This is a genomic window from Lactiplantibacillus sp. C232 (assembly GCF_023806725.1).
In the GTDB taxonomy this organism is placed as follows: Bacteria; Bacillota; Bacilli; order Lactobacillales; family Lactobacillaceae; genus Lactiplantibacillus; species Lactiplantibacillus plantarum.
In genome coordinates, this window is sequence record NZ_JAMSKZ010000002.1 from 115,344 (window position 1) to 173,014 (window position 57,671).

Annotated in this window: 60 protein-coding genes and 2 tRNA genes (2 of these 62 cut by a window edge); 42 read left to right on the forward strand and 20 right to left on the reverse strand. The window is 44.0% G+C overall.

The genetic code is table 11. The features are described from left to right. Positions 1-483 carry the 3' end of a phage major capsid protein gene (locus MZO41_RS02810; protein ID WP_128650851.1) on the forward strand. It extends 1,098 nt beyond the left edge of the window, so the window shows 483 of its 1,581 coding nt (coding positions 1,099-1,581); its start codon lies off the left edge, out of view; the stop codon is at positions 481-483. Positions 484-752: 269 nt separating this feature from the next. Here MZO41_RS02810 and MZO41_RS02815 read toward each other — a convergent pair. Beyond that, a tRNA-Asn gene (locus MZO41_RS02815) sits at positions 753-824 on the reverse strand. A 68-nt stretch (positions 825-892) separates the two neighbouring features. Here MZO41_RS02815 and MZO41_RS02820 point away from each other — a divergent pair. The 4 genes from MZO41_RS02820 (at position 893) to MZO41_RS02835 (ending at position 2,312) form a co-directional block, all read left to right on the forward strand. Continuing rightward, the gene (locus MZO41_RS02820) at positions 893-1,159 is read left to right on the forward strand and encodes a head-tail connector protein (protein WP_063489175.1); all 267 of its coding nucleotides are present in this window, start codon (positions 893-895) and stop codon (positions 1,157-1,159) included. Between the two features lie 143 nt (positions 1,160-1,302). After that, the gene (locus MZO41_RS02825; protein WP_164905385.1) at positions 1,303-1,671 is read left to right on the forward strand and encodes a hypothetical protein; all 369 of its coding nucleotides are present in this window, start codon (positions 1,303-1,305) and stop codon (positions 1,669-1,671) included. A gap of 123 nt (positions 1,672-1,794) precedes the next feature. After that, on the forward strand, positions 1,795-1,995 hold the full coding sequence (locus tag MZO41_RS02830; protein WP_003643340.1) for a cold-shock protein: 201 nt from the start codon (positions 1,795-1,797) through the stop codon (positions 1,993-1,995). A gap of 86 nt (positions 1,996-2,081) precedes the next feature. Beyond that, positions 2,082-2,312 (forward strand): hypothetical protein, encoded by a 231-nt coding sequence (locus tag MZO41_RS02835; RefSeq protein WP_003643634.1) that lies wholly within the window; start codon positions 2,082-2,084, stop codon positions 2,310-2,312. Between the two features lie 206 nt (positions 2,313-2,518). Here MZO41_RS02835 and MZO41_RS02840 read toward each other — a convergent pair. Further along, positions 2,519-2,591, reverse strand: a tRNA-Lys gene (locus tag MZO41_RS02840). 323 nt (positions 2,592-2,914) lie between these two features. Here MZO41_RS02840 and yycF point away from each other — a divergent pair. From yycF to MZO41_RS02900, 12 genes are all read left to right on the forward strand, one after another. Beyond that, positions 2,915-3,622: a response regulator YycF gene (yycF, locus tag MZO41_RS02845; protein WP_003637294.1), complete on the forward strand. Its 708-nt coding sequence runs from the start codon at positions 2,915-2,917 to the stop codon at positions 3,620-3,622. Positions 3,623-3,635: 13 nt separating this feature from the next. After that, positions 3,636-5,510: a cell wall metabolism sensor histidine kinase WalK gene (gene walK / locus MZO41_RS02850; RefSeq protein ID WP_003641656.1), complete on the forward strand. Its 1,875-nt coding sequence runs from the start codon at positions 3,636-3,638 to the stop codon at positions 5,508-5,510. Next, complete coding sequence (locus MZO41_RS02855; RefSeq protein WP_003641657.1) at positions 5,491-6,816, forward strand: YycH family regulatory protein; 1,326 nt, start codon at positions 5,491-5,493, stop codon at positions 6,814-6,816. The genes walK and MZO41_RS02855 overlap by 20 nt, the downstream gene beginning before the upstream one ends. An 11-nt stretch (positions 6,817-6,827) precedes the next feature. Further along, positions 6,828-7,682, forward strand: coding sequence for a two-component system regulatory protein YycI (locus tag MZO41_RS02860; RefSeq protein WP_003641658.1), 855 nt, complete (start codon positions 6,828-6,830; stop codon positions 7,680-7,682). A 361-nt stretch (positions 7,683-8,043) separates the two neighbouring features. After that, complete coding sequence (locus MZO41_RS02865) at positions 8,044-8,859, forward strand: MBL fold metallo-hydrolase (protein ID WP_003641659.1); 816 nt, start codon at positions 8,044-8,046, stop codon at positions 8,857-8,859. 110 nt (positions 8,860-8,969) lie between these two features. Further along, on the forward strand, positions 8,970-10,232 hold the full coding sequence (locus MZO41_RS02870) for a S1C family serine protease (protein ID WP_003641660.1): 1,263 nt from the start codon (positions 8,970-8,972) through the stop codon (positions 10,230-10,232). Positions 10,233-10,786: 554 nt separating this feature from the next. Then, the gene (rlmH, locus tag MZO41_RS02875; RefSeq protein ID WP_003643636.1) at positions 10,787-11,266 is read left to right on the forward strand and encodes a 23S rRNA (pseudouridine(1915)-N(3))-methyltransferase RlmH; all 480 of its coding nucleotides are present in this window, start codon (positions 10,787-10,789) and stop codon (positions 11,264-11,266) included. A gap of 482 nt (positions 11,267-11,748) precedes the next feature. Further along, positions 11,749-12,324: a TetR/AcrR family transcriptional regulator gene (locus MZO41_RS02880; protein WP_013355078.1), complete on the forward strand. Its 576-nt coding sequence runs from the start codon at positions 11,749-11,751 to the stop codon at positions 12,322-12,324. A 65-nt stretch (positions 12,325-12,389) separates the two neighbouring features. After that, on the forward strand, positions 12,390-13,817 hold the full coding sequence (locus MZO41_RS02885) for a coniferyl aldehyde dehydrogenase (RefSeq protein WP_022638535.1): 1,428 nt from the start codon (positions 12,390-12,392) through the stop codon (positions 13,815-13,817). 207 nt (positions 13,818-14,024) lie between these two features. Continuing rightward, a complete protein-coding gene (locus MZO41_RS02890; RefSeq protein ID WP_003646171.1) occupies positions 14,025-14,657 on the forward strand; it encodes a uracil-DNA glycosylase family protein in 633 nt (210 codons plus the stop codon). A 248-nt stretch (positions 14,658-14,905) separates the two neighbouring features. Then, positions 14,906-15,556, forward strand: a complete 651-nt coding sequence (locus MZO41_RS02895) for a nitroreductase (RefSeq protein WP_003643638.1) — start codon at positions 14,906-14,908, stop codon at positions 15,554-15,556. Between the two features lie 114 nt (positions 15,557-15,670). Further along, on the forward strand, positions 15,671-16,039 hold the full coding sequence (locus MZO41_RS02900) for a 6-carboxytetrahydropterin synthase (protein WP_003641666.1): 369 nt from the start codon (positions 15,671-15,673) through the stop codon (positions 16,037-16,039). Positions 16,040-16,105: 66 nt separating this feature from the next. On the opposite strand, the gene MZO41_RS02905 is transcribed toward MZO41_RS02900, so the two are convergent. Together MZO41_RS02905 and MZO41_RS02910 are read right to left on the reverse strand one after the other, a co-directional pair. After that, entirely contained in the window at positions 16,106-16,753 is a 648-nt protein-coding gene (locus MZO41_RS02905; RefSeq protein ID WP_022638536.1) for a FusB/FusC family EF-G-binding protein, read from the reverse strand. A gap of 347 nt (positions 16,754-17,100) precedes the next feature. Then, positions 17,101-19,470 carry an FAD-binding protein gene (locus tag MZO41_RS02910; protein WP_058906737.1) on the reverse strand — a complete coding sequence of 790 codons (2,370 nt, stop codon included), beginning with the start codon at positions 19,468-19,470 and terminating at the stop codon, positions 17,101-17,103. A gap of 465 nt (positions 19,471-19,935) precedes the next feature. Here MZO41_RS02910 and MZO41_RS02915 point away from each other — a divergent pair, with 465 nt between their 5' ends. From MZO41_RS02915 to MZO41_RS02925, 3 genes are all read left to right on the forward strand, one after another. Next, a complete protein-coding gene (locus tag MZO41_RS02915; RefSeq protein WP_013355084.1) occupies positions 19,936-21,351 on the forward strand; it encodes a DASS family sodium-coupled anion symporter in 1,416 nt (471 codons plus the stop codon). 109 nt (positions 21,352-21,460) lie between these two features. After that, complete coding sequence (locus MZO41_RS02920) at positions 21,461-21,931, forward strand: LysR family transcriptional regulator (protein ID WP_225868868.1); 471 nt, start codon at positions 21,461-21,463, stop codon at positions 21,929-21,931. Beyond that, positions 21,932-22,348 (forward strand): LysR substrate-binding domain-containing protein, encoded by a 417-nt coding sequence (locus tag MZO41_RS02925; RefSeq protein ID WP_252129640.1) that lies wholly within the window; start codon positions 21,932-21,934, stop codon positions 22,346-22,348. It abuts the gene before it with no gap. A gap of 69 nt (positions 22,349-22,417) precedes the next feature. Here the strand turns inward: MZO41_RS02925 and MZO41_RS02930 are convergent, their stop codons facing one another. Next, on the reverse strand, positions 22,418-22,843 hold the full coding sequence (locus MZO41_RS02930) for an NADPH-dependent FMN reductase family protein (RefSeq protein WP_013355085.1): 426 nt from the start codon (positions 22,841-22,843) through the stop codon (positions 22,418-22,420). Between the two features lie 334 nt (positions 22,844-23,177). Here MZO41_RS02930 and arsC point away from each other — a divergent pair, with 334 nt between their 5' ends. The 6 genes from arsC (at position 23,178) to pgmB (ending at position 29,037) form a co-directional block, all read left to right on the forward strand. After that, positions 23,178-23,603, forward strand: a complete 426-nt coding sequence (gene arsC, locus MZO41_RS02935; protein WP_058906739.1) for an arsenate reductase (thioredoxin) — start codon at positions 23,178-23,180, stop codon at positions 23,601-23,603. A 321-nt stretch (positions 23,604-23,924) separates the two neighbouring features. Continuing rightward, positions 23,925-24,785: an SDR family NAD(P)-dependent oxidoreductase gene (locus MZO41_RS02940; RefSeq protein ID WP_013355087.1), complete on the forward strand. Its 861-nt coding sequence runs from the start codon at positions 23,925-23,927 to the stop codon at positions 24,783-24,785. 31 nt (positions 24,786-24,816) lie between these two features. After that, entirely contained in the window at positions 24,817-25,662 is an 846-nt protein-coding gene (locus MZO41_RS02945) for an acetoacetate decarboxylase family protein (RefSeq protein WP_012778317.1), read from the forward strand. Positions 25,663-25,689: 27 nt separating this feature from the next. Continuing rightward, a complete protein-coding gene (locus MZO41_RS02950; RefSeq protein ID WP_003641675.1) occupies positions 25,690-26,343 on the forward strand; it encodes a nitroreductase family protein in 654 nt (217 codons plus the stop codon). A gap of 169 nt (positions 26,344-26,512) precedes the next feature. Next, on the forward strand, positions 26,513-28,036 hold the full coding sequence (locus MZO41_RS02955) for a PucR family transcriptional regulator (protein WP_252129641.1): 1,524 nt from the start codon (positions 26,513-26,515) through the stop codon (positions 28,034-28,036). 329 nt (positions 28,037-28,365) lie between these two features. Further along, positions 28,366-29,037: a beta-phosphoglucomutase gene (pgmB, locus tag MZO41_RS02960; RefSeq protein ID WP_013355089.1), complete on the forward strand. Its 672-nt coding sequence runs from the start codon at positions 28,366-28,368 to the stop codon at positions 29,035-29,037. Positions 29,038-29,122: 85 nt separating this feature from the next. On the opposite strand, the gene MZO41_RS02965 is transcribed toward pgmB, so the two are convergent. Then, positions 29,123-30,139: a choloylglycine hydrolase family protein gene (locus tag MZO41_RS02965; RefSeq protein ID WP_011100864.1), complete on the reverse strand. Its 1,017-nt coding sequence runs from the start codon at positions 30,137-30,139 to the stop codon at positions 29,123-29,125. Between the two features lie 272 nt (positions 30,140-30,411). On the opposite strand from MZO41_RS02965, the gene MZO41_RS02970 reads away from it, so the two are divergent. Further along, complete coding sequence (locus tag MZO41_RS02970) at positions 30,412-31,755, forward strand: threonine/serine exporter family protein (RefSeq protein WP_003641680.1); 1,344 nt, start codon at positions 30,412-30,414, stop codon at positions 31,753-31,755. 148 nt (positions 31,756-31,903) lie between these two features. After that, positions 31,904-32,650 (forward strand): tyrosine-protein phosphatase, encoded by a 747-nt coding sequence (locus MZO41_RS02975; RefSeq protein ID WP_003646161.1) that lies wholly within the window; start codon positions 31,904-31,906, stop codon positions 32,648-32,650. 72 nt (positions 32,651-32,722) lie between these two features. Here the strand turns inward: MZO41_RS02975 and MZO41_RS02980 are convergent, their stop codons facing one another. Both MZO41_RS02980 and MZO41_RS02985 read right to left on the reverse strand, forming a co-directional pair. Then, a complete protein-coding gene (locus MZO41_RS02980; protein WP_003641682.1) occupies positions 32,723-34,159 on the reverse strand; it encodes a 4-hydroxyphenylacetate 3-hydroxylase N-terminal domain-containing protein in 1,437 nt (478 codons plus the stop codon). A gap of 82 nt (positions 34,160-34,241) precedes the next feature. Beyond that, a complete protein-coding gene (locus MZO41_RS02985; protein WP_003646159.1) occupies positions 34,242-34,691 on the reverse strand; it encodes an ASCH domain-containing protein in 450 nt (149 codons plus the stop codon). Positions 34,692-34,834: 143 nt separating this feature from the next. Here MZO41_RS02985 and MZO41_RS02990 point away from each other — a divergent pair, with 143 nt between their 5' ends. After that, entirely contained in the window at positions 34,835-35,503 is a 669-nt protein-coding gene (locus MZO41_RS02990) for a type 1 glutamine amidotransferase (protein WP_003643644.1), read from the forward strand. A gap of 72 nt (positions 35,504-35,575) precedes the next feature. Here MZO41_RS02990 and MZO41_RS02995 read toward each other — a convergent pair whose 3' ends face one another. Next, positions 35,576-36,511, reverse strand: a complete 936-nt coding sequence (locus tag MZO41_RS02995) for a helix-turn-helix transcriptional regulator (protein ID WP_022638068.1) — start codon at positions 36,509-36,511, stop codon at positions 35,576-35,578. Between the two features lie 118 nt (positions 36,512-36,629). Here MZO41_RS02995 and MZO41_RS03000 point away from each other — a divergent pair, with 118 nt between their 5' ends. The 6 genes from MZO41_RS03000 (at position 36,630) to MZO41_RS03025 (ending at position 41,830) form a co-directional block, all read left to right on the forward strand. Beyond that, positions 36,630-37,277 (forward strand): FMN-dependent NADH-azoreductase, encoded by a 648-nt coding sequence (locus MZO41_RS03000; RefSeq protein ID WP_003643646.1) that lies wholly within the window; start codon positions 36,630-36,632, stop codon positions 37,275-37,277. Between the two features lie 261 nt (positions 37,278-37,538). Further along, positions 37,539-39,557: an elongation factor G gene (locus MZO41_RS03005; protein ID WP_013355092.1), complete on the forward strand. Its 2,019-nt coding sequence runs from the start codon at positions 37,539-37,541 to the stop codon at positions 39,555-39,557. 17 nt (positions 39,558-39,574) lie between these two features. Beyond that, on the forward strand, positions 39,575-39,856 hold the full coding sequence (locus MZO41_RS03010) for a DUF1835 domain-containing protein (protein WP_022638069.1): 282 nt from the start codon (positions 39,575-39,577) through the stop codon (positions 39,854-39,856). 51 nt (positions 39,857-39,907) lie between these two features. Then, positions 39,908-40,261, forward strand: coding sequence for a DUF3658 domain-containing protein (locus tag MZO41_RS03015; protein WP_227111281.1), 354 nt, complete (start codon positions 39,908-39,910; stop codon positions 40,259-40,261). A 5-nt stretch (positions 40,262-40,266) separates the two neighbouring features. Next, on the forward strand, positions 40,267-41,151 hold the full coding sequence (locus MZO41_RS03020; protein ID WP_013355093.1) for an EamA family transporter: 885 nt from the start codon (positions 40,267-40,269) through the stop codon (positions 41,149-41,151). A gap of 187 nt (positions 41,152-41,338) precedes the next feature. Further along, a complete protein-coding gene (locus tag MZO41_RS03025) occupies positions 41,339-41,830 on the forward strand; it encodes a GNAT family N-acetyltransferase (RefSeq protein WP_003641692.1) in 492 nt (163 codons plus the stop codon). 30 nt (positions 41,831-41,860) lie between these two features. Here MZO41_RS03025 and MZO41_RS03030 read toward each other — a convergent pair whose 3' ends face one another. Beyond that, positions 41,861-42,535: a type 1 glutamine amidotransferase domain-containing protein gene (locus MZO41_RS03030; RefSeq protein ID WP_003643650.1), complete on the reverse strand. Its 675-nt coding sequence runs from the start codon at positions 42,533-42,535 to the stop codon at positions 41,861-41,863. A 45-nt stretch (positions 42,536-42,580) separates the two neighbouring features. Then, positions 42,581-43,585, reverse strand: coding sequence for an NADP-dependent oxidoreductase (locus MZO41_RS03035; protein WP_013355094.1), 1,005 nt, complete (start codon positions 43,583-43,585; stop codon positions 42,581-42,583). 166 nt (positions 43,586-43,751) lie between these two features. Here MZO41_RS03035 and MZO41_RS03040 point away from each other — a divergent pair, with 166 nt between their 5' ends. After that, a complete protein-coding gene (locus tag MZO41_RS03040; protein WP_003641695.1) occupies positions 43,752-44,075 on the forward strand; it encodes an ArsR/SmtB family transcription factor in 324 nt (107 codons plus the stop codon). Between the two features lie 168 nt (positions 44,076-44,243). On the opposite strand, the gene MZO41_RS03045 is transcribed toward MZO41_RS03040, so the two are convergent. Both MZO41_RS03045 and MZO41_RS03050 read right to left on the reverse strand, forming a co-directional pair. Continuing rightward, on the reverse strand, positions 44,244-45,578 hold the full coding sequence (locus tag MZO41_RS03045) for an MATE family efflux transporter (RefSeq protein WP_013355095.1): 1,335 nt from the start codon (positions 45,576-45,578) through the stop codon (positions 44,244-44,246). Positions 45,579-45,780: 202 nt separating this feature from the next. Further along, positions 45,781-45,933 carry a hypothetical protein gene (locus MZO41_RS03050; protein ID WP_003646152.1) on the reverse strand — a complete coding sequence of 51 codons (153 nt, stop codon included), beginning with the start codon at positions 45,931-45,933 and terminating at the stop codon, positions 45,781-45,783. Between the two features lie 996 nt (positions 45,934-46,929). Between MZO41_RS03050 and pepI the strand changes: the two genes are divergently transcribed. After that, on the forward strand, positions 46,930-47,814 hold the full coding sequence (gene pepI, locus MZO41_RS03055) for a proline iminopeptidase (RefSeq protein ID WP_013355097.1): 885 nt from the start codon (positions 46,930-46,932) through the stop codon (positions 47,812-47,814). A 181-nt stretch (positions 47,815-47,995) separates the two neighbouring features. Here pepI and yaaA read toward each other — a convergent pair whose 3' ends face one another. Further along, positions 47,996-48,742 carry a peroxide stress protein YaaA gene (gene yaaA / locus MZO41_RS03060; RefSeq protein ID WP_003646299.1) on the reverse strand — a complete coding sequence of 249 codons (747 nt, stop codon included), beginning with the start codon at positions 48,740-48,742 and terminating at the stop codon, positions 47,996-47,998. Between the two features lie 169 nt (positions 48,743-48,911). On the opposite strand from yaaA, the gene MZO41_RS03065 reads away from it, so the two are divergent. Continuing rightward, on the forward strand, positions 48,912-49,346 hold the full coding sequence (locus MZO41_RS03065) for a pyridoxamine 5'-phosphate oxidase (RefSeq protein WP_003641701.1): 435 nt from the start codon (positions 48,912-48,914) through the stop codon (positions 49,344-49,346). Positions 49,347-49,447: 101 nt separating this feature from the next. Here MZO41_RS03065 and MZO41_RS03070 read toward each other — a convergent pair whose 3' ends face one another. Then, the gene (locus MZO41_RS03070) at positions 49,448-51,091 is read right to left on the reverse strand and encodes a peptide ABC transporter substrate-binding protein (RefSeq protein WP_011100878.1); all 1,644 of its coding nucleotides are present in this window, start codon (positions 51,089-51,091) and stop codon (positions 49,448-49,450) included. A gap of 667 nt (positions 51,092-51,758) precedes the next feature. Here MZO41_RS03070 and MZO41_RS03075 point away from each other — a divergent pair. The 3 genes from MZO41_RS03075 (at position 51,759) to MZO41_RS03085 (ending at position 53,545) form a co-directional block, all read left to right on the forward strand. Next, positions 51,759-52,508 (forward strand): hypothetical protein, encoded by a 750-nt coding sequence (locus tag MZO41_RS03075; protein WP_011100879.1) that lies wholly within the window; start codon positions 51,759-51,761, stop codon positions 52,506-52,508. 104 nt (positions 52,509-52,612) lie between these two features. Then, positions 52,613-52,738 carry a hypothetical protein gene (locus MZO41_RS03080; RefSeq protein WP_003641704.1) on the forward strand — a complete coding sequence of 42 codons (126 nt, stop codon included), beginning with the start codon at positions 52,613-52,615 and terminating at the stop codon, positions 52,736-52,738. 27 nt (positions 52,739-52,765) lie between these two features. Beyond that, entirely contained in the window at positions 52,766-53,545 is a 780-nt protein-coding gene (locus tag MZO41_RS03085; RefSeq protein WP_011100880.1) for an aminoglycoside adenylyltransferase domain-containing protein, read from the forward strand. Positions 53,546-53,612: 67 nt separating this feature from the next. Here MZO41_RS03085 and MZO41_RS03090 read toward each other — a convergent pair whose 3' ends face one another. The 5 genes from MZO41_RS03090 to MZO41_RS03110 are packed head-to-tail and all read right to left on the reverse strand — an operon-like array spanning position 53,613 to position 57,062. Then, positions 53,613-53,846, reverse strand: coding sequence for a hypothetical protein (locus MZO41_RS03090; protein WP_003641706.1), 234 nt, complete (start codon positions 53,844-53,846; stop codon positions 53,613-53,615). 20 nt (positions 53,847-53,866) lie between these two features. Next, a complete protein-coding gene (locus MZO41_RS03095; RefSeq protein WP_013355099.1) occupies positions 53,867-54,598 on the reverse strand; it encodes an energy-coupling factor ABC transporter ATP-binding protein in 732 nt (243 codons plus the stop codon). A gap of 1 nt (position 54,599) precedes the next feature. Continuing rightward, positions 54,600-55,421 (reverse strand): energy-coupling factor transporter transmembrane component T, encoded by an 822-nt coding sequence (locus tag MZO41_RS03100; protein WP_011100882.1) that lies wholly within the window; start codon positions 55,419-55,421, stop codon positions 54,600-54,602. Then, entirely contained in the window at positions 55,396-56,382 is a 987-nt protein-coding gene (cbiM, locus tag MZO41_RS03105) for a cobalt transporter CbiM (protein ID WP_003641709.1), read from the reverse strand. Before cbiM ends, MZO41_RS03100 begins: the two co-directional genes overlap by 26 nt. A 14-nt stretch (positions 56,383-56,396) precedes the next feature. Then, on the reverse strand, positions 56,397-57,062 hold the full coding sequence (locus MZO41_RS03110) for a Crp/Fnr family transcriptional regulator (protein WP_003641710.1): 666 nt from the start codon (positions 57,060-57,062) through the stop codon (positions 56,397-56,399). Positions 57,063-57,314: 252 nt separating this feature from the next. Here MZO41_RS03110 and larA point away from each other — a divergent pair, with 252 nt between their 5' ends. Beyond that, positions 57,315-57,671, forward strand: partial view of a nickel-dependent lactate racemase gene (gene larA / locus MZO41_RS03115; RefSeq protein ID WP_003641711.1) — the beginning only. It continues 918 nt past the right edge of the window; 357 of the gene's 1,275 nt are visible here — the first part of the coding sequence; the start codon lies at positions 57,315-57,317; the stop codon falls past the right edge of the window.

Here is a 57,671-nt window from a genome sequence, read left to right on the forward strand (position 1 = left end):
GATAACACGGACAACACACAGATTATGGGTCTGTTAACGGGTAGCAACTTTACTAAAGCAACGGCCACCAGTATTGATGACCTTAAAAAGATTTTCAACGTAACATTAGATCCCGCCTTGAGCAAAATGTGGTTAGTGAACCAATCCGGGTTCAATTACCTTGATACACTCAAGGATACCGAGGGTCGTTACTTATTACAACCTAACCCAACAGCACCCAGTGGTTTCACCTTGTTAGGGGCGCCAGTCGTCATGATCAGTGACAAGCTACTGGCTAACAACGCGGACGGGACGTTCCCAATGATTGCGGGGGACTTATCACAAGCGGTGGCTGTTTTCCGTCGTAACCAAGTAACTGCCCAATGGGACAAGTTCGACCAGTTCAGCCAAGGTCTTTCCGTAATTGTGCGGAATGATTATGAAGTGATTGATAAAACCGCTGTAATCAACGTGGCGTTAGGAACTGCGACTGCTGGTAAATAGGAAGACAAAATGAGTGGGATTTCAAACAACAAGTGATAGTATGATGATAACGCTTATCAGATTTTAATAGAACGTGCAGCTATAATTTTAGGGGTGATTTCATGAAGAACACATTTATCCTTGCATACAGTGGTATTATCATCACGTATGTATTCGCCGCATATGTTGCTTTTAAAGTGTTTGAGGTAATCTATTATGCTATGACTTGGTAATAAAAAGGCCGTGACTTCAAGGTCACGGCCTTTTATGATAAATATGTGTTTTGGAGACTGCTCGGGCTGGGATCGAACCAGCGACCTCTTGATTAACAGTCAATTATTCTACCGCTGAACTACCGAGCAATGAGTACTCTATATTTATACCATATAATTTTATGAGAGTAAAGTTAAACTTATGAGGAAGTGATTAGTTGTCAGTGACTGTAGACGACATTAAACTAAGCCTGCGAATCGATGTAACCGAAGATGATCCAATGATCCAAAGTTATTTAGACGCCGCCAAGGACTACGTTCAGACGGCTGTTAGCAAGAATGAAGATCTGACTGTCTACAAACAGTACGATTTTGCCGTGTCCTTGTTGACGCAATTCTGGTACCAAAACCGAGTAACTGATATGAAACAAACACCATACCAAGTTATCAGCATGATTCAACAATTACGTGGCCTTATTTCATAATAAAATGGAGAAGTTCTAACTGGACAAATTAAAAAGGAGTGATAAACTTACTTGAAGTAAGCGTGTTCTATTACCCCTAAGGGACAGAGAGCCCCCCTCTCTGTCCCTTTTACATATATCTGGAACCAGAAAGTGTGATTCCAATGCGTCAAGATGTTAAGAAAATTCGTAATTTATTAAAGCAATATGCCAAACTAAAACGTGACTTGACGGTTTTTAATCAGGTTTCTAGTCCCTCGTTCGATGGAGTATCAAGCCATAGTAGCCGAAACGGTGCTGAAAGCCGCCTGATAAACCATGTTGATCTGTCTTACCAGCTAAAAGAAGTCGATGATGCTCTCAATGCAATTGATGATCCACAATATCAATTTATCTTACATGATTATATTATTGAGAAACGTTTCAACCGCAACGAAGCCTGTAATCAATTATCGGTTAGTGTCAGCAAGTTTAACTACTTAAAGAACCGGGCACTTGAAGTGTTTAAATTAAACTATCTTCGAACTCTGTGATATACTGAACACGGTTAACATATTCGGAAGTTTTAAGTATCATTAAACTTGCTATCTATAATTTTCTTAGATGTTAATTCGGCTGGTTACTTTGATTTAGTTTCTAGGAGGAATATTAAGTATATGCAAAGTGGTACTGTGAAATGGTTTAACGCGGATAAGGGCTTTGGATTTATCACCGGTTCGGATAATAAAGATGTATTCGTTCATTTCTCATCAATCCAAACAGATGGGTTTAAAAGCCTTGATGAAGGTCAAAAGGTAAGCTATGAAGTTGAACAAGGGGATCGTGGCCCTCAAGCAACGAATGTTGTTCCACAATAATTTATTTTGATACTGATGAAACTGCTTTGTAATAAGGCAGTTTTTTATTTTATGGCACTGAAACATACGGGAAAGCAATGTGAAATATGGACTTTACAGATGTTTATGGCATTAAGCATGAAAACTGTACGTTGATTACACCAACTGAAGAATATCGTCGGATAATCATATTTATGGATTCAGTTGGGCGTCGATTTGTTGCGATTAGTCCTAATCCTGAACCGACTAAGTATGGTTCTGCAAAAAGTCATTGGAAGCAAGGAAAGCCGAATGACGCACCCAAAGAATATTTTCATATCGACAAAAAAAACTGCTAACCAATATGGTTAACAGTCACTGCCCCGCGCAAGTATTAAGTCACTGGAAACAGTGGCTTTTTTGTTATATTTTTGGCTTACCAATTGGCTTACTTTTATTGAAAAACAATGACATCTAATGACAATGTTATTTGCGCTGAAGGTACAAAAAAACCAGTAATCACGGTGTTTATGACACTGCATGAAAACTGGTTAATGGTTTATGATGGGCAGTCAGGGGATCGAACCCTGGACCCACGGATTAAGAGTCCGTTGCTCTGCCAGCTGAGCTAACTGCCCATAACTCAACAAAAAATATAATATCATGAATTTTGAGTTCTGACAACACTATTTCGAAAGTTTTTTCAAAAAAAGTGATTTTTTGAGTAATTAATTGGTGAAAACGATTGCTTGAACTGGCAAATGATTTCCCGGGAAATACTACGGCCACGCGGATTAGCAATCAAAGAAAGCCAACTACATTTGTGATATACTAAAACCAGTGTTGAATTTAGTTTCAACCAACCCTGACACGAGAAAGGACCTGTTTTCTCGTAATATATCGCGAATCACCCTAAAAATTGAAATGTAAACCTGTTTTCCCCTAAGGAGGAAGAATCGTTATGAAAAAAATCTTAGTAGTTGATGATGAAAAGCCCATCTCTGATATCATGAAATTTAATCTGACCAAAGAAGGCTATGAAGTTCACGTTGCAGCTGACGGAGAGGAAGCCTTACAAAAAGTGGATGAAGTCCACCCTGATTTGATTTTGTTAGATTTGATGTTGCCTAAGATGGATGGCTTGGAAGTTGCTCGACAAGTACGGAAGAACTATGATATGCCAATTATCATGGTAACGGCAAAGGACTCTGAATTAGACAAGGTGTTGGGCTTGGAACTGGGCGCGGACGACTATGTGACCAAACCGTTCTCAAACCGGGAACTCGTGGCTCGAGTCAAAGCAAATCTACGGCGGCAAGGTGCACCAAGTGCTCAACCAGCTGAAGTTGAAGAAAATTCAGACATTGAAATTGGCGATCTGGTGATTCATCCAGAAGCTTATATGGTTTCCAAACGCGGTGAAAACATCGAATTAACGCACCGTGAATTTGAACTGTTACATTACTTAGCCCAACATATCGGCCAAGTCATGACGCGGGAACACTTGTTGCAGACGGTCTGGGGCTATGATTACTTTGGTGATGTCCGGACAGTTGATGTGACCGTGCGGCGGTTACGTGAAAAAGTTGAAGATAACCCGAGTCATCCAAAATGGCTGGTGACGCGGCGGGGCGTGGGTTACTATCTCCGCAATCCTGAAAATGAGTAGAGGTTGCTAAACCGTGTTGAGATTTAAACGGAAAAATTTTTTTAAAACAATTAATTTCAAAATTGCGCTCGTGTTTGCCCTTCTATTATTGATTACGTTGGAAATCGTGGGTGCAATCTTTGTGAAACAGTTGGAATCAAAGAACATCCAGGATTTTAAACAGTCGGTGCAAATTCCAACTTATATTGATAATTCGTTGTCCGAACAATTGACCGTCAGCAGTACGCGCAAGGCCAACGGCCAAATCAAGACGATTTTGTCGAACTACAACAATACGAATGTTGATGAAATCCAAGTTGTTGACAGCAAAGGAACAATTCGTGGGACGAGTGATGTTAATGATCAGTCAGTAGTTGGACAAAAAACGACCGATCGAAACGTCAAGAATGCAATCTATAATAATCGAACTTACACTAAAAGTACCTATGACACTCAGAATAATGGACGCTACTACGTTTCAATCGTGCCGCTATATAGCTCCAATTCAGCGGGTAATAGCAGTCAGTTAGTTGGGGTACTGTATGTACGGGCAAATATGAAGTCTGTCTACAGTACGATTAACAACATTATGGGAATCTTTGTGATTGCGTCACTTGCTGCGATGGTCTTGGGACTGGGAATTGCAATCATTATTGCCCGGGCAATAACTCGTCCAATCGAAGAAATGAAGCAGCAGACGCAACGAATTGCCCGTGGTGATTATGCGGGGCAAGTCCGAGTTTATAGCGATGATGAGTTGGGCCAGTTGGCTAAAGCCATTAATAACTTGTCGATTCGAGTGGAAGAATCGCAAGAGTCGACAGAAGCTGAGCGACGCCGGTTGGATAGTGTGCTCTCACACATGAGTGATGGCGTGATTGCCACGGATCGCCGGGGTAATATTACCATCATCAATGAAACAGCCTCGGACTTTATGGACGTTACGGCCGAAAAGGCAATCGGTAACTCGATTTTAGATATTTTAAAAATCCGTGATGATTATTCATTGCGTGATTTGATTGAAAATCAAGATGAATTGATGCTTGATTTTTCTTCGAACGAGCGTGACCTAATCTTGAATGCCTACTTCTCGTTAATTCAACGGGAGTCTGGGTTTATTAGTGGGTTAGTCTGTGTGCTCCACGATGTCACGGAACAACAAAAGATTGATAATGACCGGAAACAATTTGTTTCGAACGTGTCTCATGAATTACGGACACCACTGACTAGTTTGCGGAGTTATATTGAAGCACTGAGTGATGGTGCGTGGAAGGATCCTGAAGTGGCCCCAGGATTTTTGAAGGTCACTCAAGAAGAAACCGATCGTATGATTCGAATGATCAATGAACTCTTAAGTCTATCACGGATGGACTCAGGGACCACCCGGGTCGATATGGAATTGGTCAATATTAATGAGATGTTCAATTACGTGCTTGATCGGTTTGATATGATCTTAAAGAAGGATGATAATCCAGCTAAGTATTACACTATTAAGCGCGAGTTTACCAAGCGTGATCTGTGGGTTGAAATTGATACCGATAAATTCACTCAAGTATTGGATAACATTATGAATAATGCGATCAAGTATTCACCTGATGGCGGTGTCGTGACTTGTCGGCTGTTAGAGACGCATAACCAAGTGATCATTAGTATTAGTGATCAGGGCTTGGGTATCCCACGGGCCGACTTAGGACACGTCTTTGACCGATTCTTCCGAGTCGACAAGGCGCGGTCACGGGCCCAAGGTGGGACGGGCCTCGGTTTGGCAATTTCAAAAGAAGTTGTTCAGATGCTCGGCGGTCGTATTTGGGTTGATAGTGTTGAAGGTAAGGGGTCTACGTTCTATATCTCCTTGCCATACGAACCTTATGAGGAGGAGGACCTTTGGGATGACGACTCACAAGCTTAGACGCTTTATCTTACCCATTTTATTGACGATTCTGATCTTATTGAGCGTGGTTTTATCCATGTATATCTGGTTGAATCCGTCACGCTATGAGCATGAAAGCAAGGTTAGTACGACGTCATCGAACTCTTCGTTGACAACTCGGACAATCGATGATATTTATTTACCGACACAATTAATTCACACTAACAGTCAGGGTGGCCAATCCCTGCTGATTAATAAAAATGTCAGCTTAGTCAGTCAATTTAGTGAGCAGTTACGCAAATGGGATGCGCGGAGTATCTCTAAAGTTCGCATTACGTCGGCAAAAAGCTACCGTGCGCTCTTAAATGGAACTGATTCGTACGTATTGAACTTTCCTGACAGTATTACTGTCAGTATGTTTAATACGGTCTTCAAGCAACATCTCAGTAATTTTCGCTCCTCGGAATTTAGTCGGATCGTGATTCCAATCAATGATACGAATCACATCTACTTTTTGAATGATGACCATCATGAGATTTATAGTGTTCGGTTGAAGAAAAAATCTCTGTCGTCGTTGAAAAAAGTTTTGGCAGTCGACAAGGTCAAACGGATTGCTGTCAAGATGACCTATGAGGATAATACAACGTATATTGATTATCCAAAGCAAGTTACGATGCAACATTATAGCTACTTGATGAGTAAAGCGGCTGCGAGTGAGATTGCCAACCGATTACTAGATGCGGATGGTAATTCGACCGTTTCAGTGCATAATCGCAGTGGTAAGCAGGAGTATACAACGGGTAGTTACAAGCGCATGACGGTGGATTCTAAGCTAGGAACAGTGTATTTCGAAGATTATAGTGATTCAGGAACCACGCGGAACCTATCACTGACTAATCAGCTAAAGAAGAGCTTCAATTTGTTAACTAGTCTCGGTGTCCCAATGGATAATATCCGCTACTACGGTTTTGATGCAACGAGTAATAGTGTCATTTACCGGAGCTATGTTGAAGGGTTCCCGATCTTTAATCAGACCGAAAATGGCGATGTCCGGATTCAGCTCACTTCTAACGGGTTAGACCGTTACTACTTCTCACTGTACAGTTTGCAGGTGCCAGTACCAACTACTGGTCAGAAGCAAGCGGTGACCTTACCGAGTTCGACAAGTGTGTTAAAACGTCTGAAGGCCGCTGGTTATAAAGACAGTAAAATTGGCAGTATTGAACTTGGCTACGAATGGTCACAGAACAAGTCGTCCAAACTCGTGATCGACCTGACGCCGACGTATTATGTCTACTATAATGGCACTTGGCGGACATATACGTCGATGTTAAGTGGATCTTAGGAGGTGGCCGCATGAATTTTCGGAGAATTGAGTGGATTTTCCTACTAGCATTTGTTGTTCTAGATATCTTCTTGGGTTTTATGTTCGTGCAAACGAGCTCTAAGTCGACACAAACGACTGGTGATACGGCGACCACGATAATTCGTGAAATGCGCGCAGATAATATTAGCTTTAAAAACCCGGACACGAGCGAAGGGACGGGTTACTATATTGCGGGCAGTAACGAGAGTGGTCTCAAACAATTGTTGAGTCAGTTAACTGAACAGACAGCCCGGGTGCAAAGTGGCGGTAAGCTCGTGAGCACACTACGGGCAACCACCACTATCGATACCCGCAATCCTAAAGCGGACTTGACGACGTTTATGAGTCAGCGGACCAATGTAATCCATGGAACCGAGTACGTCTATGATGCGGATTTGTCGTCTAACGGCGATTACGTTTTTGTTCAAAAGGTTGCGGATGGCGAGATCATGACTGGCGCTGGGCAAGTCCACCTATTTGTTAATAAAAACAAGCAGCTGACAAGTTATACTCAGACGTACGTCAATCACGTCAAAACTTTACGCGAAAAGGCTGTTACGATCAGTGAAAAAAAGGCCCTGGTTGCGTTGTATCAATATAATCAGGTGGCAAGTAGCTCCCGGGTCGTTTGGGCAAAGCTTGGGTATTCTCGGTTATTGAAATTGAAGGATAGTAGTGTTTACGTCCCAACGTGGATCTTTGCGGTCCGGGGTAAGAATAGTTCTAACGTTACACTGCACCGTATCAATGCCTTTACTGGTTCTTCAATGAAGAACGGTAGTACGGCTAGTGATACGAGTAGTTTAGATGCGACGGTCGGAATGATGTGGAATGCAATTGATTAGTGAAAACCAATTTAACGACTAGGTGTCGTTGTCGAATAACGGGTGCTGTGAAGAAGGGTGTTTTTCTTAACAGGCCCGTTTTTTGGTGACTAGATTTTTGACTAGTTGTGATACGCCAATGTTGAGGTGCCATGGACGTAGCGTGGATTGCTCAGCGTTGATGTTCGCGGTTTCGTGTGAGTTTATAATGGTCGGTAAACTAGTGCGCGCATACACGACAGTAAACTAGACTAACCGCGTGATGGCGATAGTCGTGGACGTTAAGTTTGAGCACTTGCAGGTGGCTTGCTTTTCAACCCCGCTAAAAGCGTGTATCATATGAAGATAGTAATGGATTTCAGAGATAGGAAGAGCCTAAATAATGGTATTAAAATTAGCAACGGATGATATGAAAGTAAGCATTCTGGCATCGGGTAGTACGGGTAACGTGACGTACATCGAAACGCCAGAGCACAAAGTATTGGTTGATGCGGGGCTAAGTGGCAAAAAAATTGCTAATTTAATGGCGTCGATCGATCGTGATATTAATGAAGTCGATAGTTTATTTATTAGCCATGAACACACTGATCACTGCCATTCTGCGGGGATTTTAGCGCGGAAGTATGGTATGGATGTTTATGCTAATCAGGGGACCTGGGACGCAATGGCGCATAAAATCGGCAACGTTCCTGCCGAATTATGTCATGTCTTTGACCCGAACACGACGCTTGGACTAGGTGATCTCGACGTGGAATCATTTAGTGTGTCACATGATGCGGCCGAGCCACAATTTTATGAGCTACATCATGCCGGAAAATCGTTTGTCATCATTACGGATACGGGCTACGTTTCAGAGCACGTTGAAGGTGTAATCAAAGACGCTGACGGCTATTTATTTGAATGTAATCATGACTTAGAAATGTTGCGGATGGGTCGGTATCCATGGCCATTAAAGCAGCGAATTATTGGTGATGAGGGCCATTTATCGAATGAAGATGGTGCGAACGCCTTGATGGATGTGATTGGCCGGCATACCAAGCGGATTTACTTAGGGCATCGTAGTCAGGATAATAACTTGAAGTCCTTGGCGCATTTAACGGTTGCTTCCATGATGACGGAACGAGATTTTGGTGTTGAGCATGATTTTCAATTGTACGATACGGAGCCAGAACAAGCGACTAAGTTAATCACGTTATAGGTTAGCTTTAATGTTTCACAACGCTTCAGTCATAAAAAAATCACACTTTTTCGCTAAAATAAACTTAAAATAAGCATTAGTAGGGAGGGATCGCGTTTCGACGCGCAATTATGGCTAATAAATCATTAATCAAAGTCGCAGTAACCGCACTAGTAGCTGGTTTAATCGGTGGTGGTGTTGCTTACGGCGGTATTAATTATTTCCAAAACAATAACATCGCAACGTCATCGACCAGTGTACCAACTGGTTCTAATAAATCGGGGTCAACGTCAACGACGAACGTTAAGGTCAATGTCAGTTCACAGGCGACCAAGGTGTTTGAAAATAACAAGGCGGCCGTTGTATCGGTCATTAATCTCCAAAAGAAGAGCTCTTCAAGCAGTTGGAGTGGTATTTTGGGTGGCGATGACTCGTCTGGCAGTGATAGTTCATCCAGTTCAGATTCTAGCTCTAGTAAGCTGGAAGAGTACAGTGAAGGTTCTGGGTTGATCTATAAGAAGAGCGGTGACGCGGCTTATATTGTAACGAATAATCACGTGGTGAGTGGTTCAAGTGCCATTCGAGTGATTATGAGTGATGGGACTAAGTTGTCAGCTAAAATTGTCGGAACCGATTCTGTGACTGACTTGGCCGTTCTGAAAATCAATTCTTCTAAAGTAACGAAGACGGCTAGCTTTGGTAACTCAGATAATATCAAGGTTGGTGAAACGGCCTTAGCCATTGGGTCACCGATGGGCTCTAATTACGCAACGACCTTGACGCAAGGAATCATTTCAGCGAAGAAGCGGACCGTGGCGACGACGAATACATCTGGTCAAACGACGGGGTACGCGACGGTTATCCAAACAGATACGGCAATTAACTCTGGAAACTCTGGTGGTCCGTTGTTCAACATTGCTGGACAAGTTATCGGGATCAACTCGATGAAGTTGGCCTCAGATAATTCTGGGACTAGTGTCGAAGGGATGGGCTTTGCAATTCCAAGTAATGAAGTTGTGAAGATCATCAATGAATTGGTTCAAAAGGGTGAAGTCGTTCGGCCGGCTTTAGGGGTTGCAACCTATGACCTATCCAATATTTCTTCTAGTGATCAGAAGTCTGTTCTTAAGTTACCAACCAGTGTGACGAAGGGTGTCGTCATCATGAAGACGTACTCAGGTTCACCGGCTAAAGCTGCTGGGTTAACGAAGTACGATGTGATTACGGAGCTAGGTGGCAAGAAAGTGACCAGCTTAGCCACGTTACGGAGTGCCCTGTATGCCCATTCGGTTAATGATACCGTGACGGTGAAATACTACCATAACGGAAAACTCAAGACAGCCAACATGAAGTTGACGGAAACTACCAAAACGTTAACTAAACAAAGTAACTAATAAATGAGAATTTCATAAACGTCCCTGACTGGATAAAGCAGTCGGGGGCGTTTTTTTAGGTTAGTAGCCGAAATTATGAAAAAACGAAGAATCGATTTTCAATAATCGACTAAATTTGCGAAAGCTGGCAATGGTTGCGACAAAAGCCGAACAAACTGGTTGAAATAGCAGAAAGCATTTATTGTCGAATTTGATGGTGTGCAAAAGTGTGGACAACTTTGGTGATAAATTTTAGTCGCGTTAGTCGAAATTTATGAACAGCCGGAACCACGGGGTTGAAGCTTGTTTAAAAGTTATCCACAGGCGCCGGACTGGCCTGTGGATTTAATTTTAAAAAGTTATTTTAATAGGCCTCGGTTCTTGATATAATAGGATTTGTAACCGGAATCCACGAACAAGTGTTGCTGTGCAAAACTGTGGATAAGTCGGAAAGGTCTTGACAAAACGAGGCTAAATAAATATTGTGGCGAACTGGTGTTCAACACAATATATTGATTATTGAGTTATGCACCTGTGGATAACTATGTTAATAACTTGTGTAAAGGCGGTCAATTATGAACATCAAAATTATCTGTGTCGGGAAATTAAAAGAGAAATACTTCAAACAGGGGATTGCGGAATATGCGAAAAGAATGAGTAAATTTGCAAAATTCCAGATTGTTGAAGTGCCAGATGAAAAGGCTCCAGAGTCATTAAGTAACGCAGAGATGGAAAATGTGAAGGCCAAAGAGGGCCAACGGATCCTAGAAAAGATCAAGGATCGCGATTACGTATACGCGCTAGCAATTTTGGGCAAAGAACGCTCGAGTGAAGAATTTGCGGCGGAAATTGATAAACTAACGACGTATGGTCACAGTGATATTGATTTCGTAATCGGTGGTTCGCTGGGATTATCACCGGAAGTGCTGAAGCGCGCGGATACTCAGATTTCGTTTGGGCGTTTCACGTTACCTCACCAATTAATGCGGTTAGTGCTGTCGGAGCAGGTTTATCGGGCGTTTATGATTAATGTGGGAAGTCCGTACCATAAGTGATGCTAAAATTTGTTTTTCAATAGTTACGGATTTATTAGGTGAATAGGAATTCTAATCTGTTTTTGATGGTCGTATTTATAACAGTTTAGATAAGGCTGCAAAGAATTACAGTTACCTTACTAAAGTGTAAGCAGTATATAGATATGCAATTACCATTAAATAATGGCGAAATAAAAAAGGACGGTAGCAACGATTTTTCAGATGCTGATATTAAGGCTAGATTGAAATAGCCTGGTTATCACTATACTCAATTGATTGATAATAGCAAAGTAAGCGGCAGGTGCTCCTCAAAAAGGCTTGCCGTTTTTGAGTATACCCAATCCCCAAGATGCTGATTGTAGATTCTCAGGTATATATAGCTAGTGATTTTTTGCGTACAGGTGCCACATCCATAAAATTTCTAATAATTTTAATTGACATTTATTAGGGATAGTTTTATATTATTAATCGAACGTTCAATCGATTAAAAGAGGGCGCCAAATATGCGGGAAAAAGATTTAGACAAAGAGAAGAGTATTATCGATGAAGTAAGTCGTATTATTCTAAAAGAGGGAATTGCGGATGTTTCGATGTCCAAAATTGCCAAAGCGAGTGGTATTTCTTCGTCAACTATTTACGTTTATTTTTCAAATAAAGAGGATCTTCTAAAGCAGGTCTACCTTGCTAAAAAGCGACAGTTAGCAGCATTTTTAAGTCAAAATATCAATACCAAACCCAATAACTCAGTTAAGTTTGTCCAACAGTTTATGTATGCGTTATACGATTTCGGCATGCAATATTACGAAGCATTAATGATTATTGAACAATTCAATAATTCGCCCATTCTTGATAGCTTAAAAATCAAAAAGGAGGAATCCTATCAAGGTTTCGAGCAACTTTTTGAAGCAGTCAAACATACACCTGAATTTGTCATTTCTTCACCAGCAGTTATTTTAGGTTTTGTTTATGCACCAATTGTTTTGTTTGTTAAAGCCTTAAAAACACGTCAAATTGATAATAAGACAATTATGATCGATCAAGTGGTTGTGATGTGTATGAATGCACTATTGAAAAAATAAAATATCAGAACATGATATTTTTTGTCTATAATTAAACGATTGTTCGATTAAAAAGGAGAGCTATGATGACTACAATTAATGAGATGCACCAAATTTTTTACTTACAAAAGACACAGTATGACCGTGCGCAACCAATGACCTATGAAGAGCGTGTGACTGTTTTAAATCAGATTGAGGTATTGATTCGGGATAATATTTCAGAATTAATCACGGCACTTCAAGCGGATTTTGGGCAGCGTGATCCGCTACAAATTGTAAGTGCTGATTTAACCGGACCACTAGCGACGATTGCATATATTAAGAAGCATCTTCGTAAATGGATACTACCAGCTAAGCAACGGTCGGGTTTGATGGCATTAACTGGAACTAAACAGTATGTTTATAATGAACCATTAGGTGTAGTTGGTATCATGTCGCCGTTTAATGCACCAATCGATCTTGCGCTAGATCCAGCGGTAGAAGCGATTGCAGCGGGGAATCGAGTGATGGTAAAGATCTCTGAGTATACCCCTCAGACAGCGGCACTGGTCCAGAAATTGTCACAACAGTATTTAAATGAAAAGAACTTTGCAGTAGTGACAGGAGAAGCTGATATTGCGGCTCAGTTTTCAGCACTGGATTGGGACAAACTAGTTTTTACAGGTGGCTCTGAAACTGGTAAGAAGGTATTATCGGCGGCGGCTCCTAATTTAACACCGGTTGTTTTAGAACTGGGTGGTAAAAATCCAGCCGTTGTTTTACCAGATGCTAACAAGCAAATGACAGCTGCCAAGATTGCGCGTAGTCGTTCTGGTAATAGTGGTCAGATTTGTTTGGACACCGATTATGTGTTACTTCCCACTGACCAGTTGGATGAATACGTGCGCTTAATCACTGCACAACTTGCGCAAGCATTTCCAACTTACATTAATAATTCTGAATATTCTGCCATTATCAACGATCGTTCTTACGATCGGATTTTGGGAATGCTTACTGAAGCTCGGCAACGGGGAACTAGGCTGATAACGATTAATCCAAATAATGAATTGGTTCCGGACGTGAAAAGACGGCTAATTCCATTAACGTTGGCGATTAATCCTGATCGAGATTTACAGATTGCCAGAAATGAAATTTTTGGACCTATTTTATCGATCTTTACGTATGATTCACTTGATGAAGCCATCGCTTTTATTAACTCTCATGAAAAGCCGTTAGCCATGTACTTATTTGGTAGGAGTTCAAGGCATTTGAATCAAATTATTTCGCAGACATCATCTGGCGGAGTAGATATTAATGAGTTATCCTTGCATGCGGGTTCGCATTCAATGGGTTTCGGTGGTGTGGGTTATTCTGGAATGGGACGCTATAAAGGCGGTAAGACAGGCTTTGAGACGTTTAGTAATCAAAAATCTGTGTATAAGCAAGGTGTTTTGGCAAAATATACCACGCGCTTAATGGTACCGATCCATAATAAACGTAATGAAAAGCTGCTGAAGCGAATGTTGGGACTATGAAGTCGTGTTTAATCTAGGGCAATAACATGGTTAGGACTTTTCTTCGTGTCTATGACTAATTGATGTAAAATACTAGTATAAGTATGAACATTAATATGGATTTTTATAAATTGAATAAGACAAAGTAGCACTGGTCATTGGAGATTATGAAGTAATTATAAAAGATGATACTCAGATTGAATATATTCTGAGCTTAATCAAACAGGCATGGGAAAAGTATCGTCACTAAAACTAAAAACGAATCGCAGGTGCATCTATATCACAACAATCAAAGAAATTACTGAAGCTATCAAGGCTGATCCCGATAACGCTGAATATACGGCGAAGGGGTGGGACCCATTATTTCATGTGTTACCGACAGCCACTATTTTAGTGATTAGTCAGGCACCGGGACGTATTGCCCAAAATACCAAGACGTATTTCAATGATGCGAGCGGCGACCGACTTCGGGATTGGATGGGCGTGACGCGGGAGCAATTCTATCAAAGTGACCGCATTGCAGTTATGCCACTAGATTTCTACTATCCTGGTAAGGGCAAAAGCGGTGACTTGCCACCGCGCAAGGGCTTCATGGATAAATGGCATGAACCGCTGCTAGCAATGATGCCTAACGTTCAACTGACGTTACTTGTGGGCCAATATGCAATTAAGGCTTATTTAGGACGTTCACGGCAAAAGACGTTGACTGCAACGGTTCAAAATTATCAGGATTACTTGCCTGATTATTTCCCATTAGTGCATCCATCGCCCCTAAATTATGGCTGGCAAAAGAAGAATCCATGGTTCCAAGCGACCGTGGTGCCAGATCTTCAACGACGGGTACAGATTGCATTAAAATAAGGTCTACGACAGCCTTGTTAAGGCCAGTGTTCATAGCTTGTTGACTGTAACTTCAAGGGCCTGATTTGGTTAAAAACGTGGTAATACTGAGCATGAATGGCTCGGTATTACCACGTTTTTAGTTTACTGGTTTATGACGATGCGCTTAGCTAGCCAAGTTTCCTTGCTTGAAAAAGATAGTTCTATCTTTTATAATGATACTTATTCTCTTTGTTCATCACTATTTAAAATATAGGAGCTAAAAATTCATGGAAACAATTAAAGCGATTCACACCCGGCATTCAGTCCGGGCTTTTAAAGACGACCCTATTGAGCCACAGTTATTAACAACGATTGTTACAGATGCTCAGCAAACCCCCTCGTGGGGTAATTCACAACCATGGCAAGTCTATATTGCAACGGGGCACGCACTAACTAATATTAAGCAACACTATGCTACTGCCGCTGAGCAAGGGATTACGGAAGACGCTGATCTCGCCAAAGTACACCGGGGTGATTTTTCGGCGTTTGCTAGCCAAAATATGGGGCACTGGGTCGGAACTTTTCGGCCCGTGATCGACTCAGACCCGACCACTTATTGGGATAGTCGTGCTAATCTTTATCGCGCACCGGCGATTGCCTATCTCGTGCTCGACGCTAACCCTAATAGTTGGTCAATCTATGATTTAGGCGCTTTTTCGCAGACGTTAATGTTAGCCGCAACTGCTCGCGGAGTACAGTCAGTACCATCTTATGAACTGGTTAAATATCCGGCCATTGTACGAAACGCACTCGGGATGCCTGCAGATAAAGTAGTGGCGATGGGGATTGCTTTAGGCTATGAGAAACCTGAAAAACCGTTAAATCAATTTCGAACTGACCGAGTTGCTACGCCGCAAGTCTTGCACATCATCAATTAATTTAGACTCACTTTTGCAGCAGAAACCAGCTGTTTACCAGCAGACACTATTGCCAACTGACACCGTTTCATCTAAGATGGAGGGTAACTTGAACCTGATAGGGGAGGCTGGGCAATGACGACTAAACAACGAACGTACAAAATTAAGTCCTATGTCAACGCTAGCCATGCGGTGCGGTGGGCAACTGGCTCCGGAAAAAAGCACACGCACACGTGGGAAATTGTTTGTGAATTGCACACGGTTGATGCGATGGTTGCTTTTTATGATATTGAAAAAAATTTGCATCAAGCGTTGGATGAATTGTCAGGTAAATTTTTGAACGACTTACCTGAATTTAAAACCGTTAATCCAACTGTGGAAAATGTCACGGAGTATTTGTTTACCAAGATTGATAAGACATTGCGAGACAACGGGGCGCAACTGTTGCGAATTGAAGTTAGTGATTCGCCAACACGCGCTTATTGTATTAGTGTCACCGAATAAGATTAATGAAGGGGCCACCAAGAACGACAGTTGCAGCTGTTCTTGGTGGCCCTGATTTTTATTTAATTATTGTTTTGGACGGACAACTGCTAAAAAGTCAGCTAAAGCCTGCGGGTCGGTCAATTGTCGATTACACTGATTACTGTCACGACAAATGTAATTGCCGTTACGCGTGTAAGGTCCGAGACCAGATGACTTGGTTGTCGACATAAAGAGTGCGACGTTGCCAATTGTTTGGCAAATGGCACAGACGCCCTTGACTGTTTGTGGTGCTAGATCTCCCTGGATACCAATGAGACGATCATGATCCGGGATTACTAAATACTTTTTCTGGTTACCACCATCATTCCAACCTAGGTAAGTCAATTCGTGTAATGCTAATTGTGACCATACAGGCTGCTTCAACTTTTTGACCTTGCGAAACAACTTGCTTAGTTGCTTTGTCGTCAAGGATGGAAACGGAATAATTAGCGGAATTAGCGTTTCTAGTAGTTGAGGGGCCTTGGCACGGGTTAGCCGGTCCGTTTGCAAATGGGACAAGAAATTAGCGGTGATTGGATCGTCACTAGGAAGCAGTGGTGTAATCCGCTCGATAGCTTGTGCCCGTACGACGGCTCTAATTTGAAGATCGTTTACGGCGAGCTCGGCGCTAATTAACTGATTGACTTGCTGAGTAATATAACTGTATTGATAGGTGGTAATTGTCGGTTGCATAATATAATTCCTTTCAGATTCAAACCAGACACTTCTCTGAAAGGTTCTGTCGAAAAGTGTCGCTAACGAGCAGCACTTTTGCGTACAGATAATGATGCCATCATCATTAATCATCTCCTTATTTGTGGCCGATTATAGCCACAGCGATAAACAGTATAACGGATGTTGTTGATTTTGGCAATAGATGGTGTCTGTTTTGATAGGCACCTTGCATAACTTATATTTGGAAATCAAATACCGTAAGTCCTAAAATGTTTCACGTGAAACTTTCGCCACGGGACACTAAAACATCACGCAACTCGTGAGTTACGTGATGTTCTCAAATACATATTCGCTTTGAATTGTGCTTAATTCGTGACTGAATCTTTGACTTGTTTCAGCGCATTTTGGACCGCTTCTTTAATAGCTCGGCTAGATGCAGAGGCACCTGAAACGGCGTCAACGCTAGTGGAGTTGGCTGCCACAATTTCTTGTGGAATTTGATCGATAGCGGTTAAACCAACATCTTCACTTTCATGGTGTTGAATAACATCGACTGCTTGAATTTTATGGTCGTTGTAAGTCACACGCACAATAACTTTGCCACCTAGCCCGGCATTGGAACTGCCGAGATATTGATCAGCGGCCAGTTTAACATTAGATGCTGTTTCGCCATCAACAAGGTCATTAATTCCGTTGGCTTCGTTGGCGGTGACAGATTCACTATCTACCTTTGGACGAGCAGCGTTTTCACCGGCTAACTTACCAAAGATCAAACATTCGGCTAAATTACCACCACCTTGATAGCAGTTTGCAACGATACCGCCTAATTCACCAGCGCCGAACAAGTGTGGAATAGGTTCGTCATTGACGTTGAGAATTTGGGCATTTTCATTGCGTTGTGGCCCCCCTTGCGTGTTGAGGACGTCATTGGCCGCAGCAATGGCATAGTAAGGGCCATCGTCCAGTTGACGCATCGTTTGCGGATCACGACCAAATTCAAAATCACGTCCCACTTCTGTGTAGTGATTAAAGTCAGTTACCGTCTGTTGTAGATTATTAGCAGGAACTCCCAATTTGGCGGCCAATTGTGCAATCGTTGGCGCGGAAACGAGTTTGGTCATGAATTTCGGATACGGTAACTGACCATCCTGACTTTCTTTTTGTTTGAAGGCATCGTACTGGGTTTGATCAAAAATTAAGTAGGGGTGCTGATTATTCATTGGGATTAGCCAAGAGCCATGTGTGTAAACGTGTCCGTGACGGTGCTTAGCGTCTTCTTGGAAGTAGCGTGTCCCATCATCAGCGATAACGAAAATACTACCGTTCTTTAATAAAGGCCAGTGTTCAATTTGACGGCCCCGTTCATTGGCGTCTTCTTTGAAGGTGATTCCAGGTAAGATACCGTGAGATTCATAATTGGTCATGTGCCACATTTTGGCATCAACTTCTTGAGCCATTTTGATACCATCACCGCGGTTATAGAGCGTCCCAAGTGGTGTCAGATTATCACTGTGCAAGTAGGTTTGCTTTAACTCAGGATTGTTTTCAAAACCACCCATAGCTAAAACGACGCCATTATTGGCATGGATATTAAGCAGTCGTTCGCCCCGTTTGATTTGGACCCCTTGGATCACTTTAGTATTAGGATCTTGGATCAAATGTTGTGCCCGTGAGTCCAACCAAACGTCAATATTGTCAGCTCGTTCAAGGACTTTTTGCCGGAGTAGTTTCCATAATGCAGCGTCTTTATCACGTTTGTGAACGAGGGCAAAGTCAATCGTATCACTTCCGGCTAGTTCTGGGTATTCCGCCATGGTTTTCTTGATGGCAACGGCATCACCGGGTTTAATATCATGTTTCCAACTAACGGCTTTAATCCCCAGATATTTTTCAAAATATGCTGGAATTTTACTCATACCGCTTAAATAGGCGTTGAGTGTCTTAGTAGGGGTACTGAATGGCGCGCCCAGTGCTTGATAATAAGCGGTTAGTTTATCTAAGCTTTCACCCGTAACGACGTGTTGGGCGGAGTAGCGGGTGTTGCCACCTTCACGGCCAAATGGTGCCGCATCAACTACTAGTACGTGGGCACCATTATCAGCAGCAAAACGAGCCGCTGAAGCACCGGCACCACCAAAGCCTAAAACGATAACGTCGTAGTTACCGTGCCAGTTCACATTGAGCGCGGGCGTGCCGTTGAGTGCCTTAACGTATTTTTCAAAGTTATCGAAGCACCGTTCCAAGAACTTGATAGAAGGGGCATCGGTCATTTGACCATTCTGATCAAAGGCTTTAGCAGCGTAGCTTAACATGTATTCATTGCCAGGGAGTACCTGAGCATCAACTCCGGGCGCATTGAGAATATTGCGTAAGTCACCTTGAGCACGGCACGTCCCCTGTACGCCAAGGGAAGTACCAACTAACATGACCGGTTTATTAGCAAAGGGGTGGAGCTGGTAAGAAAGCCATTCAATAACGTTCTTGAGTGCGGCCGGAATGGCATGATCGTATTCGGGTACCCCGATGATCACCCCATCGGCCTGGCTAATTTTATCATTTAAGGCTTGAACGGTCGCCGGGATATGATTTTGAGTTGGTTCATTAAAAAGGGGAATCCCTGTAATTTCATTAACGTCAATGGTAGCCCGTTGACTAAAATGATGCTTCATAAATTGTAATAATTCACGGTTGTAAGACTGTTGTGCCGCCGTACCAATCAAGGCAATATATTTCATAATTAACATTCCTTTATTAGTTTTTTAGTTGGATAAGTACACGGATTGTTTACGCTTTCAATATAAATAGTTACCTAGAAAAAACAACCGTTAATTTTAACGAAGCCAACAGAATGCTATTGTGACAAGGATAACAAGCTGTGATTAATTTGACGGGTTGTCGAAACTTTAGTGAGAATTAAGCAAGTGGCAAACTTTATTTTAGCTTTTTATAAATTCTATTTATAAAAGTGTCCGATAAAAGGCACTAGTCGCTATGATAGTTTCAGGTATTTTTAATCGCAAACAGGTCCCTGTAGGCTGTATATAACGGGTTTTATTGCGACACCTCAAGCAACTACAACTAAATTTAAATTGACAGACTTATAAATTAAGTTATGGTGATATTGAAAAACGGCAAACAACCGTTAATGGCAAGATATGTGAAAATCTTAACAATTATATGAAGATTAGGAGGAAGTGCAGATGTTGAGTGAAATAAAATGGAAGGGCTTTCTGTTACCGCTAATTTTTGGAATTGGGTTATGGCTAGTTACGCCACTACGACCAGTAGCAATTAGTATTATGGCGTGGCACTTATTTGCAATTTTTGTGGCAACGATTATTGCTTGTATTACCAAGCCATTACCGATGATGGCCGTCACGCTGATTGGGATTGTTGTCGCGACGTTAACGGGTGTTTTTACGATGGACGAAGTCGCTACTGGTTTTGGTAATTCGACGGCGTGGATGGTTGCCATGTGCATGTTCATGGCTGCTGGTTTTATTAAATCAGGACTTGGCAAGCGGATCGCCTATCTGTTTGTCAGTTTATTTGGCAAGCGCACGCTGAGCTTAGCATACGCCTTATCCTTTGTTGATGCCGTATTGGCGATTGGTATTCCTAGCAATAATGCGCGGGTCAACGGGATTATGTATCCCATTATTGATAACCTTTCTCGTGAAATGGGATCTGATCCGAAACAGGGCACACAGCGAAAATTAGGCTCATTTCTAGTTTTTAATGAATATGAAGTTAATAATATTACATCAGGCTTGTTTTTGACCGGTTTAGCTGGCAACATGGTGGCTATTGGTTTAGCTAAGATGCAGGGAATCACGGTAACTTGGATGCAATGGTTTACGGCTGCTTGTGTCCCAGGTATTTTATCGCTACTAATTATTCCATGGGTACTATATAAAGTCTATCCCCCTGAGGTGAAACAAACGCCAGGCGCGCACCGCTGGGCAACGACGCGTTTGGCCGCACTTGGAAAAATGACAGCTAGTGAAAAAATTATGTCAATTACCTTTATTTTAGCGATTGTTTTATGGTTGATCGGGACTAAAATTGGCATCGATGCGACCGAAGTAAGTTTTATCGCAGTTGTTATTTTGCTGATTACGGGCGTGTTAACGACTAACGATTTGCTCAATGAACATTTTGCTTGGAATATTTTAGTCTGGTTATCGATCATCATGATGATGTCTAAGAAGCTAATGACACTAGGCTTTTTCCCATGGTTTTCCAAAACGTTAGGTCATTTACTGAATGGTATGAACTGGATTAGCGTGCTCATTATCCTGTTTTTAGCTTATTTTTACTTACATTACATGTTTCCGAGTGTTTCAACACAGATTTCGGCGTTATATGCTGGCTTTTTATCCATCGCCATTGGTGCCGGTGTTCCCCATGTTTTAGCGGCGTTACTATTGGCATTTGCTGGTTCAATCAACTTGTCAACGACGCCGTACTCGGCCGGGCCCGCGGCATTATTGTCAAGTACAGGCTATGTGACTAGTGCGGAGTGGTGGCGATTGAGTGCAATTATTGGGGTTATTTTTAACGTCATCTGGTTAGGTGGGGGCTTGCTGTGGACCAAGTTATTAGGCTTTTGGTAAGACTAACTGAGCAATATAGATGCGGTAAGTCGTGATTGCTCCTGACCACGATTTGCCGCATCTTTCGTGTTAAAATTAGGTATTAAATAGATTGAATGGGGGCGTTGACGTGAATGAACGCGATTTAAAGTACTTCTGTTCATTAGTTGAGACGGGAAATTACACGGCCACGGCGACCAAGTTTCACGTCACACAACCGGCTATTTCTGCAGCTTTACGACGATTGGAAGAAGAATACCAAGCAGTATTACTAACGCAGGCCAACCATCGGGCCCAACTAGTAGCGACGGCAGCGGGGCGGACCTTGTATATTAAGTCTAAGCAACTCTTAAAAGACGTTGCGCAGATGGCACTGGAAGTTCATCACGCTAATGAGCAGCAAGTTCGGCTCGGATTTTCCAATGTTGCAGGTGGTATATGGCTTCCCCGGGTGATAAAAAAATTTATCTCAGTTGATTTATTAGACCAGGTCACAACGACCGTTGCTGATTCAGAACAATTGTTAGTTGATTTGCGGCAAGGCAAGTTAGACGCAGCGGTTTTTTCAACTTTGGTCCCAGAACGCGCCACAGATTTATGAGTGAGCCTCTTAGAGGAACATCAGATGCAGGTCTTGGCCAATGTCAATAGTCCATTAAGTCACTTAAAAACGATTCGAGCAACTGACTTACAAGGAGTGCCTATCATCGCTCGTCCTAAACACGCATTACCACGGTTAGCGTTAGAACAATATTGTCAGCGCGGCCACATACAGCCTAAAATCGTCTACGAGGCAGCTACCAACGCGTTAGTCGAAGGTCTAGTTGCTCAAAACGTTGGTGTTGGGGTGGTCATTGCGGATTCCGTAGTGCTAAGTGATCAGGTTATAGGGATTCCACTAGCTGCCCAAGAGCAATTACACTGTTACATGCAACTGGCGGTGCGGAAGTCCTTTTTGCCTAACGCTAATCAGCAGCGGTGCATTGACGTCCTACGTCAAATTAGACGGGCTAATTAGGTCTTCAGCACTAATCCAAAAATAGCGCTCGCATTGACTTTTTCAGTCAACGCGAGCGCCGTCAAATCATTATCGAGCTAACATTTTTTGAGCGAATTCCTTAACGAGTTCAATCTGCTCATCTTTGAGCTTGCCGCCAGCACTGCCGATGATTTTCATTCCTTTGCCACCCATGACTTGGTGGAAGTGGCCGATGACGGGAATGCCCTTTTCGGTGGCAATCTTTGTCAGGGCTTTGTCTGAAACCATTTCTGGTCCGCCAGAAGTTGTGAATAGGGCGATTTGTTTGATCTTAGTCGGATCAAGGTTCTTCATAAAAGCAGATGCGGTTTTGTCGGGTTTCATAAAATAAGTACCGCCGCCAAAAAAGAGTGTGTCAGCTTGTTCGACAGGTGTATCGATGGATTGTGCTGGAACACCTGCCACGCTAGCGATTTGTTCGGCAAATGCTTGTGTATTGCCATTGCGAGTTTGATAACGAATTGCTACTGTCATGGAAAAGACCTCCGATAAATTAGTTGAAATAAGACCGTTCTCGCGATGAGTAACTGCTCAGGGGACTGGTTATAAGTTTAGAATAATATTGTAATATCAACTCTAGTATAAATCGTTTTGAAATCGATTACAAAAATATAGTGAGCGCATGCTTGAGGGTTAAGGCTAGCTTATTCGATTGCTGGAATAGTCACAGCAATCTATCGCGGTTACGCGCATGACGATGTTGTATCTTAATGGTTATTAGCGGAGCAAGCGGGATTCTTGCGGGCATAATATTGGTGATGATACGCGATTAGTGTCGTTATCGTCAGTAATTTAGGAGGACGGCGAAATGCCAAAAATATATTTTTTATGTACGGGCAATGCCTGTCGCAGTCAGATGGCAGAAGGCTTTGCACAGCAATTATTGGGACCAAACTGGCAAGTTGCTAGTGCTGGGGTGGAGACACATGGCCTGAACCCACTAGCTGTTCAAGTAATGAGCGAGGTGGGTATTGATATCAGTGACCATGTTTCTAAATTAATCGACCTGACCTATCTTAATCAGTGTGCAGTCGTGGTGACGTTGTGTGGTGATGCACGGGATCGCTGCCCCGTCACTCCGGCAACGGTGACCAGGCTACACTGGCCATTGCCTGATCCGGCTCGCACGACTGGCAGCGTTAATGACCAATTGCTAGTATTTCGACAGGTCCGAGATCAGATCAAAGCACGAGTGATTGATCTGGCACGGACCTTGAATGTTTCGGCAACGTAGCCGTGCACAATGACAATGAACGGTTGCAGTATTAAGAAAATAAATCCAATTATAATGATGCGCATGTAAGCTAAGAAGGGCTGACGTGCGTTTTTATTAGCTAATTAAAGTTGGAACCACACTTTAGTTATAATTGTGAACTAACACACATGTATAAAAGCTACAGTTTAATCGTCGTAAGACTAGTACTTTTATCCATTACTCAAATAAATTTAGTGGGTTAATATGAAAGCGTAGTCAAGACAAATGACCGGTCATCAGGTTAATGTTTACTGATAAGTTAATAAAATCACAATTTCATCGAGGAGGACGCAAAACATCATGAAAGATTTTAAAGATAAAGTTATGTTTATCACGGGTGCGGCCCACGGATTTGGTCAGGTTATTGCTGAAGGCGCCGCGGATCGGGGTATGAAGCTCACGATTGTTGATATCGACGAACCAGCTTTGAAGAAAACGTACCAACATATTCTCGACAAGGGTGCCGAGGTGTTGATGGTTACCGCTGACGTTACAAAGGAAGCTAGTGTCGACGATGCGGTTGAGCAGGCCATGGAAAAGTTTGGGCGGATCGACCTACTGATTAATAATGCCGGGATCGCGCTACCTGGTCGGATTTGGGAATTGCCGACTCGTGATTGGGAATGGATCATGCATATCAACTTAATGAGTCAAGTTTATGCGATGAAGCGCGTTATCCCAATTATGATTCAACAGAAGACCCATGCGGATATTCTTAACGTGGCTTCGATTGCCGGCTTAGTTGATACGCCCGGAATGCCTTCTTATCATGCTAGCAAGTTCGCTTCTGTTGGGATGACTGAAGCGACCGTCTATGACTTACAACGGGCTAATATTGATATCGACATGCACGTGATGTGCCCTGGCTTTGTTCAGACGGATCTCTATCACACTGAAAATCACCGGCCAGTGCAATACAGCGACCCAACGGACCCGTATTATCAAAGTGAAGCGTACTTAAAGGGACAACAATTTGCGAAGTATGTCATTACCAACGGGAAACCAATTGATACGATTGCCGATACCGTCTTTAAAGCCTTAGAGGATAACCGTTTCTACATTTTGACCCATCCAGAATATAATCCACTGATTGAAGACCGAGTTAAACGGATCGTGACGGATGGTGCACCAGACGTGCACATCATGGACGGTATCATGTAAGCTAGTCACGCAAACAAAGGAGTGTTTTACCATGGCAAGTTTTATTGCAAGTGATCAGGATGTTAAGAACTTTTTGACAGCACCAAGCATGAATGACCAGGAAGGTATTGGGTTTGCTTATGCCACTGACGAAGCGGTGCTTAAGGCTTTAATTCCAGCACCATTAAAATTAATGGCACCGGTGGTTTGCGGTTATGTCGTTCATATGGGAAAACCGACTTTTAGTGCCCCATACCTTGAAGAAAGCCTATTTGCGTTAGTTAGCTACAAGGATAAAATGATGGGCGCTTACCCGATTAACCTCTTACTCCACGGTCCCGGGGCGGAGAGTGGTGTGATTGCAGGTCGGGAAGGTGCTGGGATTCCTAAGAAATTAGCGGATGCCATCGAATTGCGCCGGAATGACAACAGTGCGACAGCCACGGTCGAACGCCATGGCAAGACATTACTGAACGTTTCGTGGACGGCCGGTGAACTGAATGATCCGTCAATTATGAAACAATTTGCGGGGCAGCTCGCGTTAGGTAAGGAAGCCGAAATGAATAGTTTCTTCTACAAATATGACATTGATCAACATGAAGATGGGACGAACCATTTCAGTAACGTCCAATTAGTTGCGACTCAATTACGGTCCTTAGCTGATCAAGTTGAACCTGGGAACCTAAGTATTCAGTTGGAGTCAACCGATGATGATCCATTTGGCGAATTGAAGGTCTTGAAGCCACTCGGTGCCGCTTGGTTCCACTTCGACACGTCAGTTATGTTCAACACACTGAAGTTGGACGAAGTTGATGCTGCGACAACAATGCCAAAGCTCTTAACGGGTCGGTATGACCGGAGTTTCTTCAATCCCAAGGCAGCGACTTACATTATTTAGGCGGATTACGAAAGCGAGGAATAGCTGATGTCAGAAGCAGTAAAAAATTTGGTGAACAATGATTTAGCAGACGTGATGTTTAACCGCCATTCAGTTCGGCAGTTTGACCCGAACGTTAAAATTGGACGTGATGAGTTACAAAAGATGATTGCGGAAGCCGCCACCGCGCCATCGGCATGTAATTTACAGTCATGGCACTTTGTCGTCGTGGATACCCCCGAGGCAAAGGCTAAGTTCAAACAAGCCGTGATGAAATTCAATTACCCACAGGTTGACAGTGCATCGGCCATCGTCTTTATTGCCGGTGATACCCAGTCGCATTATGTTTATCGCGATGTCTGGAACAAAGTTTATGAGGATGGGAATATTACGAAGGAACGCTTGGATCAAATTCTGGGAACCTTCTTACCATTATATGAAAATGCCACACCAGACTTCTTGAAATTCGATGCGACGATTGATTGTTCCGTTGTCGGGATGCAGTTGTTGCTAGTGGCACGAGCTCATGGGTATGATGCCAATGCGTTCTCCGGAATTGACTTTGAAAAGATGATTCCGACGCTGGGTCTTGATCCTAAACGATACGTGCCAGTAATGGGAATCGCAATCGGGAAAGCAGCGCAAGAACCGCTCCATACGACTCGGTACGATGCCAAAACACAGACTGATTTCTTAGCCTAATAGGTTTATGAAAAGAGCGGGATTCCCGCTCTTTTTTGTCCGAATACGGGCCTAAGAAAGCTGAGGACCTTTCGAGGGGGGGTGGTGGGTTATCAGTAGGCCTCTTTACAAAAACGCTTACATTATTTATGATGAAGGCGACAAGCGTGAATAAGGAGGTTACTTGAGTATGCAATTAAAGCCGTTATTGCGGCAGTTAGCCACAACGTTTGAGGTGACTGTCGATCCAACATTTACACATAATCCCGAAGTTACTCACGTCCAATTTGTTGATCCGACGGAAGCGTTAGCAAGCCACCGGTTATATTTGTCCCCCGACTCGGGTCAGCTAGTTCAACTTGCTTATAGTTGGCACGGCCATCGTCAGTCGGTCGGACTAGTAAATCTGGGAACCGGTCTGACTACGATCATTGCGGCACAAAATCAGTTATTGAAATTATTAATGACGCTTGGTCAGTGCTTACAACACGATGTTCAAATTCAAGCAGCCATCAATCAGCTCGCTATCCAAGCAATCACGGCGGATTTTGATACCACACTGGCCCAAGCAGTACACTTATTAGAGAATCCGCTGGCGATTATTGATCTGAACGGGGAGATTCTGACACGGTCGCATACGACGCAACTCAATGGGACTAGTATTCACGCTGCAGTTGAGACGAATCGAGTCGGACGCTGGCTGTTAGACCACGGATTTGCACCGGATACGCCGGATTTTTTAACGCAAGTCTATGTGGCGGAAGATCAGTTGTCGGCGGGGCCCATGCTAATTACGCCGTTAGCAAATGGCACCGAGCCGATCGGTTATTTGGTGATGCCAGCACTCAATAAACCACTGAATGATCGACAAGCACTACTGATCAATTCGATTGGTCAGGTTATCGCTGGCTCGTTAGTTAAAAATCAGATTATGCCAACAGCTGAATCGCAACGGGACCGGTTATTAAACTTATTATTGACGGAACATCAAGGGGGAACGTTTGCTGAACAACACGTGCAATTACCGACAGCCATGGTGTTAATCCGCTGCGAACCACTAGCTGATCAAGCACCGATGATTTTACAGCAGCGACTACAGTACTTGATGATGCCACGATTCAAACAAGTGTTGGTTTCGACTTATCAGCAACAATGTGTGGCACTGATCCCAATTAGTCTGGTCGCATATAATCAGAATCAATTTAAACTAACGTTGCAGCAAATTACGAAGCAAGCGGATTGCCGCTTGATCGTGTCTCAGCACTACGTTAATCCGGAAGATACCTTTGCCGCGTATACAGTTTGTGAACGAACGGCGCAACTGAAGACTGGCCGTGGTCGGGTGATTTTTTGTGAAGACCAATTCTATAATCTTGCGTTGGCACGAGTTAATCACCTTGAGATCTTACCGTTCTTTATTAATCCAGCCCTACGTTTGTTGTTAGCCTATGATCAGCAAAACCATACAGAACTGGTACCAACATTAGATGTCTACTTACGGGCGACTTGCAATTTGACCCGCACGGCTAAGCAATTATACGTTCATCCAAATACACTGCGTAATCGACTGCACCATATCACAACACTGACCGGATGCGATTTACGGGATGCGGAAACGTGCTTTAAATTGGCTGCTAGTTTTAAATTACGGCAATTTTTAACCCAGCATCAGTACCAGTATCGACCGGATATTCCAATTCCGACCCAAGATTAAGTGGGCATAAAAGCGTGCAACCGTTTGTGGAAAAATGGTTGGATCAGTCATTATTAGTAAATCCGTAAATTCAGGATGGACGGCAATAATGGGGCCGCCATTGCGATTTGATCGGCGGGCAGGCATGTGATTAGCAACAGTCGTCATTAAAATTGTTATGCAACCGGTTGCATTGAAACTGAAAGCGTTTTATAATGTTAAGTGAACATTAACGGTGTGCTTCAAAACAAGACGGGTAGCCGTCACTCTTGGCGCATCTATTGATGATTGCGCAGTTGTCCGGTACCCAGCAATCAATTGTGCTGGTAATTAACGAGGAGGAACCATTAATGAGTAAATTTGCAGATATTAAAGGGTTTGTATTTGATTTAGATGGCGTGATTGCGGATACGTCCGTTTATCACTCACAAGCTTGGCATCAATTAGCTGACGAGTTGGGCGTTGCCTGGAGTGAAGAACTTGCCGATAATTTAAAGGGTGTTAGTCGAATGGACTCGTTGAACTTAATCTTAAAAACGGGTGGTAAGGAAAACGACTATACGGAAGCTGAAAAAGTGGCTTACGCAGCCAAGAAAAATACTAATTATCTGAACCTGTTGAAGGGAATGGATAAAACTGCAATTTTACCTGGTATCGAAGACTTCTTAGCCGATCTCGCCAAGCATGGGTATCGTTTATCCTTGGCCTCAGCTTCTAAGAATTCACCATTGGTTCTGGAACAGTTAGGCTTGGCGCATTACTTTGAAGCCCGGGTGGATCCCGCAACCTTGAAACACGGTAAGCCAGATCCAGAGATCTTCGCACGTGGCGCGGAAGTGCTTGGCTTGAAGCCTGAAGAATGTGCGGGCGTTGAAGATGCTAAGGTCGGTATTCAGTCAATTAATGGTGCTAGTGAAACGTCTATTGGGATTGGTGATCCTGCCATTTTGACGGGTGCGGATGTTAACTTCACTTCAACGAGCGAATTAACCTTAGCTAATCTAAAAGCCGCGTTAGCCTAAGTTTAAATAATACGAAAAGCTTACGTCACAAAGTCAACTAGATTTGTGATGCAAGCTTTTTTGAGTTACTGCTTTTCTGAAAGTCTTAATGGGCCGCTGGCAAGGTGGCAACATCGGGAGTTAGTAACTGGACGTGTGGGGTGCGACTAAGGACGTATTCTAACGGAACGGTCTGTTTTTCTAATAAATGATCCGTTAAGTTAACTTGCTGAATCACTCCCGGATTTTCGTACAGTTCTAGTGCGTACGTTTGATGATTCAAATCCATGTAGCTACGGTACTCAGTATAGGTTGCTTGGCCGTTGGCGGCTACTTTGGCGCCCTTGGGAATAGTCACAGCATTCAAGATGTGTTGAAGTAAGTTGACTGTATCTGTTGTTGTCGCTGGCACTTGCGCATAGTGTTTCAAGAAGACGGTCCGTGCAAAGCGAGACATCGAAGTATAGTCACCAGGTAGACCTAATGCGCCCGTACCAGGTCCCTGTGAACCAGGTTGGTAGTTAATGAATTTATTTAGTGGTCGCTCGGTGTTAGTCAGGGTGCCATACTTACTTAAGTTTTGTAGCTGCCATTTGAGGTTTGGTGAATTGGTCAGGACGCCGACTGGGTTATTAAGCAGGCGAAGCTCGCCGCTAGTTGGTTCCAAGACGGCGGTTTCACCGGTTTGGTCACTGATGATAAAGTGAAGTGGTGGAATTTCGTTAATTAATTCTGCCGTGCTACTAATTAATTGAACGTCTTTGACGCGCTCACGTAGGTCAGCAACACTGGTGATTTTTCCGAGTACCCAGGCGACGAAATCGTGGGGTGCGAGATCGATTTTGTCTTGGTTACTGTGAGGCTGGTAAATTGCATGATTCGGAAAGTAGAGTGCTGCGATGCTGACACCACATTCGTTAACGCCGTCCGTGAAAATTTCATGGTTCAGTTGGCGACCCGCGCCAATAAAGCCATAAGTCGTGGTGAAATCACCAAGGTCACCCGTCACGCGGTAATGTCGAGGCATGAACATAATACGGGTCTCAAAGTCAACGTTAAAATCCATTGTACGAGCTAAGAAGTGGCCTCCATGACTATTTGTATAAGTTAGACTAGTGCACATACAAATCGCTCCTTTATTAGATGATACCGGTAACTTATCATATGATTGCGGATAGCGGCGAAAATTGTGACGTTTAAATTAACGAATGGTAATCAAGTTTACTTTTGAGGGGGTAGTTCAATTAACAAGCTGGGAAACTCATCATGAGGCTAATGTTTCACGTGAAACATTATGCTTTTAAAATGACAAAATCGCTATCATAAATGATGTTAGTAGCCTAAAATAAGGGGGAAAGCTACTAACATAATGGACGATCTAAGATGGAGGAAGAAATGAATAAAGAGCGTAAGTCGGTGATGCCGCTATCACAACGACATCATATGACAATTCCATGGAAGGACTTTATCCGTAATGAAGATGTTCCCGCTAAGCATGCTAGCTTACAAGAGCGAACATCAATTGTTGGTCGAGTTGGTATTTTAATGTTGTCGTGTGGGACGGGAGCGTGGCGGGTTCGTGATGCGATGAATAAGATTGCTCGCAGCCTGAATTTAACGTGCTCGGCAGATATCGGGTTGATTTCGATTCAGTACACGTGTTTTCATCATGAACGTAGTTATACGCAAGTATTATCGATACCAAATACTGGTGTAAATACGGATAAACTAAATATTCTTGAACAGTTTGTCAAAGACTTTGATGCGAAATATGCACGGTTAACGGTGGCACAAGTGCATGCAGCAATTGATGAAGTTCAGACGCGTCCTAAACAGTATTCGCCACTGGTTCTTGGGTTGGCAGCTGGCTTAGCCTGTAGTGGATTTATCTTCTTACTTGGTGGGGGTATTCCCGAGATGATTTGTTCCTTTTTGGGCGCGGGTCTTGGTAACTATGTTCGGGCGCTGATGGGTAAACGGTCGATGACGACGGTTGCCGGGATTGCGGTCAGCGTTGCGGTAGCGTGTTTGGCTTATATGGTTAGTTTTAAGATTTTTGAATATAATTTCCAAATTCTTGCCCAGCATGAGGCGGGGTATATTGGTGCCATGTTATTCGTGATTCCGGGTTTTCCGTTCATTACGAGTATGTTGGATATCTCTAAGTTGGATATGCGCTCAGGACTGGAGCGCTTAGCTTACGCGATTATGGTTACCCTGATTGCAACTCTCGTCGGCTGGCTAGTCGCGACACTGGTGAGCTTCAAGCCAGCTGATTTCTTACCGCTAGGACTTTCACCGTTAGCGGTACTTTTATTACGATTACCAGCTAGTTTTTGCGGTGTTTACGGGTTCTCAATAATGTTTAATAGCTCGCAAAAAATGGCCATTACCGCGGGATTTATTGGGGCCATTGCGAATACATTGCGCCTTGAACTAGTTGACTTGACAGCAATGCCACCGGCCGCGGCCGCCTTTTGTGGGGCGCTCGTTGCCGGCTTGATCGCATCGGTGGTTAATCGTTATAACGGCTATCCCCGGATTTCATTGACGGTACCTTCAATCGTAATTATGGTTCCGGGATTATATATTTATCGTGCAATTTATAGTATTGGCAATAATCAAATTGGTGTCGGTTCACTATGGCTGACGAAGGCCGTGTTAATCATCATGTTTTTACCGCTCGGGCTATTTGTAGCGCGTGCGTTGTTGGATCACGAATGGCGACACTTTGATTAATTGAGTCTATCAAGTTAGCGGTTAAAAAGTCATTTAGTCACCAGATCAGTTAGGTCTGGTGACTAAATGACTTTTTAAATGGCCTTTGACTGAAAATTTAACGGTGACAGTTTACAATTAAGTTATCAATCTAGCAGGGGGCTTGGTCATGGAAGGGATTACTAATTTACGGTCACTAGGTGGTTATCGCAATAAAAATCAGCAAGTAATCAAAGATGGTTTAATTTACCGGTCAGGACAATTGGATCAATTAACACCGGCACAGACGCAGTATCTAGCAACCACGCTTGGCATTACGCGAATCGTGGACATGCGTAGTGCTGATGAGCGTCATCAATTTCCAGATGCGACATGGCCACACGTCCAGTATCACGTGCTGGATGTGCTAGCACAAGTCATGACGAACGACGCAAGTTTACAATCGATGATTAGTAGTACGGGGGCGGTCCATGACCGCATGGTTCAGTTATATGAACAGCTAGCGTTAGATCCTACTGCCCGTCAAAGTTATTGTCAATTTATACAGCTACTACTGGTTCCAGATCAGCCACTACTGTTCCATTGTTTTGCCGGTAAGGATCGCACCGGCGTCGGGGCCGCCTTATTTCTAAAAATTTTGGGTATTAGTGACGAGCAAATCATGGCTGACTATCTGCTCACAAATCAAGCACGTGCGGCTGCTAATCAACAAATCTTGGCGACGATGGCGTCGCAATTATCTGATGAGCAACAACGGGCCGTGAACCAGGCATTATTAGTAGACGCTGATTACCTGAGCCATTACTTTGAAGTCATCAAAGCCCGGTACGACACATTTTCAAATTACTTGCAGACGGGTCTAGGGCTGACCTCAGCGGAATGTCAACAGTTACGCGAATTATATTTGACTAAATAGTCAATAATATAAAGGCGCAAAAAATCACACCAATACTCACTTAAGGACTAACCTGGGTATTGGTGTGATTACTTATTCATGGGTGTTTGCGTTGTCCGCTGACAATAGTCGGTCAATCATCTGATTGCCAGCCTGTAAATCGGCGCGTTGATAATGTTGGGCACGAATACGCATTGGATCACCACCATGATAGTATTCGTACATCAATTGGCGCTGACCAAAGCCAGAACTTGTTAAATCGAAGGCTAAGTTCAACAAGCGCGTGCGGGTTTTAGCGGTGGCTCGGTCCGTCGTGAGTGCCTGGTTGAGGATTGTCGCATTATCGCCGTCAAATTCCGCAAAACTTGGCACGCCAACCATGGAACCGGCCGCTAAGTGTTGAGTCACGCGCAAGGCCTCGTCATAGTACTCGGGAAGGGTCGAGCGAACCGCTTGCAAAGCTTGGAGACTGGGCGTATAGATACCGAATTCGTCCAGATGACCGTTGTCTTCTGAACGGGTGATGGTACCCTTGATGAGTTCCAGATTAGCGGTTAACCGACCGAGTTTTTCTTGGACACCTAAGAAACCATCTAATCCTAAGATATGAGCAATCCGAAGCGCTAAACTGGTTGCTAACTCAAGCTTAGTAATACCTCGAACCTCATCTTGATGGGAAGTGTGGCTAAACATGCCTGAATCGATGAAGAAACGATTACTCATTTCAACATTATTTTCAACAAATACTTTTGACCACGGAATAAAGGCGTGATCAAAGACAATGTAGGCGTCAATCTCATCAAGGGCGTTGCTGAGTGGGTAATCCGTAATGGAAGCGGTGGGATGATCTAATAATTTGCGACAAATGATCTTGACGCCCGGATTATTGAGTGGCGTAGCAAAGGCGACAGCATAACTACTATCGCCGTTTTCTAACAACAGTTCCGGCGGATTAAAAATCAGGAGGTCATCAGCAATTGGGGCCATCGTATTGACCATTTTGGCACCAGAAACGAAGATTCCATCTTGATTACGTTCAATGGTATGAACACCCGCGTATCCAGACGGAATGGCATTGATGGCTTTTTGACGGTTGAGTTGTGGGTTTTGAAGCGCATGGCTAATGAAGATATCGTTAGCTTTGACCTCCTTAGCGTAATTGCGGGCATTAGCTGCAAAATCAGTATATTGATTTTGCCCGAGGAAGGCAGCGCGTTCTGCTAAGACAGCCATCCCAGTATTAAGAAAATCCGGTGTGCGGCCTAACATGCCGCTGTTACTTTGCGCAATTTCTTGATAAGCACGGTGCTTTTGTTGTAAATCAGCGACGGTGCGTGGCACTTTGAAAGCAATATCGTAGCGGTGACCATTTTCCTGATAAGTATGTACTTCGGGATGGTTGTGTTGCAGGTCATAGTACTGATTATTGAGTGCTAAAGTTTTACGAAAAATGGGCACATCGGCGACATTGACGCGGTGACCATTTAGATAGACCGCGCGCCCGTCATTGAGTTGTTCGATAGTATGCATGTGTCGTTCCCCCTAATGAAAGTTCTATTCCAATATACCACTAATGGAAGCGAATTCACCAGTGCCGATTGGAACGCTATTTTTAGTGAACGGGATAAACGACGTGGAAGCGTTCCAGAACCATTTGTGCAGTATGGGGATCAAAGCGCTGATGCTCGCTTTGGTACTCCTGCTTGAAGAAGGCATCATGAACACGGCGCCAATAGGCATAAGTACGATCGCCTTCACCTTCTAAGTAAGCGTGGGTTGCATCGATGTCCAAGTAAGGCGTAATCATGACTTGATCGGTCCGGGTCACACAGACAGGCTGATTATGAGCATCTAAGATGACGTCATAAGCGCCCACTTTTGGCAGTGGTTCATCAGTTTCGTATAGGTCATAAGCGCTGGTGGTAGCCGTTTTTGTGCCAGTTAGTACGAGCTGTGCAAGTTTATCAGGATCGCTGCCAAACTGATAAGCACTTTGTAATGGGGTACTTTGTGTCAATTTGAGCGTCGTTTTAGCTTGTTCGAAAAAAGATTGGACGTCCATTATTATCACCTCTAAATTATGATCGGTTTTAAGTTTAACATAAGCGCCCATGGCTCAAGTAATTAGCGTGGTATAATGACTCTATCTTGGGTAATTGCAGGCGATACCCAGACCAAACATTGCCGTTGTGGAAAGGACTAATTATGCGAATTAATGTGTTGCAACATACCCCCAATGAGGGCCCTGGAATGATTGCTGATTGGGCGCATGCCCATGGTCATACCATGTATGTCTATCACCCGTATCAATTCGGTGTTCTCCCAACGGCGGATGAGACGGAGATGCTTGTTATCCTCGGCGGACCGATGAGTCCCAACGATACGCTGCCATGGATCAAGCAGGAACGAGACTTGATTCAACAATTATTGGACCGCGATATCCCAATGTTTGGTGCGTGTTACGGCGCGCAACAAATTGCGAAGACCTTAGGATACCCAGTCACTAAGGCGCCAGCTAAGGAAGTAGGTTGGGCACCGATTTACCGACAGAGTCCCGTGATTCCGGGGATTCCAGCAAAACTGTCGGTCTTGCATTGGCACGAGGAGATGTTCACCGTTCCAGCCGAAGCAACGCTGTTGTTCTCTAGTGATCGTGTGACCAATCAAGGCTTCGTATGGAAGCATCGGGTAGTGGGGTTACAATTTCACTTTGAGCCGGCTGCGGACAATGTTCGTGAGATGGTCGTCAATGATTATCGGTATATTGCGGGGTCGGTCCTAAACCGAACAGCAGCAGAAATTTTACAAACGCCGGTACCACGAGAGAATCAACAAGTTCTGAATGCAATTTTGAATTATATTACGGCTGAATAAAGCAGTTAAGAAGAGAATAAGCAGGTTAGTAAAAATGTCGGTAGTCCTTGACGGGGCTACCGACATTTTTGTTCAGAAAACCAAACGTTGATAGAAGCCTTGAATTTGCTGCAGTTCTTGCAGATAGGCAGTTTTTAACGCTTCCGGATAAATAATTCTAACGTTACGGCCAAGTCCCAGTAAATAGTCGACCATATAGGCTAATTCATCTTGATTATAACCACCAATGAGATAATCTTGGTCGTTCTGATGTGTTAAGTGCATATTAGGATAATTATTCTTTTGTACATGTTCACGGCCTAGAGGTGTTAGTGCACATTTATAACGTATATTGTGATGATGGTGATCGTAGGACCGTTGCCGTTGCGCGAGCTGTTTCCAAGTATACCGTGCTGGTTGCTCACTGGTTTGAAATGCTTTGATCGTGTCACAGCGATAGATGCCCCAAGCATTGTTATCGAGATTGACGCCACTGAAAAACCAAATGCCATGCCGATATAATAAATCAAAAATCTGAAACCTAGCTGTCACAGTAGTCATCGTTAACTGGACAACATTTTCATCAAGGATAGCCGTTAATAAATCACTTAAATGGGTTGGGGCATCCAAGTTAGGAATTGAGTAGTAGTTAACCACACGTTGCAATTTGGCGACCTGGCGCTGGTTGCTTAAAGATAGTGTTGCCATGAGTTTTTTGTAAATTGTATGGTAGGACTTTTCAAAGGGGGTCGCCGACAATAAACTGAGTGCTTTGAGCGCAAAAAAGAGCGCATTAATTTCCTGGCTGTTTAATAAGATGGGTACCCATAGTTGTTGTTGCATGAGTTGGTAGCCACCGTAACGTCCCGGTTCAACGTAAAAGGACAAACCAAGTTGTTCTAACGAGTTAACGTCGCGCAAGGCGGTCCGTTTGGAGATATTGAATTCTTGCATGAGTTCTTTGATGTGGAATTCTTGTCGGTAACTGAGAAAGATCAATTCTTGATTAAGACGTTCAGAGCGGTTCATATAAATAACTCCTAAAAATGATTTTAATGGTGACATAGATTGGCACCTTTCGACTGTAGTATATAACTGTTGTCAAAAACAACCAATAAATATATTTATTAATTAAGGAGATATTTAAATGACTAAGACTTTGATTATTAATGCACATCCCGATTTTCGTAATGCGGCGCACTACTCAGTTCAACTAGAACAAACCTTTTTGCAACTTTTTCAGACCCGCTTTCCTAATGATACTGTGGATGTGCTCAATTTGTATGATACGGTGATTCCCCAAGCAACGGTACCTGAATTGCTGGGAATCTGGGAAAAGCAAGCGCAACATGTAAATTTATCGATTGAGGAACAACGCCTGTTTGCAATCAATCAGCAACTCCTACAACAGTTTAAAGCTCATCATCGGATTGTGATTGCGATGCCGTTGCATAATTTCAACGTGCCGGCACGGTTAAAGGACTATATCGATAATATCTTAGTTGCCAGGGAGACTTTTCGTTATACCGAAAATGGATCAGTGGGTTTGATGACCGATAATTATCGTGTCATGTTACTGCAGGCCAGTGGGTCAATCTATACTCGTAATGACCGTTATACACCCATGGAATTTTCTCGGCTGTATCTTGACAAGATGTTTACTGAAATTATGGGGTTTGACCGGTTTGAGATCGTCCGTGCACAAGGACTGCAAACGAACGGGGTGGCGGTATCACAGGCATTAAAGCAAGCCAAAATGGACCTGAAGGCAGCTTTTGAGCGTTTTTATGATTAAGTCTGAAAATGATTTTAAGGTATCGGTAGTTGTAGGCTACGGATACCTTTTTTGCGATACTGCACGGGAAATGGGTCACCACTACTTTAAAGTGATCGCAACTATGGAAAGTAACTAGCCTGATTTTGGTGATTAACATTGGACTAAAACACGCCAAAATTCATGCATATTTAACGTTAGTGGCAGACCTTTACTAGCCGTTCAGTGCTGAGAACCGGTATACTGGAAGCAGTGATTCACTAATCGTGAAGGGAGCCCAATATGAAACGGATTGTAGCGGGAATTATTGCCCACGTCGATGCCGGTAAAACGACGCTGTCAGAAGCATTACTATACCGGTCTGGCGCGCTACGGCAATTAGGGCGCGTCGATAATGGCGATGCTTTTTTAGATACGGATGTGCTTGAAAAACAGCGTGGTATTACGATTTTTTCACACCAAGCTAATTTACAATATAAAGACATTAATTTAACACTCTTGGATACCCCGGGCCACGTCGATTTTGCGACCCAGACTGAACAAGTACTGTCAGTTTTGGACGTCGCAATTTTAGTCGTTTCAGCGACTGATGGTGTGCAGGGGTACACGCGGACGTTATGGCGATTATTAGCCCGTTATGACGTTCCTACCATTCTGTTTGTAAATAAGATGGATGCGCCGGGGACGGATAGCGACCAATTGATACAACAAATTCAACAGACATTATCGCCTGGTTGTGTGGCGTTTAACACGCCGGGAGCCGGGGACACGTTGGAAGATCGGCCAGTCATACCGACTGCGGCAGTTGAAGATATTGCGATGCAAAATGACGAAGTGTTAACGGATTACTTAGAAACAGGGACGTTAAGCGATGCCACGATTCGGCAGATGATTCAACGGCGGGAAGTTTTTCCGTGTTATTTTGGCGCGGCACTTAAGCTGGACGGGGTTGATGCGCTAATGGCTGGTCTTGATTATTGGACGACGCCACAATTAACGCGTCCTGAATTTGGCGCGCGGGTGTTCAAGATTACGCACGATGATCAAGGTGAACGGCTTACTTGGATTCGGATGACCGGTGGCACCTTACGACCTAAAGATATCGTGTATGATGACCAAAAAGTCAATCAGTTACGGGTTTACAACGGGACTAAGTATGCGACCACGTCCGCGCTGACGGCAGGATCCGTTGGTGCCATTACCGGTCTAACGGGAACGCGGCCGGGGCAAGGATTGGGACAGGCAGCAACTAGTCTACAACCCGTCATGCAGCCCGTACTGACTTACGCACTTGATCCTCAGCGTGAGGAGTTACACACCTGCTTAGCAGCCTTGCGTCAACTTGAAGATGAGGATCCACAATTACACGTGACTTGGTCAGAACCACTTCAGGAATTGCGAGTACAGGTCATGGGAACGATTCAACTGGAAGTTTTGCAACAAATCTTGCAGGATCGTTTTCAACTGACTGTAAAGTTTGGAACGGGGAGTATCTTGTATCAAGAGACGATTACCCAAGCTGTTGAAGGCGTTGGGCATTTTGAACCGTTACGACACTATGCGGAAGTACATTTGTTGCTGACGCCCGCACCGCGGGGAAGTGGGCTTCAATTTACGACCGATTGTTCATTGGAAGTGCTTGGCCGAAATTGGCAACACCAAGTCGTGTCAAACCTACAAGCCAAAACACAAGTGGGTGTCCTGATTGGCGCACCACTAACGGATGTTAAGGTAACACTGGTTAGTGGTCGGGCTAGCAATGTTCATTCGGTTGGTGGTGACTTTCGTGAAGCGACGTGGCGCGCGTTGCGTCAAGGCTTGATGATGTTAAAACAACGTGGTGATTGTCAGTTGTTGGAACCGTGGTATCGGTTCCGTCTAGAAGTTGGTCAGGAACAAGTTGGCCGGGCGATGACTGATATTCAGCGGATGAATGGTCAGTTTGACGCACCAGTCGCTAATACAAGCGTAGCCACGGACGGGACTGACCTGACGACAATTACGGGAACGGCGCCAGTAGCAGCGATGCAGGACTATTCACAGACGGTTCGAGCTTACACGCATGGGCAGGGGCAATTGGAATGTATCGTGGATGGCTATCGGCCGTGTCATAACGAGATGGCTGTTGTCGATAAGGCCAAATATGTCCCCACAGCAGATTTAGAAAATACACCGGACTCGGTCTTTTGCGCACATGGTGCGGGTTATCCGGTGGCTTGGAATCAAGTGCCAGAGATGGCGCACGTCCCGTACGTTTATTCGAATACGGAATTGGCACATTTTAAGGCGCCATCAAAATAGAAATTGAGGAAATTCAGATGATGGATGTGACGTTTAATTCGATGTTTGCGGTAACCTTGCAACATGAGTTGCACCAGCCAGTATTGAGTTTGCCATTGTCGCTACAAGTCGGTGATTTAACTCGATTGACAACTGATGATCCAGCACAGCTTGCTATCATGTCACACAGTACCGATGCCACGGTTGTCAAGCAAGCGTTGGTAACATTAAAGTCTCAAGTTGAGCAGGGGGGCGTGCTACGAGTATGGTGGTCTACCATGCCCGATGATTGGTTAGGATACGACTGGTTGTGTCAGTAGTTAGCAGACACAGACGCGCAATTGAGACAGGTGATGGTACCGCTAAGTCAAGTGATAACTCGGCCAGGTCTAGCTTTACAGACTTTGTCGGATTTATCGGAAGTATTGCCAGCGGATATTGCGCATTACTTACAGTTGGCACAAGACGTTTCTGAGGACGAACAGCGTGCTCATAGTTATGAATGGCAAGCGCTCGTGGTAGAAAATGCGCCGTTACGGGTCAATCTTAACGGGCACTTAGTCAGTGCCCCAGCGGACTTTTATGACAGCTTGTTAGAACGCCAAATACAACCGGGACGCCCAATTGTGCAAATTATTGGTGAGATGCTGATGCGCTACTCACTGGGCTTGCCAGACTGGTGGTATCGTGCCCGGCTCCAACATATCTTGTCAACGAGAGGATGATTAATGTGAAGAAAATTGCGCCCCTGTTCGTTGGCTTAGGGGCCATTAGTTTTGGAATTCCGGCGTCACTATTTAAAATTGCGCGTCGGCAGGGGGTTGTCAATGGCCCATTGCTATTCTGGTCCTTTCTGAGTGCGGTTGTGATTTTAGGTGTGATTCAAATTTTACGCCGTGCACGTTTGCGTAATCAGCAAACGAATTGGAAGCAAATCGGACTGGTAATTGCGGCTGGAACGGCTTCGGGATTTACTAACACCTTTTACATACAGGCGTTAAAGCTTATCCCAGTTGCTGTGGCCTCGGTAATGTTGATGCAGGCGGTCTGGTTATCAACATTACTAGGAGCAGTGATTCATCATCGGCGTCCCTCCCGACTGCAAGTGGTTAGCATTGTTTTGGTATTGATAGGCACGATTTTAGCTGCTGGTCTGTTTCCAATTACGCAGGCGCTCTCGCCGTGGGGCTTGATATTAAGTTTTTTAGCGGCATGCTCCTATGCTTGCACGATGCAGTTTACGGCTAGCTTAGGCAATAACTTAGACCCGTTATCGAAAACATGGTTACTGTGTTTGGGCGCTTTCATACTCATTGCTATCGTGTGGTCACCGCAATTAGTTACGGCACCCACCACGCCAGCAACAGTCGGCTGGGGAGTACTGATTGCACTATTCTCAATGGTTTTCCCACTGGTTATGTATTCATTGTTTATGCCGTACTTGGAGCTTGGCATTGGCCCAATCCTTTCTTCTTTAGAATTACCAGCTTCGATTATTGTTGCATTTGTACTGCTTGATGAAACTATTGATTGGGTGCAAATGGTTGGCGTGGTCATTATTATTACGGCCGTAATTCTGCCAAACGTGTTAAATATGCGACGAGTTCGGCCATAGTTCAGGTCAATACCAAACTCAAAATGAACATGTTGTACTGGATTCATTTTTGTACTGTGTTTTTTGTTTCACGTGAAACATTCATCTAATTGATGCTCTTTATGAATAGTTGGTGGGTACCTTATTTATATAAATGATAAAATGTGCCTCACTTAGGGACAACTTGAATTGAAAGGTGGTCAGGCTGATGGCACTAACCTATCGGATCGTCCGCGCTGAAGCAGACAGTGATTTTGGAAAAATTCGACAGTTATATTATGAGACCTGGCAATCAGCATATCGTGATTTGATGCCTGCAAGTTATTTACAGCAATTGACGCCAGCAACTTGGCGGCCGGAACGGCGGTGGCAAAATATGTTGCTGGCAATGACGGCTGATGGTGAAGTTGTGGGTGTTTGCACATTTGGTCCGGCCAGACATGCGAACTATGAGGGGTGGGGCGAACTGTATTCGCTATATGTTCACCCGAACTATCATCATCATGGCATTGGTCAGCAATTAATAATCCAGGCCCACCGTCGCTTAAAGGCGGTCTATCCACAGAATTATCTACTTGTTCTGGCAAATAATGCTGTGGCCCAGCGTTTTTATCAACGTAATGGATTTCACGACACTGGTCAGATTTATGTCGATCATGCGCCGTTTGGTGTTTTGCATGAGCGGATTTTTGAAGATTAACGCAAAAAAACGAGCCTTGTGCTCGTTTTTTTATAGTTTAGCAATCAATTGGCGTGCGACCGCGCGTGCTGAGAACGGGTTTTGACCAGTAATCAATTGGCCGTCAGTAATTGCATATTCGCGATAAAATCGATGCTGACTAAAGATAGCACCGTGAGCAGTAGCTCGTTCACGGTTAAGGAAAGGGACGATCCGTTTTTTGCCGGCAATCAGCTCTTCAGTTGCGGTAAAGCCCGTAATGGTTTTGCCAGCAATCAAGTATTGGCCCGTTTGGTCTTTGATGTTTAGGAGGCCAGCAATTCCGTGACAAACGGAGGTCACATATCCACCATGTTGATAAATGGCCAGTGCGATGGCTTGTAACTCAGGGTTGTCCGGAAAGTCCCACATCACACCGTGGCCCCCGGTATAGTAAATAGCAGTGTAATCATCGGGATCGACCTGACTAGGCTTGAGCGTGTTCTTAAGGGCCCGATTAATGAAGTCAGAATCTTCATACACGGCCATTGTGGCGGCATCGGTATATTTCATACTACGCGGGTCAAGGGGCACGAAGCCACCATTAGGACTAACATAGTCAACGGCAATTTGGGCTTGCTGCATTTCATCGACGAACTCAGCGGCTTCACCTAACCAAAGACCAGTCGGCTCATTAGTTCCTTGGTAACGAGTGATATTGGTTTCGACAATTAAAACTTTTTTCATTGATCATGACTCCTTAAAAAGACTGATTTGAAGTATATTAGTTAGCTAATTAGGTTGAATACTGATAATGATTTTACCGGTAGCGTGACCGGAATGCGAATATTCTAACGCGGCGTTGATGTCGGTGAGGGGAATAATCCGATCAACAACCGGTTTAATAACGCCCTGTTCAATTAGTTGTCGCAGGCGCACAAGTTGCTGGCCACTAGGTTGCATGAACAGAAACGAATAGGTAGCCTGGGCTTGTTGTTCCAGTCGACTCAGTTTCCACGTTGCTAGACCCAATAACCATTGTTTCCATATTGGCAGTCCGTAATCCTTACCAAAACGCGCGTTTGGCAGTCCGGCAATGCTGACAATCTGACCGCCTGGTTTGATAATCTGAAAAGCGGCCTCGAGGGATTGCCCGCCACGAGTATCTAATACGGCATCGTAATGGGATAATACATCAGTAAAGTCTTGCTGATGATAGTCAATGATTTTATCAGCACCTAGTGATTGAACGAGGTCAAAATGTTTCGCACTGGTAGTGGTTGCGACGTAAGCGCCGAAATATTTAGCCAGTTGAATGGCAATAATCCCAATGCCACCTGAACCGCCGGGAATGAAAACCTTTTGTCCCGGCTGGATGTTCATTATATCGTGTAGCGCTTGGTAACTGGTTAAACCTACTAATGGAATTGCAGCGGCTTCTTCAAAATTGAGATTGGCTGGTTTCAGTGCGATGGCTTGATGATCAATGGCGATAAATTCAGCAAAGGTTCCAATTCGATCTTTTGGTGCGCGACCGTAAACAGCATCACCAACTTTAAAGTCCGGTACTTGGTCGCCAACGGCAGTAATTACACCGGCAAAGTCACTGCCCATAATTAGTGGCATGGTGTATTGTAGTAACAATCTTAGATCGCCATCTTTGGTTTTCAAATCGATTGGGTTGACACTGGCGGCAACGATTTTGACGAGAACATCGGTGGGAGCTATTGTCGGAACAGGGACTTCTGTCACCATGGGGGTTATTTGCTTGTATTTAGTAATAATGGCAGCTTTCATAGTGGACTCCTAACATATTGGTTTAAATGTTTAACATCTTGAACAAATCATGCTGGTAATTCTAGTCGCTTACTTACAAAAAGTCAACGATTAATTCTTGACTTTCAATTTTAGCAAGCGTTAAATGGTTTAAGAATACGAACCGTAATTGGAAAGGTGTGATTTTTTGGCAGAACGAACGATGGCAATATTTAAGAAGGGTGTTCCGATTTTTACAATTCTTCAAGACGAAAATCGGCAACGGATTTTGGTGATGCTGTGCCGGACTGATCAGATGACGGTTAACCAAATTACAGCGCAAATCGCCTTATCACGACCGGCCGTATCGCACCATTTGAAGTTGATGCTGGATGCCGGCATTTTAGCGGTTAGCAAAACAGGTACTGAACGTTATTACCGCGCTAACATGACGGCGACTCTAAAACTATTGAAGGCACTCACTGCGTCATTAGAAGCCGATTTAGCCCATACTCAGTCTGTAGACGAATAAAAACTGAATCAGAGTGAAAAAGCTGGTACTTTTGAAATGAGAGGCGTCATTCCAAAAGTACCAGCTTTTAGTTCACTTATGCAGTTCGGCGCACTGAATCACCAGTACCTGAAACAGATGGCGCCATTTAATGATTATCAGTGAGCTAACGACATGATATCGTTATTATTAATTTGAGGATGGCACTTGAATATCTTTGAAGGTGTGCCGATAAAGTAACCAGCCAAGTAAGCACGTTAAGACATCAGCGACCGCTTGAGCCCAAATAATACCAGTTAGTCCAAAGAACTGTGCCAGAATAACGATGGCGATACCTAGTAAGATTGCTTGCCGCGAAAGAGCCATGGCTAGGGCACTCAAACCCGCACCGACTGATTGAAAGACGGTCGTGAACACGAGGATGAAACCCACTAATGGTGTCGTAATCAACATCGCTCGCAACATCTGTGTACCCATAGTGACAATGGCTGGTTGATTCATAAATAGTTTAATAAGTTGAGGCGCAAAAATCATTAGAATAATCGCACAAATGGTTGCGTAGCCACCTTCGACTTTTAAATCGAAGCGCAACGTTGCCCGTAGTCTTTGCCAATTTTTAGCACCGTACGTGTAACCAACTAAAGGCTGGGCCCCAAAAGCAAAGCCGACCATGACCATCATAACGACCATGTAAACTTTTTGAACAATTCCCATGGCCGCCACGGTTTGGGCGCCGTATGCGGCTAAGTAGCTGTTTAAGATCATCATGCCAAAACTCTGGGTTAGGTTAGTCAGTGAGGCTGGAATCCCAACCGCGACGACGGCTTTAAGGGTTGGTCGCGAGATATGGGCTAACTTTGGTGCTAAGGAGAGCGTTTTGGCTCGGCGCATAAAAAAGACTAACAGACTGGTGTTGACCGCGTACCCCAAAACGTTGGCAAAAGCAACGCCCGAAGCACCCCAGTGAAAGCCAAATAAGAATAAGGGATCGAGAATAATGGTCAGAACCGTCCCACTGATGGTCGCAATCATGGAAAGTTGTGCCAGGCCCTCCGTTCGGATAATGTTACCGGGAACCAGTGAAACGATGATAAAGGTTGATCCTAATACCAATATACGATAGAAGTCCGCAATGTAGGGACGGGTAGCTGCAGTAGCACCTAGCAAGCCTAAAATTGGTTGTTCGAATAGTAATAATAAGGCTGTCAGTACTAAGCTAAGCGCGATCGCAATGTAAAAACAAAAGCTACTGATACGTGCACTTTGGTGATAATCATGACGGCCAAGGACTCTTGAAATAACGGCACTCCCACCGAGGCCAAAAATATCACCAACTGCTAACATAAACGAAAATAGCGGACTGCCGAGGGCAATACCAGCAACTAAATCAGCATTACCAGTTTGAGCAACAAAAAATGTATCTGCTAAGTTATAAATCATGCTGGCAACCATGCCAAGAACCACAGGAAAGGCTAAATGGAAATACGCTTTGGGAATCGGGGCCTTCTCAAATAAATCATTCATAAAAATAAGTCACTCCTTCTCTGAACGGTCGGTCGAAGCGTGACTAGACGAACAGAAAGATAATATAAGTTAATGATACGCTTGACTGTCAAGCTGCTCAAGGCACCAAACTGATAAGGACGGTCAGCTAAAGGAACGACAAAAAAAGCATTGCCCAGTGTTTCAGCGGCAATACTAAAAATTAACGTGAATTTTTAAGAGATTAACGTAAGTCGATTTGGTGAAGGTTAGCTGGCATCTGACCAACATGATGGCCGACCGTTCCTGCGTGCATCGCTTGTGCGCCATTGATAAAGTGCACACCAGTGGCCGCAATTAATCCCATTCCTAATACTGTAATAATACTTAATACCATCATTATTCACCCGTTTCTGATTATTTATGCACTTCTATTGTAGCGCTTACATCACCATTGTCATTTGAGTTGTATTAGAATGGAATTAAGTTTTTCACTTTTTCAGGTGGACATTAGTATTGGGATGGAATAAGTACGCATTGTGCGAGTTAATTTGTCATCGATTATGATTAAAACGTGCCATTTTTTAAATTCAAAAGCAGCCAGCTTAGGTTCGCTGGGAACAGTTCGAGTTAGCGTAAACTTGCTTAGGGTGCGCGTCCTACACCGACCTCCAGGCATTTCTGCCAATTGCCGGAACGTGGTGGGCACAGATCTGAGCCGAAAAAACCACGTCTCAAATACTGGCCTTTCACTAACCAAGCACAGGACGCTTGCTAAGTGAAATTTCACCACTGGGCATTGTCAGAAACGTCTTCCAGTCGGGATAGCGTTCGAATGGCTGACAAGGATATACCCAACTTTTGCTGAATTTGTCGTTGTTTTTCATAAACGTTAATTTTATCAATCAACTGTCAGATTGAAAAGGTCTTGTGATAACTCACTATTTCTGAATTACCGTAGTAATAATTGAATATTTCGAAAAAGTGGAGAAGGCACTCTGATATTTAACTTAAAGGGTTCAGTATTAAAATAGCCAACGACAAATTGTACTGAGTTCAGTGGCCGTTCATCAGCCATTCGAGCGGCTTCCCGACTGGAGGGGCTGGTGACAATGCTCAGTAGCCAAATTATTCTTAGCTGGAAGTGGGTTGCTTCCGGCTTAGAATAAGACTCGTATTTGAGACTGGGCGGGTTGTGCACGGGCTCTAATCGACGTCGGCTTACGTTCCAGCAATTGTCACCCAGCCCCGGAGGCCGGAATCGGACACGCATTGCTGACGAACAGGAATCCATCTGTTTGGCACGTTTTAATCAAGGCTAATGCTAAATAGCGGCTAGCATAACGCATAACGCGTAACAAGTAAAAAATTAGTAACGAAAGTGAGTGATATTTTGGACGTGCAAGAAGGATACATGCCATTTAATGGTTATCAGACGTATTATCGAATCGTAGGGGATCGGCAATCAAATAAGACACCGTTAGTTTTGCTACATGGTGGTCCAGGATCAACGCATAATTACTTTGAAGGATTTGATGACCTGGCCGTTCAAACGGGACGACCAATCGTCATGTATGATCAATTAGGCTGTGGGCGTTCATCGATACCTGATGACGATCAATTATGGCAAGCCGCAACGTGGGTGGCAGAGTTGCGGGCGTTACGTACGTATTTAGACTTACCCGAGATTCACTTACTAGGGCAGTCCTGGGGTGGTATGCTAGCCATTATTTATGGTTGTGACTATCGGCCGCAGGGGATTAAAAGTTTGATTTTAGCCAGTACCTTATCTTCAGCCCGACTGTGGGCTCAGGAACAGCATCGGATGATTCGGTTAATGTCCCCAGTGGATCAGTCGGCTATTGCGACAGCAGAACGGTTACAGGATTTCACAGGTGCTGCCTACCTGACTGCTAATCAACATTTTATGACGCAACATGCGTCGGGCCCGATTACTGCTGATGATCCTGAATTCCTACGGCGATCAAAACGGGTGGGGACCACGGCTTATAATGTAGCGTGGGGTCCCAATGAATATAATCCGACTGGTACGTTAGCGGATTATGAGTATACCGACCGATTACAGTATTTGCAGATGCCAACTTTAGTCACCAGTGGAACGGATGATTTGTGTACGCCATTAGTCGCTAAGACCATGGTCGACCAGTTACCTCATGCGACTTGGACGTTATTTCCCCGTAGCCGTCACATGGCGTTTATCGATGAAAACACGGCCTATATGACGCGATTGCGTCACTGGCTAGCAGCCCATGATTAGAGAAATGAGCGTAATCATTTCCCGGGAAATAATTTGCTGAATAGCTAGATTGAGAAGTTTATCGGTGTGATCTGATTTTGTTTGGCTGTCACTATAATGGTTATTAAAAGGTTTAAAGTAGACAAAAGCGCCTGTGGAAGTTAGCCTTCTGCGGGCGCTTTGGTGATTGCTGTGATGATGTTTAATGTTGATAGATAAAGACGAATCGATTAGCCGTCGAGCGCTTCTCGTCAAATTGATAATCGGGATGGTCAAATGTGCGAATGGCCGTCACATCATCGATTTGATGTTCAGCCAAAAAACGGACCATGGCCCCACGTGCCATCTTAGCTAATGTGGCTTTAGTCTTGAGTTTGCCGTCGATAAAGCTTGCAAAGACAATATCAATCATTGATTGATGCGGAGCCAGATAAGGTGCAATGGTCTTAGCATATTCTTGAGAAGCAAGATTGATAATTGGTTCTGGCCGCGGAGTCAGTGCCTGATAGAGGCGGTCGCCCCAAAACGCATAGAGGTTCTTGGCTTGACCAACAGCCAACCGTGCTTGCATTTCTAACCGATAAGGAACGATACCATCAAACGGTCGGAGAATGCCGTAAAAGCCTGACAAGATTCGTAAGTTTGCCTGAATATAGTCAAGGGCTGGCTGGGTAAAGACGTCCGGGGCCATGTAACGGTACTGAATACCGCTGTAACTGAGAATAGCGGGAGTCAGATTGCGGGTCAGGTCAATTTTTTGAAGCCAATCATAATTAGGTTGGGCTAGTTTGTCACTGCAATGCCATAAGGTCTTGGCCTCAGGATAGGTGAGATGTTGCAGTTGAGCCAGTAATTGTTGCGTCTGATCAAGATAGATTGGTTCAGTTAGGGCTGGAAAGGCATCTTGGTCGATAATCATTTTTTTCGCAGGTGCAATGATGATTTTCATAAGGTCACTACTTTCGAAGCGTTCAGTTTATAAATAATGTTGATAGCATTTAAAGCAAAAACTAAGCTATAGAAATATGATAGCACATTAGACAAACGTACGTTCCTAAAACTATCAATTGCGGTATAATGAAATTATGATACTAATTGAGTAAAAGGAGTTTGTCGGTATGGATATTTCACTATTAAAACAAGTGGTTCAATCAACTAATAAGATTGCCCTCAGCACGGCCGTCAATAATGAAGCAGATGTTAAAATTGTTAACTTTGTCTGGTACGAAGCACAACCAGATACGCTATACTTCTCATCAGTTAAGACAAGTCCCGCTTTGAAGGTTTATGACCAGAATCCGGATATTGCATTCATTACGATTCCTAATGATGGAACAGCGGGCAATCCATATCTACGAGCCCAACACGTTAAGTTACAACGGTCAACTAAGACGATGACCGACTTGCTACCCCAATATTTAGAAACAGTTCCGAATTATCAACAAGTCTGGGATGCTATTGGATCGACACTCGTTGTTTTTGAATTAAAACTAACTGATCTTTTTGTTGACGCGGGTGTTGGTGGCGAGAAGCAAACACTGACTTTTAATTAACACTGGATTCCTATACTAAAAGCGTTTCAAGGCCGGCTTAGGTTAAGCTATGGTCTTGAAACGCTTTTTGGTCGGGTAATTTTAAGAGCAACTATGAGGTGTTACTTCACATATGCGGTCCGATAATTGGCGGCACCGCTGAAATTATTATAGATGACGCCCTTTAAGTGCGACTTAACGAGCAGATGGGAACGGCCTTCGTAGAGTGGGGTCACGGCCTGATCAGTTAGCGCCGTTTTAGCGGCTTGAACTAAGTCTTGATAGCGCTTGGTCGCGTTCAAAGCATCTGGACCATCAGCGGCTTGCATTGCCTGGTCGTAAGCCTTGCTTTGATAGTGGCCCATGTTGGAGTTGCTGTCGCCAGTCAAAATTGTTAATGATTGTGAAGGGTCGGCAAAATCCATACTCCAGCTAGTTAAATTAAGCTGGAAGGCTCCCTTGGAAACTTTACCTAGCATTGCGGTAAATGGCATTGCCTTGATTGTTACCTTTAGTCCGGGGAGGTGACTGGTTAATTGTCCCTGGATGAATTCAGCGACCTGATGTGAGTTGTCATCATCACCACAGGTAATCGTTAACGTTAGCGATTTTTTGCCCAATTGTCGTTGTGCTTTATGATAGGCGGCTCGAGCCTGGTTGAGATTATAATTAACAGTACCATCAACGGTCGCATCATTGACAAAATCGGTACCAGTTTTAGGATTCTTAGCCATATTGCGCACACCAAAGCTTTTGGCTGGAAGCGAACCATTTTCTAGAACTTTGTTGGTCAGTTGCGACCGGTTGATTGCTAAGGATAAAGCGGTGCGGAGTTCACGGTTGGCTGCTACATGGTCATGGTGATTGTATTGAATAAAGCTGATTTGACCACCCGCAAGTGTTTTGAGTTCTTGATTATTTTTATTCTGGACACTCTGCTCGCCATTAAGTGTCACACTATCTAACTTATTAGATTGATATAAATTATAGGCAGTCGTATTGGACTTAATAACCTGATAATTGATTTGGTGCAGTTTCACCAGTTTGTGATCGTAATAAGCTGGATTTTTCTTTAAGGTCCACGTATTATTAGTCCCGGTCCAGCCAGTAAGCGTAAATGGCCCGTTGTAGACGGTCGTCGCGGCCGAAGTCCCGTACTTCTTCCCGTATTTGTTAACAGCAGGTTGATTGACCGGATAAAAGGTCGAAACAGCTAAAATCTTTTTAAAGTAGGCGACAGGTTTGCTTAACGTGATTGTTAATTGATAGTCACCATTAGCTTTGACACCAAGGGTTGATGGCTTTTTCTTGCCGGCTGCAATGGCGTCAGCATTTTTAATGTTCGTGAAGACATAGGTGAATTCAGATTTACTTTTTGGATCAAGAGTTCGTCTCCATGAATAGACAAAATCGTGAGCGGTCACCCTGTTACCGTTACTCCAGCGCGCATCGTGGCGTAATTGAATGATATAGGTATGACCACCATTGGTAACAGTTGTCTTAGTAGCCAAAGCGTTGACGGGTTGGCTCTGACTGTTCAGCCGATAGAGCCCCTCGTCAACTTGGGTGACTTGGCTATTAGAAACGCTGTCCGTCATTTTAGCGGGATCTAAGCTCATAATTTCTGAGCCAGCTGATAGGTTGATAACTTGTGATTGTTTAGTCGTAGCTGGGTGTGAGTGGGCGTTGACGGTAAAGCCGATGCCGCCAATAATGACCACGCTGCCGATTGTTAAAATTAATTTGTGTGTTCCGGATAAACTCATAATTAAATCCTCCAAAAGTATAATTGTATTTGGTTAGTTTGATCCATGAGTTTTGCCATCGTTTCGTGACCATTTATTTCACCCCGTTTTATCGTCAAAAAAACCGTCCTTATCCAGCCAATGCTGTGTTAAGGACGGTTTGATAACCGCGGTGCCACCTTAATTGAGTGTTCGCCAATTTAGTGATTAAATCACGCGTACACTCCTACTCCATAGGAAACTAACATTTCCCTGACAACTGACGTATGTCGCACGTCTTTCCGTACTCTCAACTGACGTTAATTTCGGCAAAGCCCTCGGTGGTCCATTTAATTACCTGCGTTCGGCCATACTCTCAGCAACGATGACTCTCTGTGCGGGCACGATAATCTTGATCTCCACCTCATTGGTTTATAAGGACGATATTTTGTTGAAGTGAGTATACCGCTTTTGAAAATCAGTTGTCAAGAGCTGGAAAAATATTGTTCAACTATAAATTTAGTCAAACAGAAAACGATGTTCGTAAATAAACCGAGGATTAATATAGTGTCGAGTGGCATTGATTGCGTGGTTTTTAATAACGGCTGCAAGCATTAATTACTTTCATTATGCGCGAATAAAAATTATAATGACATCAATAATGTAAACGGATTCAATATTGCGGTGACAAGATTAAGGAGGGCTAAACATGAGCTTTAGAGTTGTAGCCGGTTATTTCGGTGAATTTAGTGATGAAGCGAAGCGGGCCAATCAAGACTTAGGTGTAATCGGCATGTCGTTTCAGTATCAATGTAATCTCGTTTATCCAGAAGGGGCGGGGCCAAACTTTGGTTTTCGAACCGACGCGCAAGCGATTGATGTGTTCGATGCGTTAAAAGTTGGTTACGATGGTTTCAAAGTGCAAGCTGGCCTGATTAAGGCGATGGGACTAGTTGATTATCAATTGGTTGGTGGTCGTTACGAACTAGTCGGCCATGATTTCCGAGAATTACCTTTAGCTGAGATCAATGCGAACTTGGAAACGATGCCCGGACTCTTGGCTCAGGGACCGATGCCAGTTCGATATGTGACTTATCGTCGGACGGATGACCCTATTGACGCGGTTGGCTTTAGTGGCAACTGGGCACTAGGAGATAGCGGTGGCTTTCGACAGTTAAGTGAGACGTTGGCAGAACCAATGCAAGCACCAGTGGCGGCGCTAATTAAGGCAATTGATCAACTTGGTTTAACGTTACAACAAATTAATCTACCCACACCGCAAAGTTCAACGGCTTTGCCGACACATTTGAGTGATGATGTTCATCAAGCGAACGTTGACGTGTGGGTGGTGTTAACACAACCACAAGGTGACGAGCAGCAAGTTTTGCAGACCATTCATAACGCTCAAGAGTGTAATGAAAAATTGTGCGAAGCGCTGACTCGTGTTTATTTGAAGTAGGATGTTTCACGTGAAACAACTGGCACTTGGCAGTCCGTTATTTTCTTTAGTGCGTTGTATGATATGATACGCACGAACCGTAACACATCTTCACGGGAGAAAATATGTTATTAGAAACTTATCAGCATCGTTCATTTATCAAACAAACTGGCAATATTTCTATCGAACGTGATTGGGAAAAGCTTTTCGATGAAGCGTGGTTGATTAAGCATCTTCGTGGCTATCGCTAAGCTCAAGACTTAGAGGGGAGTGGTTTGATGATGACATCAACACCACGGTTATTACAAGCCATTCAACAAACGACCACCGCAATTTTAAAAACAAACCTTGTTGGTATTTACCTGCATGGATCCTATGTTTTAGGCTCATATAACGAACAGGTGAGCGATTTAGACTATCTGATCGTTGTTCGGCGTTCGTTAACATTAGCTGAAAAACGGCAGTTAATGACAGCTACCATAACGCAATTGTGGCCATTAGCGCCACACAAGGGATTGGAGTTTCATGTGCTGTTACTGAGTGCAACCCAGCATTTTGTGCATCCTTGCCCATTCGATTTTCATTTTTCAAAATACCATTATGAGGATTATCAACGGACACCGCTAGCCTACCTAAAAGCGATGCACGGCACGGATCCTGATCTTGCTGCCCACTTAACGATTCTCCAAGCAGCGGGACAAGTCTTGCTTGGACCAGCCATTACAACGGTCTTTGGCCCCATTCCTGCGGTGGCCTACTGGGACAGTATCAAGTCTGATATCGCGAATGCTGAAACGGCGATCGTTCAGTTACCAATGTATACGGTATTAAACCTTTGTCGAGTTCGTGCTTACCAGCAAGATCAGTTAATTATTTCTAAGCAGGCCGGGGGTGAATGGGGGTTACAACAGCTGCCAACACAGTGGCATCCGTTGATCAGGCAGGCGTTAGCAGCCTATGCTGGTCAACAGGACGAACAGGTTATACGATGGTCACGTCCAAACTTAGTGGCGTTTGCACGAATCATGTTAGCCGAGTTGGGCTTAAAATCAGAATAGTTTGTGAGTTTAACAAAAAATGCTTACTGGCGATCATCCACCAGTAAGCATTTTTGTCACCACCAACTTAAAGTCGGCTGTTATAAATCAAGAAACTAATGTAGCAGTTATCGCCATCAGGTAAATCATAGCCAGTGTTTTCGTTGCTACCGTCATTTTCGTGTAAAACAACGAATTCACCAGAACCATAATCTTGGTCGTTTAAATACTTCACTAAACGTTCATCACATTCAGCTAAAGTTTTACCGGTCACAACGCGCCGGTTCCAACCACGATGGATCTCAGTATTTGGATTAAGCATCTCTTCTCAACTCCTCTTAATTATAAAGTCATCAATTGCGCTTGCCGAGCGGGTTGCTGATCAAGATCAGCGCGCGTTAGGTCAGCGTCGACTTGGTGGGTACTGTTAAAAATAATGAAACGTTCACCAACGGCTTGGACTTGCTGGTAGTTATGGCTTGCCATGATGATAGTTTTGCCGGCAGCTTGTAGCCGTTGCAGTAGGGTTAGCATTTGCTGCTGAGCGGCAATTGTTAAGCCGTTCAGCGGTTCATCTAACAATAAAATTTCAGGGTTCAAGGCGAGAACGCTGGCTAGTGCCACGCGCTTCTTTTCACCACCTGAAAGTTGGTAAGGGACCCGGTCTGCTAAGTTAGCACAGTCCGTTAATTGTAAGCAGTCGGCGACGCGTTGCGCAACCATGGCTGCTGATAAACCGAGTTGTCGGGGACCGAAAGCGACTTCCTCAGTGACCGACGTGTTGAATAGTTGAACATCAGTATTTTGAAAGACCATGCCGATCCGCTGATGAAGTTGTTGTCGATTTTGGGCATCAGCGAGATAAGTGGTCGTAATCGGCTGATCGTGAAACTGATAAGCGCCACTAGTTGGACTAGCTAATCCACTCAATAGTCGTAAAAGGGTCGATTTACCAGATCCATTGGGCCCCATTAGACAGATAAAGTCGCCTGAGTTGACCGTTAAGCTGAGGTCCTTCAAGCCACACGTATCAGGATAATCATAGCAAATATTCACCAATTTAATCAATACCACGTTAATGCCTCCAAAAAATAAATAATATCCAGACAATAATCGCTGGGCTCAGGGCAAGATAATCGCGCCAATGGGTACGACGCCCGGTTGAGCGCACGTAATGACCATTGAACCCGCGTGCTTCCATGGCAGCGTATAGTTCTAGCGCATAAGTGTAACTTTTAAGATATAAATTACCAAATAATGCGCCGATTAAACGGTATGGATGAGCCGTTGGGGCGACCGTCCGTAATTCTAGGGCTTCCATCGTCAGCAATAGATGTTGGCCGAGCATTCGTAAGTACGTGATGGCAATGGCCAAAGTCATAATTAATAGATCAGGGCAATGGAGTGCCTTCAAGCCAGCCAATAAATCTTGAAACGGCGTGGTTAGACGGTAATATTGAGCGTTTGCCAGCATTAGACTGGTTTTAAGGCCAAAAAATAATAGCGTGGTGGGACCGGCTAACCAGTAGCTCGGTAATACGAACAGCATGGCCATCCCAACACTGATTAGCCAGCTTCCCATAAAACGGCGCAGTTGGCGTGGAGGTAACCATAATAATTGGCACCCAACTAATAGTGCTAGGCTCCATAACAGAATGAGATTATTACTTAAAGCAATTAAAATGACGAGCAACAGGAGCTGAATTAATTTGAATTGCGGTGCAACGCGCCAATGAGACGTTGCCGTGACTGGCGCTGGCTGTGCTAGTCGACTGAGTAATTGGCGTAGGTGACGCTGATTACGTTGCCAAAATTTCGCTTTAATAGCAGGTGTTGGCGTGGTGGTCGTAGTTTGCAGCCAAGCTGGAATATCAGTGTTGGGACGTGTCGGTTTCATGTTGAAGACCTCGAATCAAAAGTAAGAAAATCAAAACAGCGGTAATGGCCGATAAAATATAACCTACACTAACCGGTAAGCCCGCGATGGCGTAATCACTGAACAGGGCCTGAAAATGGAACCCGTGGACCATTCCTTGAGGCGCGTGAGTACTGATATGTTGTTGCGCTAGCCGTTGCTGTAATTCTTGGGGGCTCCATTCGCCCCAAGCCGTATTGCTAGCCAACAAGCCTAATGGTGATAACACCGCTAATCCGAGTAGCAGTGCGATCCACGGCCGCTGATTGCGCCGAGTGGGTGTCTGATAGAGGTTAGTCGGTGCGACTCGTTTTACAAATTGAAAGACAAGCAGTGTGAAGACGACTTCGACCCAGCCGGCGACTAATAAGTGAGCCGTCAACATTGCGGGTATCGTAATGTTGAGGCCGTATGGGCAGTAGAGCGGCGCACCACTTGCCGTATGAGCCAGTATGGGTTGTAACCCGAGCTCGATACCAGCAACTAGCGCCGCCATATTAATGCCTAAGTAAGCACCAATTGCGAGCCCCAACTTTTCATGGTGCCATTTTTGACCTAGGCGATAGCAGGCGTAGCCGACAAACGGCATAATGACCGCCATATTCAACGCGTTAGCGCCAAAGGCTAGGATACCGCCATCACCGAATAATAAGGCTTGTAGTAGTAACGTCACGGTCAGCGCAAGACACGCCGCCCATGGGCCAATCAAGACAGCTAACAGGGTTCCCCCGACAGCGTGAGCCGTGGTCCCACCTGGAATCGGCAAGTTGAACATCATAATTAAAAAAGCCAATGAAGCGGCGATGCCGAGCATTGGCAGGGTTTCATGATGTTTTTTGATTTGAACTTTAACTTTTAAAACGGCGACGGTCCAGACGGGAGCCATCGCGGTGACCAACGTTCCGCAAGTTGCGGGACTTAAATAATTATCCGGAATATGCACGGATGAGCACCTCACTAATTTGCAATTTGATCTAAGAGGTAACTAACATCTTGAATAATAAATTTGTGATTTTTGACCGTAATGACGCCGTCTGTTCGTAATTCCTTGAGCATCCGGTTGACACTGCTTCGGGAGCTAATACCACAGAAACCGGCAATGTCGTCATTGGTGACCACAAAGTCAATCAGAATCCCTTCGTTAACTTTTCGTCCGAACAAATCAACAAGACTGTAGATAAAGGCACAAATGGCTCCTTTTTTACCGTTCATGACCATCCGTTGCAGTCGAAGAATGTTTTCGGACAACTTTTTACGGTAATAATTTTTAACGTAGTTTTGCAGTTCAGGCGTGCTGTTGACGTACTTCCAAAAAGCGACCCGGTTGACCTGGTAAAAAGTGGCATATTCGGACTCAATACGGACGTTAAACGGTTGATCCGTAGAACGAGAAACTTCATCACGCAGCAGGGAGATCACGTCGGGCTTGGCAATATAAGATAAATTATATTCGCGACCGTCTTGTAAAATAATGCTGTTTTTGATGATGCCGTCCTTTAAGACGTACGTATAGTGTTCGGCTAAACCATGATAGGTCAGGTAAGTATGCCGCTTTTTTTTGATTGTCGGCACGTGATGGGCTTCCAAATAACTTAGTAAATATTCAATATCAGTTAATACCATCTTAGTTTTTCAGTTCTTTCGTGAATAATTTTTAAGGTTGAGGTCAGTAAAAATAGCGATTCTCAACAGTAATCACGACGATAACGCTACTTAAGCATAGCGGTTTTCATGATTGTGACAATCGCATTTAAAGTATACATTTGTTAACTATTTTTGAAAACTTAAAATGTAACGGACAAGTTATCCGTCTTCTAGTATAACAAAACGTGCATGTAAAAATTAGTTTTTAGAGAAAGAGGATGGCTAAAAGTCATGGTTGCAATTGATTTACCATATGACAAGCGCACAATTACGGCTCAGATTGATGATGAAAATTACGCCGGTAAGTTAGTGTCGCAAGCTGCAACATATCATAACAAATTATCAGAACAGGAAACGGTCGAGAAGTCGCTGGATAATCCAATCGGCTCCGATAAGCTGGAGGAACTTGCTCGTGGGAAGCACAATATTGTGATTATTAGTTCTGATCACACGCGCCCAGTTCCTTCACATATTATCACCCCGATCCTATTGCGGCGGTTACGGTCAGTGGCGCCCGATGCACGGATTCGGATCCTCGTAGCTACTGGTTTCCATCGGCCATCAACCCACGAAGAATTGGTGAATAAG

Excerpts from the sequence above, each read along its gene's own strand:
- MZO41_RS03000 (WP_003643646.1), top strand. The coding sequence starts at position 36,630 with ATGACTAAGACTTTGATTATTAATGCACATCCCGATTTTCGTAATGCG.
- MZO41_RS02950 (WP_003641675.1), top strand. The coding sequence starts at position 25,690 with ATGTCAGAAGCAGTAAAAAATTTGGTGAACAATGATTTAGCAGACGTG.
- MZO41_RS02970 (WP_003641680.1), top strand. The coding sequence starts at position 30,412 with ATGAATAAAGAGCGTAAGTCGGTGATGCCGCTATCACAACGACATCAT.
- MZO41_RS03075 (WP_011100879.1), top strand. The coding sequence starts at position 51,759 with ATGAGCTTTAGAGTTGTAGCCGGTTATTTCGGTGAATTTAGTGATGAA.
- MZO41_RS03065 (WP_003641701.1), top strand. The coding sequence starts at position 48,912 with ATGGATATTTCACTATTAAAACAAGTGGTTCAATCAACTAATAAGATT.
- MZO41_RS03025 (WP_003641692.1), top strand. The coding sequence starts at position 41,339 with ATGGCACTAACCTATCGGATCGTCCGCGCTGAAGCAGACAGTGATTTT.
- MZO41_RS03100 (WP_011100882.1), bottom strand. The coding sequence starts at position 55,421 with ATGAAACCGACACGTCCCAACACTGATATTCCAGCTTGGCTGCAAACT.
- MZO41_RS02835 (WP_003643634.1), top strand. The coding sequence starts at position 2,082 with ATGGACTTTACAGATGTTTATGGCATTAAGCATGAAAACTGTACGTTG.
- MZO41_RS02885 (WP_022638535.1), top strand. The coding sequence starts at position 12,390 with ATGACTACAATTAATGAGATGCACCAAATTTTTTACTTACAAAAGACA.
- MZO41_RS02865 (WP_003641659.1), top strand. The coding sequence starts at position 8,044 with ATGGTATTAAAATTAGCAACGGATGATATGAAAGTAAGCATTCTGGCA.
- yaaA (WP_003646299.1), bottom strand. The coding sequence starts at position 48,742 with ATGAAAATCATCATTGCACCTGCGAAAAAAATGATTATCGACCAAGAT.
- MZO41_RS02895 (WP_003643638.1), top strand. The coding sequence starts at position 14,906 with ATGGAAACAATTAAAGCGATTCACACCCGGCATTCAGTCCGGGCTTTT.
- MZO41_RS02940 (WP_013355087.1), top strand. The coding sequence starts at position 23,925 with ATGAAAGATTTTAAAGATAAAGTTATGTTTATCACGGGTGCGGCCCAC.
- MZO41_RS03010 (WP_022638069.1), top strand. The coding sequence starts at position 39,575 with ATGATGGATGTGACGTTTAATTCGATGTTTGCGGTAACCTTGCAACAT.
- MZO41_RS02995 (WP_022638068.1), bottom strand. The coding sequence starts at position 36,511 with ATGAACCGCTCTGAACGTCTTAATCAAGAATTGATCTTTCTCAGTTAC.
- MZO41_RS02900 (WP_003641666.1), top strand. The coding sequence starts at position 15,671 with ATGACGACTAAACAACGAACGTACAAAATTAAGTCCTATGTCAACGCT.
- MZO41_RS02890 (WP_003646171.1), top strand. The coding sequence starts at position 14,025 with ATGGGAAAAGTATCGTCACTAAAACTAAAAACGAATCGCAGGTGCATC.
- MZO41_RS03070 (WP_011100878.1), bottom strand. The coding sequence starts at position 51,091 with ATGAGTTTATCCGGAACACACAAATTAATTTTAACAATCGGCAGCGTG.
- MZO41_RS02855 (WP_003641657.1), top strand. The coding sequence starts at position 5,491 with ATGACGACTCACAAGCTTAGACGCTTTATCTTACCCATTTTATTGACG.
- MZO41_RS02990 (WP_003643644.1), top strand. The coding sequence starts at position 34,835 with ATGCGAATTAATGTGTTGCAACATACCCCCAATGAGGGCCCTGGAATG.
- MZO41_RS03080 (WP_003641704.1), top strand. The coding sequence starts at position 52,613 with ATGTTATTAGAAACTTATCAGCATCGTTCATTTATCAAACAAACTGGC.
- MZO41_RS02880 (WP_013355078.1), top strand. The coding sequence starts at position 11,749 with ATGCGGGAAAAAGATTTAGACAAAGAGAAGAGTATTATCGATGAAGTA.
- MZO41_RS03030 (WP_003643650.1), bottom strand. The coding sequence starts at position 42,535 with ATGAAAAAAGTTTTAATTGTCGAAACCAATATCACTCGTTACCAAGGA.
- MZO41_RS02915 (WP_013355084.1), top strand. The coding sequence starts at position 19,936 with ATGTTGAGTGAAATAAAATGGAAGGGCTTTCTGTTACCGCTAATTTTT.
- MZO41_RS03090 (WP_003641706.1), bottom strand. The coding sequence starts at position 53,846 with ATGCTTAATCCAAATACTGAGATCCATCGTGGTTGGAACCGGCGCGTT.
- yycF (WP_003637294.1), top strand. The coding sequence starts at position 2,915 with ATGAAAAAAATCTTAGTAGTTGATGATGAAAAGCCCATCTCTGATATC.
- MZO41_RS02860 (WP_003641658.1), top strand. The coding sequence starts at position 6,828 with ATGAATTTTCGGAGAATTGAGTGGATTTTCCTACTAGCATTTGTTGTT.
- MZO41_RS02870 (WP_003641660.1), top strand. The coding sequence starts at position 8,970 with ATGGCTAATAAATCATTAATCAAAGTCGCAGTAACCGCACTAGTAGCT.
- MZO41_RS02965 (WP_011100864.1), bottom strand. The coding sequence starts at position 30,139 with ATGTGCACTAGTCTAACTTATACAAATAGTCATGGAGGCCACTTCTTA.
- MZO41_RS02985 (WP_003646159.1), bottom strand. The coding sequence starts at position 34,691 with ATGGACGTCCAATCTTTTTTCGAACAAGCTAAAACGACGCTCAAATTG.
- MZO41_RS02905 (WP_022638536.1), bottom strand. The coding sequence starts at position 16,753 with ATGCAACCGACAATTACCACCTATCAATACAGTTATATTACTCAGCAA.
- MZO41_RS02955 (WP_252129641.1), top strand. The coding sequence starts at position 26,513 with ATGCAATTAAAGCCGTTATTGCGGCAGTTAGCCACAACGTTTGAGGTG.
- MZO41_RS02980 (WP_003641682.1), bottom strand. The coding sequence starts at position 34,159 with ATGCATACTATCGAACAACTCAATGACGGGCGCGCGGTCTATCTAAAT.
- pgmB (WP_013355089.1), top strand. The coding sequence starts at position 28,366 with ATGAGTAAATTTGCAGATATTAAAGGGTTTGTATTTGATTTAGATGGC.
- MZO41_RS02945 (WP_012778317.1), top strand. The coding sequence starts at position 24,817 with ATGGCAAGTTTTATTGCAAGTGATCAGGATGTTAAGAACTTTTTGACA.
- rlmH (WP_003643636.1), top strand. The coding sequence starts at position 10,787 with ATGAACATCAAAATTATCTGTGTCGGGAAATTAAAAGAGAAATACTTC.
- MZO41_RS03035 (WP_013355094.1), bottom strand. The coding sequence starts at position 43,585 with ATGAAAGCTGCCATTATTACTAAATACAAGCAAATAACCCCCATGGTG.
- MZO41_RS02910 (WP_058906737.1), bottom strand. The coding sequence starts at position 19,470 with ATGAAATATATTGCCTTGATTGGTACGGCGGCACAACAGTCTTACAAC.
- MZO41_RS02930 (WP_013355085.1), bottom strand. The coding sequence starts at position 22,843 with ATGACAGTAGCAATTCGTTATCAAACTCGCAATGGCAATACACAAGCA.
- MZO41_RS03085 (WP_011100880.1), top strand. The coding sequence starts at position 52,766 with ATGATGACATCAACACCACGGTTATTACAAGCCATTCAACAAACGACC.
- MZO41_RS03005 (WP_013355092.1), top strand. The coding sequence starts at position 37,539 with ATGAAACGGATTGTAGCGGGAATTATTGCCCACGTCGATGCCGGTAAA.
- MZO41_RS03050 (WP_003646152.1), bottom strand. The coding sequence starts at position 45,933 with ATGGTATTAAGTATTATTACAGTATTAGGAATGGGATTAATTGCGGCC.
- MZO41_RS02830 (WP_003643340.1), top strand. The coding sequence starts at position 1,795 with ATGCAAAGTGGTACTGTGAAATGGTTTAACGCGGATAAGGGCTTTGGA.
- MZO41_RS03110 (WP_003641710.1), bottom strand. The coding sequence starts at position 57,062 with ATGGTATTAACTGATATTGAATATTTACTAAGTTATTTGGAAGCCCAT.
- arsC (WP_058906739.1), top strand. The coding sequence starts at position 23,178 with ATGCCAAAAATATATTTTTTATGTACGGGCAATGCCTGTCGCAGTCAG.
- MZO41_RS02975 (WP_003646161.1), top strand. The coding sequence starts at position 31,904 with ATGGAAGGGATTACTAATTTACGGTCACTAGGTGGTTATCGCAATAAA.
- MZO41_RS02825 (WP_164905385.1), top strand. The coding sequence starts at position 1,303 with ATGCGTCAAGATGTTAAGAAAATTCGTAATTTATTAAAGCAATATGCC.
- MZO41_RS03045 (WP_013355095.1), bottom strand. The coding sequence starts at position 45,578 with ATGAATGATTTATTTGAGAAGGCCCCGATTCCCAAAGCGTATTTCCAT.